This is a genomic window from Enterococcus sp. DIV1368d (assembly GCF_050542975.1).
GTDB classification, from domain to species: Bacteria; Bacillota; Bacilli; order Lactobacillales; family Enterococcaceae; genus Enterococcus_D; species Enterococcus_D casseliflavus.
Window position 1 is genome coordinate 634,388 of record NZ_CP172939.1, and the last position, 57,671, is coordinate 692,058.

At 44.5% G+C, this 57,671-nt stretch carries 51 protein-coding genes, 1 pseudogene and 1 other annotated feature (1 of these 53 cut by a window edge); of the genes and pseudogenes, 38 read left to right on the forward strand and 14 right to left on the reverse strand.

The features are described from left to right. The 3 genes in view from IGJ44_RS02965 to IGJ44_RS02975 are tightly spaced (at most 16 nt apart) and all read left to right on the forward strand, a layout consistent with a single transcriptional unit that may run on beyond the window. Positions 1-557: the 3' portion of a tyrosine-protein phosphatase gene (locus tag IGJ44_RS02965; protein ID WP_010747448.1), read on the forward strand. 223 nt of this gene lie to the left of the window's left edge; the window shows 557 of its 780 coding nt (coding positions 224-780); its start codon lies beyond the left edge, outside the window; its stop codon occupies positions 555-557. A 16-nt stretch (positions 558-573) separates the two neighbouring features. Further along, positions 574-1,404, forward strand: coding sequence for a fructosamine kinase family protein (locus tag IGJ44_RS02970; RefSeq protein ID WP_167827229.1), 831 nt, complete (start codon positions 574-576; stop codon positions 1,402-1,404). A 15-nt stretch (positions 1,405-1,419) separates the two neighbouring features. Further along, entirely contained in the window at positions 1,420-2,178 is a 759-nt protein-coding gene (locus tag IGJ44_RS02975) for an acyl-ACP thioesterase domain-containing protein (protein WP_430606087.1), read from the forward strand. 50 nt (positions 2,179-2,228) lie between these two features. On the opposite strand, the gene IGJ44_RS02980 is transcribed toward IGJ44_RS02975, so the two are convergent. Then, positions 2,229-3,197 carry an asparaginase gene (locus IGJ44_RS02980; protein ID WP_005225140.1) on the reverse strand — a complete coding sequence of 323 codons (969 nt, stop codon included), beginning with the start codon at positions 3,195-3,197 and terminating at the stop codon, positions 2,229-2,231. Positions 3,198-3,285: 88 nt separating this feature from the next. Between IGJ44_RS02980 and IGJ44_RS02985 the strand changes: the two genes are divergently transcribed. The 3 genes from IGJ44_RS02985 (at position 3,286) to IGJ44_RS02995 (ending at position 5,606) form a co-directional block, all read left to right on the forward strand. Next, positions 3,286-4,116, forward strand: coding sequence for a DUF72 domain-containing protein (locus tag IGJ44_RS02985; protein ID WP_167827228.1), 831 nt, complete (start codon positions 3,286-3,288; stop codon positions 4,114-4,116). A gap of 8 nt (positions 4,117-4,124) precedes the next feature. Further along, positions 4,125-4,985, forward strand: a complete 861-nt coding sequence (locus IGJ44_RS02990) for a Cof-type HAD-IIB family hydrolase (protein WP_123834029.1) — start codon at positions 4,125-4,127, stop codon at positions 4,983-4,985. A 96-nt stretch (positions 4,986-5,081) separates the two neighbouring features. Next, positions 5,082-5,606, forward strand: coding sequence for a haloacid dehalogenase (locus tag IGJ44_RS02995; protein ID WP_034695349.1), 525 nt, complete (start codon positions 5,082-5,084; stop codon positions 5,604-5,606). Between the two features lie 71 nt (positions 5,607-5,677). Here the strand turns inward: IGJ44_RS02995 and IGJ44_RS03000 are convergent, their stop codons facing one another. Then, positions 5,678-7,027 carry an aspartate kinase gene (locus IGJ44_RS03000; RefSeq protein WP_005237529.1) on the reverse strand — a complete coding sequence of 450 codons (1,350 nt, stop codon included), beginning with the start codon at positions 7,025-7,027 and terminating at the stop codon, positions 5,678-5,680. Positions 7,028-7,385: 358 nt separating this feature from the next. Between IGJ44_RS03000 and ezrA the strand changes: the two genes are divergently transcribed. The 10 genes from ezrA to IGJ44_RS03050 all read left to right on the forward strand — a co-directional run bounded on the left by ezrA (position 7,386) and on the right by IGJ44_RS03050 (position 19,734). After that, entirely contained in the window at positions 7,386-9,107 is a 1,722-nt protein-coding gene (gene ezrA, locus IGJ44_RS03005; RefSeq protein ID WP_005225145.1) for a septation ring formation regulator EzrA, read from the forward strand. Between the two features lie 186 nt (positions 9,108-9,293). After that, positions 9,294-10,436 carry a cysteine desulfurase family protein gene (locus IGJ44_RS03010; protein WP_074934654.1) on the forward strand — a complete coding sequence of 381 codons (1,143 nt, stop codon included), beginning with the start codon at positions 9,294-9,296 and terminating at the stop codon, positions 10,434-10,436. A gap of 47 nt (positions 10,437-10,483) precedes the next feature. Further along, positions 10,484-11,692, forward strand: a complete 1,209-nt coding sequence (gene thiI / locus IGJ44_RS03015; protein WP_005225147.1) for a tRNA uracil 4-sulfurtransferase ThiI — start codon at positions 10,484-10,486, stop codon at positions 11,690-11,692. 154 nt (positions 11,693-11,846) lie between these two features. Next, entirely contained in the window at positions 11,847-12,500 is a 654-nt protein-coding gene (locus tag IGJ44_RS03020) for a redox-sensing transcriptional repressor Rex (protein ID WP_005225148.1), read from the forward strand. Between the two features lie 65 nt (positions 12,501-12,565). Then, positions 12,566-13,057, forward strand: a complete 492-nt coding sequence (gene tpx / locus IGJ44_RS03025) for a thiol peroxidase (RefSeq protein WP_010747457.1) — start codon at positions 12,566-12,568, stop codon at positions 13,055-13,057. Positions 13,058-13,114: 57 nt separating this feature from the next. Continuing rightward, positions 13,115-13,349 (forward strand) — a binding site (T-box leader). A gap of 437 nt (positions 13,350-13,786) precedes the next feature. Next, on the forward strand, positions 13,787-16,432 hold the full coding sequence (locus IGJ44_RS03030; RefSeq protein WP_016611927.1) for a valine--tRNA ligase: 2,646 nt from the start codon (positions 13,787-13,789) through the stop codon (positions 16,430-16,432). A gap of 147 nt (positions 16,433-16,579) precedes the next feature. Then, positions 16,580-17,893, forward strand: a complete 1,314-nt coding sequence (locus tag IGJ44_RS03035; RefSeq protein WP_167827227.1) for a bifunctional folylpolyglutamate synthase/dihydrofolate synthase — start codon at positions 16,580-16,582, stop codon at positions 17,891-17,893. Continuing rightward, positions 17,886-18,560, forward strand: a complete 675-nt coding sequence (locus tag IGJ44_RS03040; protein WP_167827226.1) for an HAD family hydrolase — start codon at positions 17,886-17,888, stop codon at positions 18,558-18,560. The genes IGJ44_RS03035 and IGJ44_RS03040 overlap by 8 nt, the downstream gene beginning before the upstream one ends. A gap of 81 nt (positions 18,561-18,641) precedes the next feature. Further along, complete coding sequence (gene radC, locus IGJ44_RS03045) at positions 18,642-19,334, forward strand: RadC family protein (RefSeq protein ID WP_167827225.1); 693 nt, start codon at positions 18,642-18,644, stop codon at positions 19,332-19,334. A 199-nt stretch (positions 19,335-19,533) separates the two neighbouring features. Next, positions 19,534-19,734: a cold-shock protein gene (locus IGJ44_RS03050; protein WP_005225155.1), complete on the forward strand. Its 201-nt coding sequence runs from the start codon at positions 19,534-19,536 to the stop codon at positions 19,732-19,734. A 144-nt stretch (positions 19,735-19,878) separates the two neighbouring features. On the opposite strand, the gene rnjA is transcribed toward IGJ44_RS03050, so the two are convergent. Then, positions 19,879-21,558, reverse strand: coding sequence for a ribonuclease J1 (gene rnjA / locus IGJ44_RS03055; protein WP_005225156.1), 1,680 nt, complete (start codon positions 21,556-21,558; stop codon positions 19,879-19,881). Between the two features lies 1 nt (position 21,559). Continuing rightward, positions 21,560-21,772 (reverse strand): DNA-directed RNA polymerase subunit epsilon, encoded by a 213-nt coding sequence (locus tag IGJ44_RS03060; protein WP_005225157.1) that lies wholly within the window; start codon positions 21,770-21,772, stop codon positions 21,560-21,562. A gap of 401 nt (positions 21,773-22,173) precedes the next feature. Here IGJ44_RS03060 and IGJ44_RS03065 point away from each other — a divergent pair, with 401 nt between their 5' ends. The 3 genes from IGJ44_RS03065 (at position 22,174) to IGJ44_RS03075 (ending at position 26,317) form a co-directional block, all read left to right on the forward strand. Beyond that, positions 22,174-23,907: an ABC transporter ATP-binding protein gene (locus IGJ44_RS03065; protein WP_010747462.1), complete on the forward strand. Its 1,734-nt coding sequence runs from the start codon at positions 22,174-22,176 to the stop codon at positions 23,905-23,907. Further along, positions 23,904-25,661: an ABC transporter ATP-binding protein gene (locus IGJ44_RS03070; RefSeq protein ID WP_430606096.1), complete on the forward strand. Its 1,758-nt coding sequence runs from the start codon at positions 23,904-23,906 to the stop codon at positions 25,659-25,661. The genes IGJ44_RS03065 and IGJ44_RS03070 overlap by 4 nt, the downstream gene beginning before the upstream one ends. A gap of 62 nt (positions 25,662-25,723) precedes the next feature. Next, positions 25,724-26,317 carry a gamma carbonic anhydrase family protein gene (locus tag IGJ44_RS03075; RefSeq protein ID WP_005231095.1) on the forward strand — a complete coding sequence of 198 codons (594 nt, stop codon included), beginning with the start codon at positions 25,724-25,726 and terminating at the stop codon, positions 26,315-26,317. A 61-nt stretch (positions 26,318-26,378) separates the two neighbouring features. On the opposite strand, the gene clpP is transcribed toward IGJ44_RS03075, so the two are convergent. After that, the gene (gene clpP, locus IGJ44_RS03080; protein WP_005225161.1) at positions 26,379-26,969 is read right to left on the reverse strand and encodes an ATP-dependent Clp endopeptidase proteolytic subunit ClpP; all 591 of its coding nucleotides are present in this window, start codon (positions 26,967-26,969) and stop codon (positions 26,379-26,381) included. A gap of 175 nt (positions 26,970-27,144) precedes the next feature. On the opposite strand from clpP, the gene IGJ44_RS03085 reads away from it, so the two are divergent. The 6 genes from IGJ44_RS03085 (at position 27,145) to glnA (ending at position 32,863) form a co-directional block, all read left to right on the forward strand. Next, positions 27,145-27,663 (forward strand): hypothetical protein, encoded by a 519-nt coding sequence (locus IGJ44_RS03085; protein ID WP_008377057.1) that lies wholly within the window; start codon positions 27,145-27,147, stop codon positions 27,661-27,663. 223 nt (positions 27,664-27,886) lie between these two features. Further along, entirely contained in the window at positions 27,887-28,636 is a 750-nt protein-coding gene (locus tag IGJ44_RS03090; RefSeq protein ID WP_086294595.1) for a glycerophosphodiester phosphodiesterase, read from the forward strand. Beyond that, positions 28,633-29,550 (forward strand): tRNA (adenosine(37)-N6)-dimethylallyltransferase MiaA, encoded by a 918-nt coding sequence (gene miaA, locus IGJ44_RS03095; RefSeq protein ID WP_167827224.1) that lies wholly within the window; start codon positions 28,633-28,635, stop codon positions 29,548-29,550. Before IGJ44_RS03090 ends, miaA begins: the two co-directional genes overlap by 4 nt. After that, positions 29,547-30,791, forward strand: coding sequence for a GTPase HflX (hflX, locus tag IGJ44_RS03100; RefSeq protein WP_005225165.1), 1,245 nt, complete (start codon positions 29,547-29,549; stop codon positions 30,789-30,791). Before miaA ends, hflX begins: the two co-directional genes overlap by 4 nt. A gap of 291 nt (positions 30,792-31,082) precedes the next feature. Then, entirely contained in the window at positions 31,083-31,463 is a 381-nt protein-coding gene (locus tag IGJ44_RS03105; protein WP_005225166.1) for a MerR family transcriptional regulator, read from the forward strand. Between the two features lie 59 nt (positions 31,464-31,522). Beyond that, positions 31,523-32,863, forward strand: coding sequence for a type I glutamate--ammonia ligase (glnA, locus tag IGJ44_RS03110; RefSeq protein WP_005225167.1), 1,341 nt, complete (start codon positions 31,523-31,525; stop codon positions 32,861-32,863). A gap of 315 nt (positions 32,864-33,178) precedes the next feature. Here glnA and IGJ44_RS03115 read toward each other — a convergent pair whose 3' ends face one another. Continuing rightward, positions 33,179-33,568, reverse strand: a complete 390-nt coding sequence (locus IGJ44_RS03115) for a YxeA family protein (RefSeq protein ID WP_005225168.1) — start codon at positions 33,566-33,568, stop codon at positions 33,179-33,181. A 234-nt stretch (positions 33,569-33,802) separates the two neighbouring features. Between IGJ44_RS03115 and IGJ44_RS03120 the strand changes: the two genes are divergently transcribed. From IGJ44_RS03120 to IGJ44_RS03130, 3 genes are all read left to right on the forward strand, one after another. Next, on the forward strand, positions 33,803-34,405 hold the full coding sequence (locus tag IGJ44_RS03120) for a LysM peptidoglycan-binding domain-containing protein (RefSeq protein WP_167827223.1): 603 nt from the start codon (positions 33,803-33,805) through the stop codon (positions 34,403-34,405). 153 nt (positions 34,406-34,558) lie between these two features. Continuing rightward, positions 34,559-35,260 (forward strand): glucosamine-6-phosphate deaminase, encoded by a 702-nt coding sequence (gene nagB, locus IGJ44_RS03125; RefSeq protein WP_121259929.1) that lies wholly within the window; start codon positions 34,559-34,561, stop codon positions 35,258-35,260. A 232-nt stretch (positions 35,261-35,492) separates the two neighbouring features. After that, on the forward strand, positions 35,493-36,203 hold the full coding sequence (locus IGJ44_RS03130; protein ID WP_074536356.1) for an MgtC/SapB family protein: 711 nt from the start codon (positions 35,493-35,495) through the stop codon (positions 36,201-36,203). A gap of 79 nt (positions 36,204-36,282) precedes the next feature. On the opposite strand, the gene IGJ44_RS03135 is transcribed toward IGJ44_RS03130, so the two are convergent. The 4 genes and pseudogenes from IGJ44_RS03135 to IGJ44_RS03150 all read right to left on the reverse strand — a co-directional run bounded on the left by IGJ44_RS03135 (position 36,283) and on the right by IGJ44_RS03150 (position 39,820). Continuing rightward, complete coding sequence (locus IGJ44_RS03135; protein ID WP_074536357.1) at positions 36,283-37,455, reverse strand: glycoside hydrolase family 5 protein; 1,173 nt, start codon at positions 37,453-37,455, stop codon at positions 36,283-36,285. 1 nt (position 37,456) lies between these two features. Next, positions 37,457-38,665, reverse strand: coding sequence for an MFS transporter (locus IGJ44_RS03140; RefSeq protein ID WP_074536358.1), 1,209 nt, complete (start codon positions 38,663-38,665; stop codon positions 37,457-37,459). A 255-nt stretch (positions 38,666-38,920) separates the two neighbouring features. Further along, a pseudogene (locus tag IGJ44_RS03145) lies at positions 38,921-39,061 on the reverse strand (helix-turn-helix domain-containing protein); the annotation flags it as partial. A gap of 15 nt (positions 39,062-39,076) precedes the next feature. Beyond that, the gene (locus IGJ44_RS03150) at positions 39,077-39,820 is read right to left on the reverse strand and encodes an AraC family ligand binding domain-containing protein (RefSeq protein WP_240934903.1); all 744 of its coding nucleotides are present in this window, start codon (positions 39,818-39,820) and stop codon (positions 39,077-39,079) included. Between the two features lie 199 nt (positions 39,821-40,019). Here IGJ44_RS03150 and IGJ44_RS03155 point away from each other — a divergent pair, with 199 nt between their 5' ends. Continuing rightward, positions 40,020-41,690, forward strand: coding sequence for a family 43 glycosylhydrolase (locus IGJ44_RS03155; RefSeq protein WP_167827222.1), 1,671 nt, complete (start codon positions 40,020-40,022; stop codon positions 41,688-41,690). 132 nt (positions 41,691-41,822) lie between these two features. Here the strand turns inward: IGJ44_RS03155 and IGJ44_RS03160 are convergent, their stop codons facing one another. Continuing rightward, complete coding sequence (locus tag IGJ44_RS03160; protein WP_167827221.1) at positions 41,823-42,638, reverse strand: DUF92 domain-containing protein; 816 nt, start codon at positions 42,636-42,638, stop codon at positions 41,823-41,825. A 136-nt stretch (positions 42,639-42,774) separates the two neighbouring features. Between IGJ44_RS03160 and IGJ44_RS03165 the strand changes: the two genes are divergently transcribed. The 6 genes from IGJ44_RS03165 to IGJ44_RS03190 all read left to right on the forward strand — a co-directional run bounded on the left by IGJ44_RS03165 (position 42,775) and on the right by IGJ44_RS03190 (position 50,857). Then, complete coding sequence (locus IGJ44_RS03165; RefSeq protein WP_167827220.1) at positions 42,775-44,082, forward strand: NAD(P)/FAD-dependent oxidoreductase; 1,308 nt, start codon at positions 42,775-42,777, stop codon at positions 44,080-44,082. After that, positions 44,072-45,514, forward strand: coding sequence for a helix-turn-helix domain-containing protein (locus tag IGJ44_RS03170; RefSeq protein ID WP_015509062.1), 1,443 nt, complete (start codon positions 44,072-44,074; stop codon positions 45,512-45,514). The genes IGJ44_RS03165 and IGJ44_RS03170 overlap by 11 nt, the downstream gene beginning before the upstream one ends. 131 nt (positions 45,515-45,645) lie before the next feature. After that, positions 45,646-47,166, forward strand: a complete 1,521-nt coding sequence (glpK, locus tag IGJ44_RS03175; RefSeq protein ID WP_005225176.1) for a glycerol kinase GlpK — start codon at positions 45,646-45,648, stop codon at positions 47,164-47,166. Between the two features lie 3 nt (positions 47,167-47,169). After that, the gene (gene glpO / locus IGJ44_RS03180; RefSeq protein WP_430606106.1) at positions 47,170-48,999 is read left to right on the forward strand and encodes a type 1 glycerol-3-phosphate oxidase; all 1,830 of its coding nucleotides are present in this window, start codon (positions 47,170-47,172) and stop codon (positions 48,997-48,999) included. Next, a complete protein-coding gene (locus IGJ44_RS03185; RefSeq protein ID WP_005225178.1) occupies positions 48,992-49,708 on the forward strand; it encodes an MIP/aquaporin family protein in 717 nt (238 codons plus the stop codon). The genes glpO and IGJ44_RS03185 overlap by 8 nt, the downstream gene beginning before the upstream one ends. 90 nt (positions 49,709-49,798) lie before the next feature. Then, on the forward strand, positions 49,799-50,857 hold the full coding sequence (locus tag IGJ44_RS03190) for an alpha/beta hydrolase (protein ID WP_050759597.1): 1,059 nt from the start codon (positions 49,799-49,801) through the stop codon (positions 50,855-50,857). 59 nt (positions 50,858-50,916) lie between these two features. Here IGJ44_RS03190 and nrdF read toward each other — a convergent pair whose 3' ends face one another. From nrdF to nrdH, 3 genes are all read right to left on the reverse strand, one after another. Then, the gene (gene nrdF / locus IGJ44_RS03195) at positions 50,917-51,882 is read right to left on the reverse strand and encodes a class 1b ribonucleoside-diphosphate reductase subunit beta (RefSeq protein ID WP_005225180.1); all 966 of its coding nucleotides are present in this window, start codon (positions 51,880-51,882) and stop codon (positions 50,917-50,919) included. A gap of 97 nt (positions 51,883-51,979) precedes the next feature. Beyond that, positions 51,980-54,139, reverse strand: a complete 2,160-nt coding sequence (nrdE, locus tag IGJ44_RS03200) for a class 1b ribonucleoside-diphosphate reductase subunit alpha (protein WP_005225181.1) — start codon at positions 54,137-54,139, stop codon at positions 51,980-51,982. Positions 54,140-54,236: 97 nt separating this feature from the next. Then, on the reverse strand, positions 54,237-54,461 hold the full coding sequence (gene nrdH / locus IGJ44_RS03205) for a glutaredoxin-like protein NrdH (protein ID WP_005225182.1): 225 nt from the start codon (positions 54,459-54,461) through the stop codon (positions 54,237-54,239). A 357-nt stretch (positions 54,462-54,818) separates the two neighbouring features. On the opposite strand from nrdH, the gene IGJ44_RS03210 reads away from it, so the two are divergent. From IGJ44_RS03210 to IGJ44_RS03220, 3 genes are read left to right on the forward strand one after another with little or no spacing between them, the layout of a single operon-like run. Then, on the forward strand, positions 54,819-55,286 hold the full coding sequence (locus tag IGJ44_RS03210; protein ID WP_060793026.1) for a FeoA family protein: 468 nt from the start codon (positions 54,819-54,821) through the stop codon (positions 55,284-55,286). Beyond that, the gene (feoB, locus tag IGJ44_RS03215; protein WP_074536364.1) at positions 55,286-57,424 is read left to right on the forward strand and encodes a ferrous iron transport protein B; all 2,139 of its coding nucleotides are present in this window, start codon (positions 55,286-55,288) and stop codon (positions 57,422-57,424) included. Before IGJ44_RS03210 ends, feoB begins: the two co-directional genes overlap by 1 nt. Then, positions 57,421-57,552, forward strand: coding sequence for a hypothetical protein (locus IGJ44_RS03220; protein ID WP_010747544.1), 132 nt, complete (start codon positions 57,421-57,423; stop codon positions 57,550-57,552). The genes feoB and IGJ44_RS03220 overlap by 4 nt, the downstream gene beginning before the upstream one ends. Positions 57,553-57,671 lie beyond the last annotated feature (119 nt).

Here is a 57,671-nt window from a genome sequence, read left to right on the forward strand (position 1 = left end):
CCACAGCAAAGCAGCTTTTTTTACCTATTTTTAAAGAAGACGAAACGATGGTTTCCTTGTCGCCAGAAAGCTTGAAGCAGCGCTTGGAAGATGGGGAAGATGCCGAAGAGCAGATGAAAAAAGTCTACCGTCACTTTGTTGAAAGCGACTATGCCCGCCAACAATATCGGCAGTTTTTTGATCATGTGATCGCCAATGCGGAAGGCGAAGGTGCCACCTTGTTCCACTGTACCGCTGGCAAAGATCGCACAGGCTTTGGCGCCTTTTTATTGCTCCATGTGTTGGCGGTGGCACCAACGACGATCAAAGAAGATTATTTAGCAACCAATCGCTATTTAGCGCCAATGCTAAAAGAAAAATTTGCCCCAATGACCCAGCATTTGCCGCAAGAGCTGTTAACGGCGATCACGGTTTTGATGAGTGCCAAAGAGAGTTTTCTTGATGAAAGCTTGGCTGCGATCGATCAGCACTTCGGTTCGGTTGATCAGTATCTCCTGCAGGGACTAGGGGTGACGAAAGAAGAGCAAGCGTATTTGAATGCCCAACTGACTGAGTAAAGAAAGGGAGATCCGTATGGAGGAAGCATTGTTCGCAGCAATCGGGATGACCGGCTCGCTGACGCCCATCAGTGGTGGGGATGTCAATCAAACGTATCGTTTCACTACAGCAGAAAATCGCTATTTTTTAAAGACCCATCCTCATGTTTCATCGGTGTTCTTTCAAGCAGAGATCAACGGCTTAGCTGAATTAGCCCCTTTCGTGCGGGTGCCAAAAATCGAACGTCTCGGTCAGACTGAAGAGAGGGCATTTTTATTGATGGAATGGATCGATGGTGGGGAAGGACAGCAGCGACGCTTAGGTCAAAGCTTGGCTCGGCTTCATCAGCAGACACAGGAGTCTTTTGGGTTTTACGAAGACAATTACATCGGCTTTTTGCCGCAAGTCAATCCGAAAACCACCGATTGGCTTGATTTTTACACAGTCTGCCGTTTGGATGTGCAAGTCGAATTAGCGAAGCTGGGTAACCGCTGGCATGCCAAACGGGAAGCTGCTTATCTGCGTTTGAAAGAATTTTTGCATGAAAATTGGCGTGATCGCAGCGTCACACCTGCTTTATTACACGGTGATTTTTGGCGGGGGAATGTGCTGTTCGATCAGCAAGGAGAACCAGTGTTTCTTGATCCAGCAGTCGCTTATGGGGATCGAGAAATGGATATTGCGATGTCCCAGCTCTTCGGTGGTTTTCGTCAGGAATTTTTGGAAGGCTATCAAGAAGTCTATCCATTAGATGAGGATTGGCAAGAGCGACTGCCAGTGTATCAATTGTATTATTTATTGGTCCATTTGAATCAGTTTGGCGAAAGCTATGGACCAAGTGTCGATGAACTATTGAGTCGTTTTTAGGAGGCAATTAGAACTATGGCAGCAAAGTATCAAACCACGCATGAAGTGGCGTATTATGAATGTGATGTCAACCAAACGATGACGTTTCCAGCCATGCTAGGCATCGCCATCAAGACATCAGAAGAACAAAGTGCGGCGTTAAACCGCGGACCAGAAGTCATCGCTAGTTATGGCTTGACCTGGATCATTACCAGCTATCACATAACGGTGACTCGTTTGCCGCGCGTAGGGGAGCAGATTCAAGTGGCGACCCAGGCGAGAGAATACAATAAGTTTTTCTGCTACCGTTACTTTTGGTTATTGGCAGAAGATGGAACGGAACTGGTCAAAATCGAGGCGGTTTTTGCGTTGATGGACCCTGAGACGCGCAAAGTCAGCAGTGTACCAGATGAGATCGTGGCGCCTTTTGGCAGTGAAAAAATCAAGCGAATCAAACGCTACCCGAAGATCACCCCTATCACGCAAGGACAATTTTTGCCGTATCGGGTGCGTTTCTACGATATTGATAGCAATCAGCATGTCAACAATGCCATGTATTTCAATTGGCTGATGGACGTCTTAGGCTATGAGGTTTTAACAAAACATGAAGTGACACAAGTGACGATCCGGTTTGATCGGGAAGTGGCTTACGGCCATTTGATCGAAAGCCATTTTCAAATCAATGAGAAGACAGTCGATGAAGCCGGCGAGGCTGTGCCGCTGCAAACGATCCACGAGATCAAGATCGGTGAGGATACTTACTGCGAAGCCATCTTTACTTGGCGAGAAAAATAAAACAACCCTTTTGCCTCCGTTAGCGGAATGGCAAAAGGGTTTTTGTTTGGTTAATTCTCCATGAAATCAGGCAGTTCATCCATGGTCAACCCACGGTTTTTTGCTATTAGCAATTTGATGCGGGCTTTTTGGCTATTGATGCTATTGCAGAAAATCACCCCAAGAGCCTGCAATTCGATCCCGCCGCCTAAGTAGTCATAGACCGGCTCGGCAACGCCGTTGAAGCAGCGAGAAACTAAGACGACTGGAATGTTTCTAGCGATCAGTTTTTTCAAAGGCTCTATGGTTTGCGGCGGCAGATTGCCAGCGCCTAAAGCTTCGATCACTAGTCCATCGATCAGCGAGTCGGCTAAAGCATCGAACAATTCCCCAGTCATTCCCGCATAGGCTTTGACGATCGGAAACAGACCATCGACACGATCAACATCCAAATGGCGGTTATTTAACAGCTCTTGCATGAACAAGATACGGTGCTTTGTGACTAAGCCGATCGGACCTAATGTCGGGGTGCGGAACGTCGCAATATTGGTGGTGTGGGTCTTCGTAACATAACGTGCGGAATGGATCTCATCGTTCATGACGACTAAGACGCCTTTTCCTAAGGCATCAGGTGATTTCGCCACCCGAATCGCACTTTCAAAGTTATAAAGCCCGTCACTGCCGATTTCATTACTTGAGCGCATGGCGCCAGTCACCACGATCGGTAACTGACCGCCGATTGTGGTATCTAAAAAGAAGGCTGTTTCTTCCAGCGTATCGGTTCCGTGAGTGATCACGACCCCATCGACACCGCTTAAATGCGCCAGCTGGATACGTTCTTTCAACTGCAGCATTTCTTTTGGGGTCATATGAGGACTGGGAATGTTAAAAATGTCTTCGACGATCAATTCAACATCGTCGTCAATGTGGATCGGTGCATCCATCAGCGGATTGCTGACATCAGGGCTGACGCCGCCTGTCAGGGTGTCTTCTTTCATGGCGATGGTGCCGCCAGTGTGCAACACGAGAATTCGTTTCATTTTTTCATCACCTGCAATGATTTATTTACTCTTAACTCAAAACTATTGTATACTATTAAAATAAGAAAACAAGGAGCGATGGGAAAAAATGATTCGAATTGGTTGTACCACATTTAGTGAACATGGCAGTCTCGTGCAAAGAAAAAACTCGAAATTATTTGAGTATGCCCGTTATTTTCCGTTAGTTGAGCTGGATACCACCTATCATTTTTTGCCAAAAGAAAAAGACGTGCGCAACTGGTTGACCCAGATTCCCGAAAATTTCCGCTTTGTGTTGAAAGTCCATCAAAGTGTGACCACCCAAGGGGATTTGCCAGATCAGTTGACCATGACCGAAGCACTGCAGCTTTATAAAGAAGCGATCGCGCCAATGGTAGAAGCAGGCAAACTCTTTTGCCTATTGGCGCAGTTTCCCAACAGCTTTAAATGTACGAAAGAAAATGTCGCCTATTTAGACCAAGTGCGAGAATGGTTTGCGGGCTACCCAGTGGCGATCGAGCTGAGAGACAGCAGCTGGTATCAGCCGAAACTTTATTCGGGAATGATCGATTATATGAAGCGAAAGCAGTTTTCCTTAGTAGTTGTTGATCAGCCAAAAAAGCTATCGACCACCATTCCCCTTGATCCAACCGTGACCAATCCCGCGTTTGTCCTGTGCCGTTTTCACGGACGCAACGACAGCGGCTGGACAGCGACGGGACCAGATGCCAAAAATCTTCGGACCTTGTATCGCTATGACCAAGCCGAACTAACGGAGTTAAAACACGCAGTCCAAGCCATCGAAGCCAATGCCAAAGAAGTCGCAGTGGTCTTCAATAATAATGCCGGTCGTGATGCCGCTGACAATGCCCGCGCATTGATCGATGCGCTGCAGATCGATTACGAAGCATTAAATCCTAATCAGTTGAAATTATTTTGAGGAGTCATATGATAAAAGCAATCTTTTTTGATATTGATGGCACGCTGATTGCCAGCAACGGCAAGGCGCTTGCCAGTACCCGTGAAGCCATCAAACAAGCCCAAGCCAATGGCGTCCTCTGCGGCATTGCCACCGGACGTGGTCCGGTTGATTTAGAGAAGGTGATCGATTACTTGTCGTTAGACATGTTTATCACCTATAACGGCCAATATGTCTACACGAAGGAAAACTTGATTTATGCTAAACCTTTTCCAAAACAAACGCTGGAAGCGATCGTAGAATACGCAGATGAAAATTACCGCCAAGTCATGTTTGGCGGAGAAACCCAAGTGGCTGGCAGCTTGACGATCCGTTTAAGCCAATCACCCGTTATGCAGCGCTACTTGCGCTATGTACCGAAAAAATTTCCCGTCGGTTTTTTAAAGAAAGTCTTGCAGCGCTTTAGTCCCAATCGCAACGCCAAACGCTATGAATCGTTGGATATTTTACGAGAGCCCATCTATCAGTGCATTATGCTGAGCCCTGAATCAGAGCGCGAAAAATTACGCTCCAAGCTGCCGCAATGTGATTTTAAGCGATCCAATGCCTATTCTGTTGACATCGTGCCGAAAAACGGTTCGAAAATCAAAGGCATCAAAGAGTTTTTGGCCTATGAAGGGATCGCGATGGAAGAAGCGATGGCATTTGGGGATCATTTTAATGATGTGGAAATGTTAGAAGGCGTGGGGATCGGGGTTGCGATGGGCAATGCCCAGCCCATCACCAAAGCCAGCGCTGACTTTGTGACGGATACCAACGATCATGACGGCATCAAGAAAGCCTTGATCCATTTTGGCATCATTGCCGAGGATGCCAAAGCCAGGGAATGAAAAAAATAGGCAAGTAGCCAATCTATGACGCAACGTAGAAGACAGCGCAGAACCATGAAACAGAACCATGAGAAAAAGCAGAAAGAAGCGAGCAAAATGAGTCCATTTGAAATGACGGAAGAGTTCCATAAAACCTTTGATCCAACGCGACCGCCATATCCACAAGCTTTTTCAGCGGAAAAAGCCCAGTTTCGTGCTGGTTTTAAAATTGAAGAATTAGTTGAGTTCCTTTATGCTGCCAGCAACAATGACGAAGAGACCTTTCAAGCAGGTCTGGAGCATTTGCATCAAGCGATCGATCAAGCCCAAGCCAAGCTGGCTGCCAAACAACAGCCTGTCAGTGATTCTCTAGTAGAACAAGTCGATGCGCTTTGTGATCTACTGTATTTTACCTATGGCTCGTTTTCACTGTTAGGGGTCGATCCAGCGCCGATTCTGGCTATCGTTCATGACGCCAACATGGGGAAACTTTTTCCAGATGGGCAGCCTCATTATGATCCTGAGACCCACAAAGTCATGAAGCCGAGCGATTGGGAAGAACGGTTTGCTCCTGAACCGCGAATCAAGGCAGAAATCAACCGCCAATTGGCACAAAAACAAGCCCAAGAATCGTCAGAATAAAAACCAAACGTGCCAGTTGCCCGTTCCGATTGCTTATCAGCAAAAGGAGTGGTGCAACTGGCACGTTTGGTTTAATCAAAGAAAGTGTAGTAAAGGGTTCTGACAGCGGCTTTTTCTTGTTCTTTGTGGATACCGAACATGATGCTGACCTCAGAGGACCCTTGGTTGATCATCTCTAAGTTGATATTTTTCCGCGCAAGGGCAGCGGTACTGTCGGCAGTGATCCCGACTCGTTGACGCATTCCTTCACCAACGACGACGACCATGGATAGATCGTGGGTCATTCGCAGTTCATCGGGATCGATCTCGTAGGCGATCTTGCGCAGCAGTTCTTCTTCCAATACTGGATTCAACTGGTTGGAGCGCATAATGATCGAGATATCATCGATTCCTGAAGGCATGTGTTCATAATTTAAATCAAATTCACGGAAAATCTCTAAGACCCGTAACGTGAACCCAACTTCGCGGTTCATCAAGTATTTGCGGATATAGATCATACAAAAGCCTTCGTCACTGGCAACGCCGATCACGGGCTGATCCAAATTGTCTCTCTGGTTGGTGATCAAGGTACCAGGATGACTTGGATTATTGGTGTTTTTGATCACCACGGGAATTTTCGCATGGTATGAAGGCATCAAGGCCTCATCGTGCAACACAGTAAAGCCTGCATAAGACAGCTCTCGCATTTCTCGGTAGGTCACTTCTTTGATGGACTCTGGATGATGAACATAGCCTGGATGAGCAGAAAAAATCCCATCGACATCGGTAAAGTTTTCGTACAATTCTACTTGCAGACCAGCCGCCACGATGGCACCAGAAATATCTGATCCTCCTCGAGAGAAGGTACAGATCTCGCCCGCTTCTGTGTAGCCAAAGAAGCCAGGAATCACTAAGATTTCAGGACTGTCGCGCCATTGTGCAATCTTGGCGTACGACTTGTTCAAGATACGGGCGTTTTGAGGTTCATCCGTCACCAGCAGCCCAAGTTCTTGCGGATTCATGTAGCGAGCAGCTAACCCACGGCTTTGTAAAATCCCTGCGATCAATTTGGCGTTGTTGTCTTCGCCGCTTGCCAAGACTGTATCATAAAGATGCGGATTGTCTTGGGTAGGCAGTGTTTGAAAAGCCGCCAATGATTGCCAGATGCGGTCTAAATGGACTTGTTCGATACCAAAGGGGGCGGCGATCGCTGTATAGCGGGCATAGATTTCTTCTATTAAATCAGTGATTTCTTCTTGGGCACACAGACGGGTACAGACAGCTAGTAACAGATCGGTGACTTTCTGATCGTCGCTGGAACGCTTACCAGGCGCTGAAACAACAACAAACCGTCTTTTAGGATCACTTTCAATTATCGCAACAACTTTTTCGACTTGTTCGGCTGAGGCAAGGGAACTGCCTCCGAATTTCGCTACTTTCATTTGACATTACTCCTGTTCAAGCTTTTTACTAGAGTACAGTTTCAATAGGGAGAAATCAAGCGGTTTCTTGAAAAAAATCGGAAAAATCAGAAAAAAAGTCACTTGTTGATGTAAATTTCACGATTTGTTTTCATTATCGCTGGAAAAGCCGTGATTTATTTTATTCGATGCGAAAAAAGTCGATCTTTTTTGCCTCAATCTAATGCTTGATTTTTTTCTTTATGCTATAATCTAGCGTAGATGCTTTTTTATAAAGGGACTATCTGTCCTTTTTATACTCAACGAACTTATCAATCAATCTGCTGATCAGCAGGTTTTAGACGAAACATGTATATTTGAAAATTGGAGGAACCACAAAATGGGAACTAATATCATCTTTGGAATTGTCATTGCCATCATCATCATCGCAGCGGTCTTGTATGCAATTGGCTTTTTCATGCGGAAGAAAAACCAAGAAAAGCTGAATGACTTGGAAAAACGCAAAGAAAATCTGTTTGACTTGCCGGTGATCGAAGAAGTCGATGAAGTAAAAAGAATGCACTTGGTTGGTCAAAGTCAAAACACCTTCCGTGAGTGGAACCAACAATGGACAGATATCTCCACAAAATCTTTTGCTGAACTTGAAAGTCAAATCTTTGAAGTGGAAGAGCTGAACGAACGCATCCGCTTTTTCAAAGCAAAAGGGGCGATCGTTCAAGCCGAAGCGACCATGGACGAGATGGAACGCCAAGTGGAAGAGATTCGCGCAGGCTTGAAAGAATTACGAGAAAGTGAAGAACGAAATTCACTGGAAGTTCAAAAAGCGCTGGACGTTTACGAAGACTTGAAGAAGAAGCTGCGGGATCAAGGCGAAGAATTTGGTCCTGCTTACAATGAGCTGCAAAAACAAATCAAAAACATTGAAATTGAGTTCACCCAATTTGTTACCTTAAATACTTCAGGCGATCCTGTGGAAGCACGGGAAGTGTTAGACCAAGCGGAAAAACACACCTATGAAGTGGAAGACTTAATGAAACGGATCCCAGCGGCGTACGAAGAATTAAATCGTACCTTCCCTGATCAGTTGAAAGAAATCCAAGAGGGTTATAAAAAATTATTAGAACAAAAATATGTGTTCCCAGAAGCAAACTTCCAAGAAGAAATCAACCGTGTGAAAAAACGGGTTGAAAACTCCATGAACGATCTAGCGAAAACAGAAGTCGCTTCCGTTGAAGTGGCAAGCCGTGATACTGCAAGTGATATTGATGCCTTGTATACGGTGATGGAACGTGAGATCAATGCCAAGAAATATGTCATGAAAAATCGTCAGATCATCGAAGACTACATTGACCACGCAACGAAGAACAACCGTCAGTTGTTGATCGAGTTGGATCATACGGCACAAAGCTATACTTTGAATCATAATGAATTGGGTCGCGTCCGCGGCTTCCAAACCGAAGTGGACGAATTGGCTCGCCGCAACAACGAGTACTTACCGAAATTGGAAAAACATGAGATTCCTTATTCAGAAGTGCAAAGCTTCTACAAAGATGCCTACAAGATTTTGGATGATGTGGAAAGCCAGCAAGTTGAAATCGATGATTCTCTTGCGGAATTACGTCGGGGCGAAAAAGTTGCACAAGAAAAAGTGGAAAGCTTCGAATTCCGTCTACGCAACTTGAAACGGTTTGTTGAGAAACAACGCTTACCTGGTTTGCCAGGCGAGTATTTAGAATTCTTCTTCGTGGCAACGGATCGTGTCGAAGAATTAGGCAAAGAATTGAACAAGATTCGCATCAACATGCAAGAAATCAATAAATTGGTTTCTGTCTGTGAAGAAGATCTTGATCTTTTAGATGAACAAACAAAAGACTTAGTGGATGCTGCGGCATTGACTGAGCAAATGATGCAATATGCCAACCGCTATCGTCATTCTCATCCAGATATCAAGGCAGCGATCGACAAATCACTTTACTTGTTTAGTAAAGAATATCGCTATCAAGATGCGCTAGATGAAATCGGCACAGCGTTGGAACGAGTAGAACCAGGTGCCTTCAAACGGATCGAAAACTTCTACTTCAATAACCGCGACTTAGTATAATACGAAAGCCAGCAGTGAAAAACTGACTGGCTTTTTTCATGGAAAGAATGGCTCGCTGCATGAGTACCGCTTACGAAGGAAGGAAAAGTTTCCTTTAAAAAAAGGCAAAGCCAGCGAGTCACCTTGAAACTCAGCCCAAGAGCAGTTATAATGGGAAAGAATTTTTTTAGAGAAAGGGTCCTATCATTGATCTATTTTGACAACAGTGCAACAACCGCTATTTATCCACAAGCTTTAAATACATATGTCCAAGTCAGTCAGCGAATCATCGGCAATCCCTCAAGCCTGCATGATTTAGGAAATCAAGCCAATCGCCTGCTGCAGCAATCTCGTCAGCAGATCGCCGATCTGTTAAACGTTTCTTCCAAAGAGATCGCATTTACCAGTGGGGGAACTGAAGGAGACAACTGGGTCATCAAAGGGTCTGCTTTAGCGAAAAAAGCCTATGGGAATCACCTGATTATTTCCAGTATTGAACACCCTGCCGTCAGTGAAACAGCGGCTCAATTAGCCGAGTTAGGGTTTGAAGTCAGTGTTGTGCCTGTCGATGCCCAAGGCTTTGTCAACGTGTCTGAATTAGCAAACATGATTCGCAAAGAAACGATTTTGGTTTCGGTGATGGCGGTCAATAATGAGGTAGGGTCGATCCAACCGATCCATGAGATCGCAGCTGTGCTAGCGGACCATCCAACGATCCATTTCCATGTAGATGCCGTCCAAGCCATCACAAAGGTCCCGCAAGAACAATGGTTCAATGAGCGGGTCGATTTTGCCGTGTTCTCTGCGCATAAATTTCATGGACCTCGTGGCGCAGGCTTTATCTATTGGAAACAAGGCCGTAAGCTGGCGCCATTGATGACCGGCGGTGGGCAAGAGCAAAACCAGCGCAGCGGTACCGAAAATGTGCCAGCAATCGTTGCTATGGCAAAAGCCCTACGTTTAGCGACAGAACAAAAGGCTGAAAAGCCGAACCATGTTCAATTACTAAAAGGCTATTTGCAAGAAGCACTGGCTGGGTACGAGAAAGTCACGCTTTTTTCTGGCACAGAAGGGTTTGCGCCGCACATACTTTGTTTTTCATTAAAAGGGATCCGAGGAGAAGTCTTAGTCCATGCCTTTGAAGAAAAGCAGATCTATCTTTCGACGACGAGCGCTTGTTCCTCCCGTAAAAAGATGGCCAGCAGTACGCTTCATGCGATGCACGTTCCAGAACAGTTAGCAACATCGGCTGTTCGTATCAGTTTAGATGAGAGCAATACAATGGCAGAAGTCGAGCAGTTTCTGATCGTCTTCCACCAGTTGTACCAAAAATTTTCGAAAATCAATTAAGCACGACAGACCACTATAAAATCAATCCAAATCAAAGGAGTTTTCTCGTGAATTATTCAGAAATCATGGTTCGTTATGGCGAACTGTCAACAAAGGGCAAAAATCGTCGTAGTTTTATTATGCAATTAGCTTCAAACGTCAAACGTACCTTAGCAGATTATCCCCATGTCAAAGTTCATGCCGAGCGAGATCGCATGCACTTGCTATTGAACGGTGAAAATAGCCAAGAGATCATTCCTAAGCTGCAAAAAGTCTTTGGGATTCAAAACTTTTCCCCCAGCATTCGGGTCGAAAAAGATATCGAAGTATTAAAGAAAGCCGTTCAAGACGTCATGGCAGAGATCTATACGGGCGTTGAGACCTTCAAAATCACAGCCAAGCGCAGTGATCATTCGTTTGTGCAAGATAGCAATCAGTTGAATTTGACCTTAGGGAATGCGGTGATCGACCGTTTTCCTGATATCAAAGTCCAAATGAAAAAACCAGACATCAATTTGCGTGTAGAAATACGGATCGATGGCGCTTATTTGTCTTATGAAACGATCCAAGGAGCCGCTGGGCTGCCAGTGGGCACCAGTGGAAAGGGAATGTTGATGCTTTCTGGCGGTATCGATTCGCCAGTTGCAGGCTACTTTGCCATGAAACGCGGCGTTGAGATCGAAGCGGTCCATTTCGCAAGTCCTCCTTATACGAGTGAACAAGCGTTGCAAAAAGCCAAAGATTTAACGAAGAAGCTTGCGCCTTATGTGGGAAGCATCCAGTTTATCGAAGTTCCGTTTACAGAAATCCAAGAAGAAATCAAAAATCGTGTGCCACAAGGCTATTGGATGACCATCACCCGTCGGATGATGTTGCGTTTGACGGATGCGATTCGGGAAGCTCGTCATGGCTTGATCATCTTAAATGGTGAATCATTAGGACAAGTGGCTTCACAAACTTTGCATAGCATGGTCGCCATCAATGAAGTAACCAATACGCCGATCGTGCGCCCAGTGGCAACGATGGACAAATTGGAAATCATTGAAGTTGCCGAAGCCATTGATACCTTTGAATTATCAGTTCAGCCATTTGAGGATTGCTGCACAATCTTTGCACCTCCTCAACCAAAGACGCGCCCAAGACTGGATAAGGTCCACCAATATGAAGAACGTCTCGATATCGAAGGGATGATGGAACGGGCGATGGCTGGGTTGAAACTGGAAGCAATCACGGCAAATCAAGAAAAAGCAGCAACGGAATTCGCTGAATTTTTATAATAAAACCCCGAGTTTAATGCTACGACCACAACTGTTTTTTAACATTTGTGGTCGTTTTTCATCGAGTGAGAGAGTTTGTGAATATTTTCTTGCTATTGAAAATGGAACATGCTACACTCAATATGTGAATCATTTAACAAGGAGGGTGGACAGGATGGAAGCATTAAGAGATAAAAAACTTCCGAAAGCGACGGCAAAACGTTTGCCAGCTTATTTACGACACTTAAAATTACTGGATGCCTCTGGTATTCAGCGAATCAAATCGAAAGAGTTTGCAGAAATCACGCAAGTTCCTTCAGCCACGATCCGCCGAGATTTTTCTCATCTAGGAGAATTGGGCAGAAGTGGCTATGGCTATGATGTTCCTTATCTGATTGAGGTATTGAGCTATATCTTAGAAACCAATGAAGAGAAAAAAATCGCCTTGATTGGTTATGGAAATTTAGGAAAAGCGTTAGCCAACAACAATTTTCGCAGAAATGAAAATCTTTCCGTGGTCGCGGTTTTTGACAATGATCCAGAAATGATTGGTCAGACCATTAGTGGGCGTTATGTCTATGGAATGGATCAATTGGCGGAAGTCGTAGCAGAAAAAGGGATCACTGTAGCGATTTCGACCGTTCCTAGTCGTTATTCACAAATGGCGATCGATGCGATCGTGGATGCTGGGATCACAGCGATTTTAAATTTTGCCCCTGATCCCGTCATCGTGCCAAAAGATGTCAATATCCAATACATTGATTTGACGACAGAATTGCAAACATTGATCTTTTTTGATACGACCTACTCGCAAAAATCGAAAGTCTGAGCAAATCCTTTTCGTTTTTTGACAATCTTTCTTATACTGGGAGAAAATGCTATAGGAGAGATGTTATGCAAGTTACACGCAAAGAAACGGTTTATGAGATGCCTGGCAACCAACCAAAAGTAGGGGATAAAGCAGCTGATTTTCGCTTGAAAAGTTTAGAGGACAAGGAATACACACTGACTGATTTTTTAGGAAAACCAACGATCATCAGCGTGGTTCCCGATATCGTGACACGCGTCTGTGCATTGCAGACCAAGCGTTTCAACCAAGAGGCAAGTCAATTGGATGACATCCATTTTGTCACGATCTCTAACAATACAAAAGAAGAACAAGCGCAATGGTGCGGCCAAGAAGGTGTTGACATGATCATGCTTCATGATCCGGCGAATACCTTCGGTGAGGCCTATCAAATCATGATCCCAGACTTCGGTCATTTTGCCCGAGCAATTTTCGTTTTAGACCGTGAAGGCGTGATCCAACACGTTGAGATCGTGCCTGAGATCTCCCACGAACCGGATTATCAAGCAGCCATTGATGCTGCGAAAGCAAACCTCTGATTGACTTTCAAAAAAGTTCATTGTAGAATGTAGCAAGATGAAACAAGAATCTATGATAGCAAGACAATGTTCAAGAGGAGTATCAGTGACCCTGGCGGTCAGAGAGAAGTCGGTCGGTGCAAGACTTCCCCAGACACTGAAAAGGTAGCTTGAAGGTCTTTGATCCGAACCACGGTTTGTTTCTTTTAGACAAAGCCGCACAGTAAGATCAAGCGCGTCGTGAACGTTACCTCACGTCAAAGTGGCAGAGCAATCTGCAATTTAGGTGGTACCGCGTATCAGCGCCCTAATGCCTCGGCATTAGGGCGCTTTTTGCTGTGAATCACTATGATTGGCTTGCGAAGCAAGACAGAATAGATGATGAACAGTACTAGGCGACCAAAGGGAGCGTAGTAACCAAACTAGGAATCATTGCGATTGGCTTGCGGAGCAAGACAGAATAGATGATGAACAGTACTCGAAGTCATCAAAATTGGTTCACGAAGCGAGCGAGATCGTTTGCCAAAAGCCCTAAGACACAATAGAGGATCACGGAAGTGAGCCATGACCTCTGTAAGAAATGTACTTTTTACGAACAACAAACGAGGCGTCAACAAACAACGGATAATCATCTCTACCACTGCACTCATCCTGAACGATTCAAACATTGTCACGCTTTACCCAGCAACAGGCACAAAAAAACCACACCAACCATTACGTCTAAAAAACGTAACTTTAGGAGGACCAACAATGACAGAAACTGAAAATCTATCCACCAAGTACAATCCCCAAGAAGTAGAAGCGGGGCGCTACCAAGATTGGTTAGAACATGACCGTTTTAAACCAAGCGGCAACAAAGAAGCAAAACCTTATTCTATCGTGATTCCACCACCAAACGTAACAGGAAAATTGCACTTAGGTCATGCCTGGGATACCACGTTACAAGACATCATCATTCGTCAAAAACGGATGCAAGGGTATGACACCTTATGGTTACCAGGTATGGACCATGCCGGGATCGCTACCCAAGCCAAAGTAGAAGAAAAGCTGCGGGAACAAGGGATTTCTCGCTATGACCTTGGTCGGGAAAAATTCGTTGAACAAGTATGGGATTGGAAAGAAGAATATGCCGGTCACATTCGGGAACAATGGGCGAAACTAGGTTTATCTCTAGACTATAGCCGTGAACGATTCACGTTAGATGATGGATTATCCGAAGCGGTTCGTAAAGTTTTCGTGACGCTATATGAAAAAGGCTTGATCTATCGTGGCGAGTACATCATCAACTGGGATCCGCAAGCCCGCACGGCATTATCTGATATTGAAGTGATCCACAAAGACATCGAAGGTGCTTTTTACCATATGTCTTACGAACTAGCAGATGGCAGCGGTGTGGTGGAGATCGCAACGACTCGTCCAGAAACGATGCTGGGGGATACAGCAGTCGCGGTTCATCCAGAAGATGAACGTTATCAAGCATTGATTGGTAAAAAAGTGATTTTGCCTTTGGTCAATAAAGAGATCCCAATCATCGCAGATGAGTACGTGGACCAAGAATTTGGAACTGGGGTCGTAAAAATCACTCCTGCCCATGACCCGAATGACTTTGAGGTCGGTAACCGCCATGACCTACCACGGGTCAATGTCATGAATGATGACGGAACAATGAACGACTTAGCAGGTACTTATGCAGGCATGGATCGTTTTGCTGCTCGTAAGCAAATCGTGAAAGACTTAGAGGCGTTAGGTCGTCTGATCAAAATCGAAAAAATGGTTCATAGCGTAGGGCACTCAGAACGGACAGGCGTAGTAGTCGAACCTCGTTTATCGACACAATGGTTCGTAAAAATGGAACCATTAGCAAAACAAGCCATCGACAACCAAGAAACCGACGATGCGGTGGACTTTTATCCGCCACGTTTCAACCAAACATTCTTACGTTGGATGGAAAATGTCCATGACTGGGTGATCTCTCGTCAGTTGTGGTGGGGCCATCAAATCCCAGCTTGGTACCACAAAGAAACGGGAGAAATGTATGTAGGACTTGAAGCGCCAGCGGATGCCGAAAATTGGCAGCAAGATCCAGACGTATTGGATACCTGGTTTAGTTCTGCTTTATGGCCGTTTTCAACAATGGGGTGGCCAGATGAAAACAATGAAGATTTCCAACGCTACTTCCCAACCAATACATTAGTGACTGGCTATGACATTATCGCATTTTGGGTAAGCCGTATGATCTTCCAAAGCTTGGAATTTACTGGCAAACGACCATTTGAAAATGTCTTGATCCACGGATTAATCCGTGATGAACAAGGTCGCAAAATGAGTAAGTCTCTTGGAAACGGGATCGATCCGATGGAAGTCATTGAACAATACGGTGCTGATGCATTGCGTTGGTTCTTATCAAATGGCTCTGCACCGGGACAAGACGTGCGTTTCAGCTATGAAAAAATGGATGCCGCTTGGAACTTCATCAATAAAATTTGGAATGCTTCCCGTTTCGTCTTGATGAATGTCAGCGAAATGACTGCCGAAGACATTGATTTTTCTGGTGAAAAATCAGTGGCGGATCGTTGGATCTTGACGCGCTTGAATGAAACGATTGAAAAAGTCACTGACCTTTTTGAACGCTTCGAATTTGGGGAAGCGGGTCGTCAATTATACAACTTTATCTGGGATGATTTCTGTGACTGGTACATTGAAATGTCGAAAGAAACCTTATACGGTGACAATGAAGCAGCGAAACAAGTCAATAAGAGCATCTTAGTCCATGTTCTTGATCAAATTTTACGCTTGTTGCACCCAATCATGCCATTTGTTACAGAAGAAATCTGGAGCAAACTGCCGCATACAGGGGAATCATTAGTTGTTGCTGAGTATCCACAAGTGGCACCAGAATGGACCGATGAAAAAGCGGCGCAAGGGATGGAAGTGTTGAAAGAATTGATTCGTTCGGTTCGAAACATCCGTGCAGAAGTAAACACACCACTTTCGAAACCAATCACTTTGCTGATCCAAGCAAATGAGCCTGAGATCGAAGAATTCTTGATCGCCAACAAAAACTATATCGAACGCTTCTGTAATCCAGAAGAACTAGAAATCTCTAACAGCTTACAAGCCCCTGAATTGGCGATGTCAGCCATCCTATCAGGCGCGACGATCTACTTGCCGCTAGCTGGGTTGATCAACATTGAAGAAGAAATCGCGCGTTTGGAGAAAGAACTAGCGAAGTTCACCCAAGAAGTTCAACGGGTACAAGGCAAATTGGCAAATGAACGCTTCGTTGCCAATGCACCAGAGGAAGTCGTAGCACAAGAACGCAGCAAAGAAGCCGATTATCTTGAAAAACAAAAAGCAGTCCAAGAACGGATCGAGCAATTGCGCACGATTCAATAGGAAGCGTCGACTGTCTGCAAACAAGCATCTCTTGTAGATGCTTGTTTTTGCGTAATCGATAGAAACCGTCAAACAAATTTCTCGTTTAAAGGAAAGAAATTGGGAAAGCTGTGTGATTTTTGATAAAATAAGAGCGAGGTGAAGGAGATGACAAGCGAAGAAGCAACAGCGTGGATCCATTCGCGTTTGGCATTTGGGCAAAGACCCGGATTGATGCGTGTCGAAGCATTATTAAAACGAATGGGCAATCCTGAAAAAAACATAACCATGATCCATATCGCCGGCACGAATGGCAAAGGATCAACCGTCAGCTATTTGCGCAGTCTTTTAGAAGAAGCTGGGCAGCAAGTGGGGACTTTTACTTCCCCGCACATTGAAGCGTTCAATGAACGGATCGAAATCAATGGACAATTTATATCAGATGAGGATTTGGTCGCTTGGGTGGAAAAAATCCAGCCGCTGGTTGCTGAAATCGATCGTGATGAAACCTTGACGGGCATCACTCAGTTTGAGATCATTACTGCCATGGCATTAGGCTATTTTGAAGAAAAAAACGTCGATGTTGCGATAATGGAAGTTGGCCTAGGGGGACTTTTAGATAGTACCAACGTTATTTCCCCGATGGTGACAGCGATCACGACGATCGGCATGGATCATATGGATGTCTTAGGCGATACCATTGAAAAAATCGCTGCCCATAAGGCGGGGATCATTAAACCACAAATTCCCCTTGTGACTGGCAATATCGTTGAAAGTGCGCTTTCGGTGATCGATTTGAAAGCTGCAGAAGCACAGGCACCTGCGTATCATGCAGGGCAAGAGTACCGTGTGACCTATCGTCATCCTGATGAAGAGTGGGGCGAATTGTTTGATTTTGAAAATGAGCATGGCAAAATCAAAGGCTTGAAAACACCGATGTTAGGCCGCCATCAACCAGAAAATGCCGGTGTTGCGATCCAATTGTACAGTCTGTATTGCGACCTACGGCAGCTGCCATTTTCAGCTAAAGAAATTCGCAATGGGCTAAGAAAAGCCTATTGGCCCGCCCGAATGGAACGAATCAGCAGTGAACCACTGGTGATCATCGATGGCGCCCATAACGTGCATGCCATGGCTCGCTTGGTGGATACGATGAAAGAAGAGTTCAGCGACTATCGCATCCATGTGCTGTTCTCAGCCTTAGAAACCAAAAACGTCAATGAGATGCTTCAGCAATTGCTGGCAATTCCGCAAGCCGAGATTTATTTAACGACCTTTGATTTCCCCAAAGCATTGCATTTAGCAGACGGCTATCAGGAACTCGATGAAAAACGAATCTCAACCGTCTCTTTATGGCAGTTTGGCTTGGCAGAATTATTAGAAAAAATGACCAATGAAGATTTGCTGCTGGTGACAGGATCGTTGTATTTTGTTTCAGAAGTTCGTGAATTGTTGTTGGCAATAGGAGGAAGAAATGGCTAAGTTACGTGGTGTGATTTTCGATATGGACGGCTTGATTTTTGACACGGAGCTGCTCTATTACCAAGCAACTCAAATCGTGGCGGATCAAATGGGGATTCCCTATACAAAAGAGTTGTACTTAGCTTATGTGGGGGTCTCGGATGAAGAAGTCTGGGCAGCTTACCATGAGCGATTCGACGAAGCCTTTGGCCATCAAATGATCGAAGACTTTATCCAAGCGGCTTTTCAGCAAACGCTGGAAATGTTCCAACGGGGCGAGGCTGAATTGAAGCCGGGCATCCACGAGTTATTGCATTATCTTGATGAGAAAAAGATTCCCCGAGTGTTGGCGTCTAGCAACCAGCGCAAAGTGATCGATACCTTGCTGGAAGCAGCAGGCTTAACGGCGGAATTTCCTGAGATCGTCTGCTTTGATGATGTCACACGGGCAAAACCAGATCCTGAGATTTTTGAAAAAGCCCACGCATTATTGGCGGTACCAAAAGAAGAATTGGTGATCCTTGAAGATTCGGCTAACGGTATTCATGCTGCTCATGGGGCGGGGATCTCAGTCATTATGATTCCCGATTTGATCGCGCCGACGACCATCATTGAAGAAAAAGTCTTGAAAGTCTTACCATCACTAGAGGATGTCCCAGATTTTCTAGAAACGGCTTTTTCTTTCTAATGACGATTTTCAATAAGCATCGTAATCAAATAGTTCCTCCTTTGCGTATTTCTTATTAGACCGACGCAAAGGAGTTTTTTTATGATCAATGAAACAGAGATTCCCCAAAGCTCGTTTCCCCGAGAGCGCTTAGTGCAATACGGGGTTGATGCCCTTTCGAACCAAGAACTGTTGGCAATTTTGTTGCGGACTGGCTCACGGCCCTTAAATGTCCTGGAATTAGCGGCTAGTGTCTTGAATCGTTTTGAAGAATTGTATGAATTAAAAGAAGCGACAATCGATGAATTACAAGAAATTCGCGGCGTCGGACAAATCAAAGCCATCGAGATCAAAGCGATGGTTGAATTAGGTGTGCGAATCCAGCGCTCCGCTCAACCAAAGTACGGTAAGGTCAACTCTAGTATGGCGATCGCCCATCAGTTGATCCAAGAGTTGAAGGATTGTCGTCAAGAGCATTTACTAGGGCTATATTTGAATACGAAAAATGAGATCATTCAGAAAAAAACCATCTTCATCGGATCGTTGAATCAGTCGATCGCTCACCCACGGGAGATTTTTCATTGGGCGGTACGCTACAGTGCCGCCCGAGTGATCGTCGTCCACAACCATCCCAGCGGCAGTCCCCAAGCCTCAGAGGCAGATCTGCTGTTTACACGCCGTTTGATCAAGTGCGGAGACTTGATGGGGATCGACATATTGGATCATTTGATCATTGGCGACAATGCCTATGTCAGTTTGCGAGAAGAGGGGCTGTGGCAACAGGAAGACGTGTGAAAATAAGCCGAGTTTGCGAACATTATTAAAAATAAAGGTGAATTGTCTAATCGTCTGTCTTGCAAAAAAATACGGGCAAGTGTAAAATATTATTGTAATTTTGTTTGCTGAATAGATGTTGAAACGCACGTTAGGCCTCTATCGCACAAAGGCAATGTTACACACAATTAAGTGCTTATGCACGAGGAGGTTTTTTTTAATGGAACAAGGTACAGTAAAATGGTTCAATGCTGAAAAAGGGTTTGGTTTTATCTCTCGCGAAGACGGTACAGACGTATTTGTACACTTTTCAGCGATCCAAGGTGAAGGATTCAAAACTTTAGAAGAAGGTCAAGCAGTAACTTTCGACGTGGAAGATTCTGATCGTGGACCTCAAGCAGTTAACGTAAACAAAGCGTAAGCTTTCAAACAAACTGCCAGTAAGAGCACTTTGAAATCAAAAACCCCAAAAGACCATCGATTCGATGGTCTTTTTTTTGCTTTTTATAACGGAAAGGAAAAAGGGTAGTTCTCAGTAACCTGAGAACTACCCTCGCATGTGAGACTATAAATCGTCCGGCGTCATGATCATCGAAAGGATCATTGGATGACGCTCGGTTTTTTCAAATAGGAATGGCTGTAACGCCGATGACATCGCTTCTCTTAATTTGTGTTCTGTTGGGTCTGGTTGGTTCAAGACTTCCCGCAATGCACGGAAGAGGATCTGCTGTGCTTCGTTGATCATCTCGCCAGATTCCCGCATATAAACAAATCCGCGAGAAAGGATATCTGGTCCAGCAAGGACTTCTTTCTTCGCCACATCGACTGTCGCGACTGCTAAGACGAGGCCTTCTTCTGAAAGAATGCGACGATCCCGTAAGACGACATTTCCGATATCACCGATACCGCTGCCGTCAACATAAACATCATTGGCATTGAAATGACCAGCCAAGCGAGCGGTATCCGCTGTTAAGGCCAACATGTCACCATTTTCCATAATGAAACAATTTTCTTTTGGTACACCGACATCTTGTGCCAACTGGGTGTGGATGTTCAGCATCCGAAATTCCCCGTGGACAGGCATAAAGAATTTTGGCTTCATTAGACGCAACATCAGTTTTTGTTCTTCTTGGCCACCGTGACCAGAAGTATGGATGTTGTTCAATTTGCCATGGATCACGTTTGCGCCAGCTTCCAACAACAAGTTGATCAGCTGATTGACACTCGTGGTATTTCCTGGGATCGGTGAGCTTGAGAAAATCACGGTATCATCTGGGTGAATTTGGATTTGACGGTGAGTCCCGTTGGCAATCCGACTCAAAGCAGCCATCGGCTCTCCTTGAGAACCCGTACAAAGGATCATGGTTTCGTTTGCAGGCAAACGATTGATCTCATGAGATTCCACAAAGGTTCCATCTGGCACCTTGATATAGCCAAGGCGCTGTCCGTTGACGATCGCATTTTCCATACTGCGTCCAAAAACGGCGATTTTACGTCCAGTCGCAACCGCCGCATCTGCAGCTTGTTGGAGCCGGAAAATATTGGAGGCAAAGCTGGCAAAAATGATCCGACCATCGATTTTTTCAAAAATCTTTTGGATCGAGCTGCCGATCGTTTTTTCTGATTTGGTAAAGGTCGGAATTTCTGCATTGGTACTATCGGAAAGGAGGCAAAGGACGCCTTCTTCACCAATTTTTGCCATTTTGTGCAAGTTTGCTGGTTCGCCCACAGGCGTAAAGTCAAACTTGAAATCGCCAGTTGCGACGATATTGCCAGAAGGCGTTTTGACAACGACACCTAAAGCATCAGGGATACTGTGAGTCGTTCGGAAGAAGCTGATGGATGTTTTACGGAAACGAATCACCGTATCTTCATTGATTTCGTGTAATTCCGCGTCCCGCAATAAGCCATGCTCATCTAATTTGTTGGTGATCAAAGCAAGTGCCAAGGGTCCCGCATAGATTGGGATATTGGCTTCCCGCAACAAGTAAGGGATTCCGCCAATATGGTCTTCGTGACCATGAGTGACGATCAAGCCTTTGACTTTCGGTAAATTTTGAACGATGTAGCTATAATCGGAAATGACATAGTCGATCCCAAGCAGTTCATCTTCGGGGAATTTGATTCCCGCGTCAATTAAGATGATCTCATCTTGGAATTGAACCCCATAACAGTTTTTTCCGATTTCGCCAAGTCCACCGACGCCGAATACGCCAGTCTCATTATTTTTCAGCGAAACTTTCATCTTAAAACTCCGCTAATTTGAAATCAGCGTTTTCTTTTTCGTAAGCTAAATGTTTTTCATCTAGTTCTTGAACGAACTCGATGTTGTATGGGGTATTTTGTTCAACCAGACGGCGTGCGATCACTGCATCGTCTGCTTCAATGTACAAAGAGTGGGTTTGTTCTCTCTTTGGGTTGCGGTCTTTTGTTTCTTGGTAATAAATTTTGTAAATCATATCTTTTCTCCTTTATCTGCTTTTCGCAGTAGTCTATTTGGTTGATGAATTCGCTGCATCACAAAATCGAGGTCCGAATAAAGTGACCTGAAAAGAAGGCTTCGAGAGCCGCTGCATGCTTTTTTCAGACAATCGTTGTGAGAAAAAAGAGAAAGCCTCGTCTTTGCTTTCCAAATGTCGTCATAAAAAATTCACCGGGTTTGTAAGTCGTTCCACTACAAGTATCCCTAGTTTATCACAGAAAAACGAATAAGTATAGAAACACGTCATTTTGAAAAGGCTTACTGAAAGAAAATGAAAGGACTATCGCTGAAGTTTGCTTTTTTTCGTTGAAAGTGCATTACAATAAGAATATTCCTATGCTATAGTAGAAGTAATGAAGTAAAAAAGGAGGGGATTTTTTGAAATTAATGTGGCACTACACGATGAGAAACAAGAAACTGCTGGTTTTTAATTTCATCTGTGTTTTTGGTTTTATTTTGATTGAATTAGGTTTGCCGACGTTATTGGCAAGAATGATCGACAAAGGGATCGCCGCTGGTGATCGCGACTACATATGGAAAATGGGTGCGGCGATGATCGCGATCACCATTGTGGGGATCACGATGAACATTTTGTTAGGCTATTTCACGTCACGTATCACCACTAACATTGTGGCAGATATTCGTGACGATCTTTTTGAAAAAGTCCAAGGCTATTCACATACCGAATATGAAAAAATCGGGGTTTCATCATTGATCACCCGTGTGACCAATGATGCGTATCAAATCATGCTGTTTATGCAAAGCATCTTACGGACAGGTTTGATGACACCCATGATGTTTGTGGTCAGCTTGTACATGGTCATGCGGACAAGTACACAACTAGGGTTGTATGTTTTGGGGGCATTGCCGATATTGCTGATGGCCGTCATCGCCATTGCCAAAATCTCGGAACCATTATCCACTAAACAACAAGCCAATCTAGATAAAATCAATGGCATCTTGCGAGAAAATCTCTCTGGTTTACGAGTGATCCGTGCCTTCGTCAATGAAAAATTTGAAGAAAAACGCTTTGGCAAAGTCAACCAAGCCTATGCTTCTAGTTCTCGCAGCTTGTTTCGCTTGATGGCAACGGCACAACCAGGCTTTTTCTTCTTATTCAATATCGTGATGATTTTGATTATTTGGACGGGAAGTATTCAAATCGATCAAGGGCAACTGCAGGTCGGTGACTTGATTGCATTTATCGAATACATCTTCCATGCGCTGTTTTCTTTCATGCTGTTTGCGACTGTCTTTACGATGTATCCACGAGCGGCGGTTTCTGCTCGTCGAATCCAAGAAGCGTTAGATGCGACTTCTGAAATCAAAGAGCCAGAACAGCCAGTGACAGAAACTAAGACGAAAGGCTTCTTGGAATTCAAAAATGTTACCTTTGCTTATCCAGGACATGCTCAAAGTCCAGTGATCCGTAATGTTAGCTTTACCGCTTCACCAGGGGAAACCGTGGCGTTTATCGGTAGTACTGGAAGTGGAAAATCAACCTTGATCCAATTGATCCCACGTTTTTACGACGTCAGTGAAGGCCAAGTCTTGGTGGATGGTGTTGACGTTCGGGATTACAGCTTAACGACGTTGCGCAACAAGATCGGGTTTATCCCTCAAAAAGCGTTGCTATTTACAGGGACGATCGCAGAAAACCTACGCTATGGGAAAGAAGATGCCACGCAAGCAGAGCTGGAACGAGCAGCCGAGATTGCGCAAGCGGCAGATTTCATTTCTCGCACACCAGATGGCTTTGATGCTCACTTGGCAGAAGGCGGAACCAACTTCTCTGGCGGACAAAAACAACGCCTAGCGATTGCCCGTGCGGTGATCCGCCAACCAGAGATCTATATTTTTGATGATAGTTTTTCTGCATTGGATTACCAAACGGATGCAAAATTGCGGGCACGCTTGAAAAAAGAAACCACAGAATCGACCGTTTTGATCGTTGCTCAACGAGTAGGAACGATCATGAATGCCGATAAGATCGTCGTCTTGAACGAAGGCGATGTGGTTGGCATCGGCACCCACAAAGAACTGCTGCAAACTTGTCCAGTATACTACGACATTGCGGCGTCACAATTATCAGAGGAGGAGTTGGCACAATGAAAGCAATCTCTTCTTTAAAACGGTTAGGTGCTTACATCAAACCGTACAAAGTACAATTTATCCTAGTCTTGCTGTTTACTGTTGCAACCGTCGGCTTCAATGCGGCAATGCCGTATGTTTCTGGATTACCGACGACAGAGATCAGCCGCAACATCGCTGCAGGCGAAGGCGTTAATTTTGATTACGTGATCCTTTGCTTGATCTGGATCGCAGTCGTCGGTGTCGGTTACTGTTTCTCACAATTGATGTCAGGGCTGCTGATCACCAACGTTGTCCAATCCGCGATGCGAGATCTGCGGCAAGACATTGAAGAAAAAATCAATCGTTTGCCCGTTTCTTACTTCGACCGCAACCAACAAGGGAATATCCTGTCACGGGTGACCAATGACGTGGATGCCGTCAGCGGTGCAATGCAGCAAGCCTTGATCGGGATTGTCAATGCCTTCTTAGGAATCATTATGGCGGTTTCTATGATGTTTTATATCAATACTTACATGGCATTGGTTTCATTGATCATGATCCCAGCCTCCTTATTGATTTCTCGCACGATCGTCAAAAAGTCGCAAAAGGACTTCCAAGGCATGCAAAATGCGTTAGGGGATCTGAACGGCTACGTACAAGAAAACATGACTGGATTCAGTGTGTTGAAAGTGTATGGACGGGAAAAGCAAACACTTGAAGGGTTTAAAAACGTTAACCACCATTTGCGCTATTACGGCTTTCGTTCTGCCTTTGTGTCAGGATTGATGATGCCGCTGGTGCAAATGACCGCTTACTTTACCTATATCGCAATGGCAGTCATGGGGAGCTTTTATGTGATCAGCGGCGTAATCGTTGTTGGTCAGCTGCAAGCGTTCATACAATACATTTGGCAAGTCAGTCAGCCAATGGGGAACATTACCCAGCTGTCATCCGTCTTGCAAAGTGCCTCAGCAGCAGCAAAACGGGTCTTTGAAATCCTAGATGAGGAAGAAGAACCCGTCAATCAAACGGATATCCAATTGCCAGAACAAATCAGAGGCGACGTGACCTTTGAACATGTCGGCTTTGCCTATGATCCGAAAAAACCGTTGATCAAAGACTTGAACTTTGAAGTCAAAGCTGGACAAACCGTGGCGATCGTGGGACCAACAGGTGCTGGGAAAACCACCTTGATCAATTTGTTGATGCGTTTTTATGATGTCAATGAAGGGGCCATCAAGATCGACGGCATCGACACGAAGAAAATGGAACGTCATGATGTTCGGTCACTGTTTGGGATGGTCTTACAAGATGCATGGTTGTACGAAGGCACGATCGGCGACAACATTCGCTTTGGGAAATTAGATGCCACCGATTATGAAGTCGTTGATGCAGCGAAAACCGCCAACGTCGATCACTTCATTCGCACGATGCCAGACGGCTACGAAATGATCATCAATTCTGAAGGGGACAATGTCTCCTTGGGGCAAAAACAATTGTTGACCATCGCTCGGGCAGTCATCTCTGATCCGAAGATTTTGATTCTCGATGAAGCCACCAGTTCGGTGGATACCCGCTTAGAAGCGCTGATTCAAAAAGCAATGGATAAAGTGATGGAAGGTCGTACCAGCTTTGTGATCGCCCATCGTTTGTCAACGATTCGTGAAGCAGATCTGATCTTAGTGATGGATCAAGGGTCGATCATTGAAAAAGGCAATCACGAGACCTTGTTGGCAGCTGGCGGCTTTTATAGCCAACTGTACCAAAGTCAATTTTCAGAAGAAGCCGAGTAAACCCAAAAGAGCGCCCAGTCTGACTGGCGCTCTTTTTGCATTGTCGCAAGGGTGGTGCTATAGTGAAAAAAGAAAGCGCAGATCCGTTTATGGATTGGAAGGAGAAGTTGATGGACAAAGAACAATCAGGGAATGAAACCCACAAAACAGTTTCGCCAGCCTCGTTGCAAGGAACACCTTGTTTTGTGGCAAAAAATGCGACGATCGTAGGAAACGTGACTCTAGGAAAAGAGAGTACGGTCTGGTTTCAAGCAGTGATTCGAGGCGATGCCAATCGCATCGAAATCGGCGCGCGTACCAATATTCAAGATGGAACGATCATTCACGTTGATCACGATGCCCCGACGATCGTGGAAGACGATGTGACTGTTGGGCATCAGTGTATGCTTCATGGCTGTACCATCAAAAAAGGGGCGCTGATCGGCATGAGCTCGATTGTTTTGAATCATGCAGTGATCGGTGAAAATAGTTTGTTAGGTGCTGGTTCGTTAGTAACGGAAGGAACCGTCATTCCGCCCAATGTGTTGGCGTTTGGTCGTCCTGCACGAGTGATCCGCCCGTTGACAGAGGAAGAAATCGCCAAAAATCAGGCAAACATCACGCATTACGTGGAAAATGGGTATGCTTACCAACAGGGCGAATATGGTGAAGTCTGACGCCGAACCAAAAGACGCAAAAAGGTGTACGAATTGCTTCGTACACCTTTTTTATGCAAGCTTATTTCAATTTGTTTGATTCCATGATCTCGTCGATCAAGCCGTAATCTTTGGCTTCTTGTGCGGTCATGAAGTTGTCACGATCGGTGTCGCGTTCAATCACTTCGATTGGTTGACCGGTACGTTCTGACAAGATTTTGTTCAGACGTTCGCGGGTTGCCAAAATGTGGCGGGCAGCAATTTCGATCTCAGTTGCTTGTCCTTGTGCGCCACCTAATGGTTGGTGGATCATGATCTCTGCATTTGGTAATGCAAAGCGTTTGCCTTTTTCACCAGCGGTCAATAAGAATGAACCCATAGAAGCAGCCATCCCCATAACGATGGTTTGGACATCGGCTTTGATAAAGTTCATGGTATCAAAGATCGCTAGACCAGCAGTAACGCTTCCGCCAGGCGAGTTGATGTACAAGTAGATGTCTTTTTCAGAATCTTGCGCATCCAAGAATAAAAGCTGAGCAATGATCGAGTTTGCTAAGTCATCGGTTACTTGACCACTCAACATAATGATCCGGTCTTTTAATAGACGAGAATAGATGTCATACGCTCTTTCACCGCGAGATGATTGTTCAATGACAGTAGGAATTAAATTCATAGTGATAGTCCTCCTAAAAATCGTTATAGATATAGTTTAGCATAAAGTTTTCTCAATATCTAAGAGATAGTATACCGATTAGGTCAAGAAAGGTCAAATAAAAAGTTCGTTATCTTTTTTGCGAAACTTTCAAATATGATACAATATGAAAAAAGGAATGAGGAAGGATCGAAGAATGGCAGTAGCAATAGCAGGTTTGATCGGCGTCTTAGTGGGCGCATTGTTAGTAACCATCATTTTTAATTTACGCATTCGGTATGAGGAGCAAAAAGAAAAACAACGCCGTTTGTTGGAGCATAAAGTCAAAGAAATCGAAACGTTGGTTTTATTGAATCAAAAAATCAGTGAGATTCTACAAAAACGGGTCATGCTGATGGATGAGTATGTCAGCTTTGATGCCTTTGACGACTGTTATATCACCATCGATGATTTTGCCTATCTACAATCTTTTGCGGCGCAAAACAGTTTTTATCTACCGAATTTTTTCTTAGAAGAATTTTTCAAAAAAATCGGAACACGTCGGGTGATTTTATCCCCAGAGGAAACTGTTAAAATCGGTGGGTATACCTATAAAGGCGGTCGGATCATTATGGAAAATTTCCTTGATCAATTAGTCGAAATGGTCAATGAGCGTAAAAACCAAATGAAAAACATGACGAGCGAACCGTTGACCTATTTTTCAAAAACGATTTGATTCTACTGGTCAGCCGTTTTCCTTGGTTAAGGTAACCAAACCAGAGTATCGACGATTGCACTTTTTTAACTGATCACACACACTCTTACTGCGATCATAGTAAGAGTGTTTTTCTTTGACCGAAACAAAGCGTTATTATTCATTAAGAGGATCGAAACAAACAGAGGCTTTTTGGTTCTAGTAGATTCCATGGTAAAATAAAGAGTGAGAATGGAGTGAAAGAATGATGGTACAAATCGTTGCCCACCGCGGGAGTAGCGGCAACCGACCTGAAAACACGCTACCAGCATTTGCGGAAGCGGTGCGGGTCAAAGCTGATATCATTGAGTTAGATGTACATCTATCAAAAGATGGCGGCTTAATCGTCATGCATGATGAAACGGTTGATCGAACGACCAACGGCAAAGGTCGGATCTGTGACCTGACGGTTGCTGAACTAAAAGAACTCAATGCTGGCAGCTGGTTTTCTGAGGAATTCCAAGCCGCCAAAGTTCCCACGCTAAAAGAAGTGTTGGATTTACTTGCAGCGAAGAATTATCGTGGCATTTTGACGATCGAATTAAAAACCGATCATTATGAGTATGAAGGAATCGAAGCCAAAGTATCCGACTTATTGAATAGCCAAGAATGGCCCTTTACTCATTGGTATTGTTCCTTCAATATCGAGACCTTGGATCGGATGCATGCGATCGAACCGGATGCGACCCTTGATTTTATTATGGGACGCGGGGAAGACAAACCACCGTTGGCGCTCAGCCGACCGTATATCGAAGGAATTCATCCTGCCTATCGCTGGGTCCAAGAGACAGCAACGGTCTTAACTGATTTTCCGATCGCGATCCGTCCGTGGACTGTCAACGAAGAAGCGGCGATTCGCACCTGCTTGGCTCTGGGGTTGACGGGGATCATCACCGATTTTCCAGAAAAAGCTCGGGCAATTGTGCAACAGGTTCGCGAGGAAACAAAAGGATGAAAAAAGTCTTAGTAATCGTGGGACCGACCGCAGTTGGCAAAACCGCCTTGAGTATCCAGTTAGCCCAAAAATACCAAGGGGAGATCATCAGCGGCGATTCCATGCAAATTTACCGTCAGTTAGATATCGGTACTGCCAAAGTGACGAAGGAAGAAATGGCAGGGGTTCCTCATCATTTGATCGATATTCGTGCAATGACGGAAGCATACTCTGCCGCTGATTTCCAGCAAATGGGGCGTGAAGTCATCGAGACGATCCAGCAGCAAGGAAAGCTACCGATCGTTGTAGGGGGAACAGGGTTATACATCCAAGCGCTTTTGTACGACTTTCGTTTAGGGGCAGAAGAAGGCGACCCAACGATTCGTCAGCGCTATGAACAAGAAGCAGCAGCCATCGGCAAAGAAGCTCTATGGCAAAAGCTGCAGGCGGTCGATCCCTTGGCAGCAGCGAAGATCCACTACAACAATGAGCGGAAAGTGATTCGTGCGTTGGAGGTTTTTGAAATGACTGGCGAAAGTATCGCTGCACCAAAAGAGACACCGCAAGTTTTGTACGATTTCTTCATGATCGGTTTAACCACTGAGCGAGAATTGTTATACCAGCGAATCAATCAGCGAGTGGACTTAATGATGGATCAAGGCTTGATCGAAGAAGCAAAAGCTGTTTTGCAGTATCCAGAAACGCAAGCCGCCAAAGGGATCGGCTACAAGGAATTTTTGCCCTATTTTCAAGGGCAGGCCACATTGGAGGAGACCATTGAGCAAATCAAGCAAAACTCACGCCGCTACGCCAAGCGGCAGCTGACGTGGTTCAATAACCGAGCACAGCCCCGATGGATTGATTTAGTGAGGCAACCTGAAGAACAACGTACCCTTGAAACAGAAATCGACCAATGGTTGGAGGAGAAAAGATGAGCCAAGAACGTGTGATTCTTGTCGGAGTAGAAACGGAGAAAAACTATCTTCATTTTGATTCGTCAATGAAAGAATTGAAAAGCTTAACAAAAACCGCCAATGGCGAAGTTGTTTTTTCACTGGTGCAAAAACGGCAGCAAGTCGATCGACAAACCGTGATCGGCAAGGGGAAAGTTGCGGAATTGCAGCAGTTGGCAGAAGCACATGAAGCAGATTTAGTGATCTTCAATCATGAATTGACACCAAGGCAAAGCCAGTTGATCGGTGATGCGCTAGAAGTGCCGGTGATTGATCGCGTCCAGTTGATCCTTGATATTTTTGCGATGCGTGCCCGTTCCAAAGAAGGAAAGCTGCAAGTAGAATTGGCGCAGCTGGATTATTTGCTTCCACGCTTGATAGGGCAAGGAAAGAACATGTCTCGGCTAGGGGGCGGAATCGGAACGAGAGGGCCAGGGGAAACCAAGCTGGAGACCGATCGTCGACACATCCGCAACCGCATTACCATCATCAAACGGGAATTGAAGGAAGTGGCAGCCCATCGAGACCGGACACGCCAAAAGCGCAAAGACAGCCAAGTCTTTCAAATGGGCTTGATTGGTTATACCAATGCTGGAAAATCAACTATTTTAAATATTTTGACCAGTGCGGATACGTATGAGCAAGACCAGTTGTTTGCGACACTCGATCCTTTGACGAAACGCTGGCGGATGCCAGAAGGATTCGAAGTCACCATTACCGATACGGTTGGTTTTATCCAAGAATTGCCGACCCAATTGATCGATGCGTTTCATTCCACACTGGAGGAAAGTCAAAACATGGACTTCTTGCTGCATGTCGTCGATGCCAGTTCCGAAGAACGGGTCCAGCAAGAGGAGACGGTCTTAAAATTAATGGAGGAACTTTCTTTGACCCAATTACCGATGTTGACGGTCTACAATAAGGCGGATCGCATCGACGCCGATCAGTTTGTCCCAACGCTCTTTCCCAACGTCTTGATCTCGGCAAAGAGTACCAAAGGCAAAGAACGCTTGACTCAGGCAATCAAAATGGAATTGATGCAGATCATGCAGCCTTATCATCTAGTGCTGCAAGCCGATGAAGGCAATGCGCTGAATCGTTTAAAACGGGAGTCACTAGTGTTGAGTAATGCTTTCGATGAAGCAACACAGACCTATCATATCAAAGGATTTGCGTTGGAGGATACCTATCCACTACGCAGAATGGCGCAAGAACAGGAATAAACAGAAACGGTGCAGCTGATGCACCGTTTTTTTTTGTGGTGACAAAATTATGGAAGTATAAGTGGTTTGGCTTCCTTAGAGTGCAAAACCCGAACATTTTTGTCTAAGGCACCATTTCTTCCAGAAAAAGGACTGCTTGAACATGCGATCAAATCAAGGGCCCAATGAAAAAATCAAAAAAATTTGCATTCATGTCACTTTTTCTAACATGAGGGGTTGACACGCAAAAAAAGAATTGGTATAGTTTCCATAAAGTTACGCAGCATCATTGAAACGGAGGGGAGCCAAGTTATGCGGGAAAAAGAATTGCGGCGCTCAATGTCAGTCTTTCCTATCGGAACAGTCATGAAATTGACCGATCTCACCGCCCGTCAAATTCGTTATTACGAAGAACAAGAATTGATCCACCCGGAACGCAGCGATGGCAATCGACGCATGTATTCGCTGAATGATATTGATACCTTGCTAGAGATCAAAGACTATCTTTCCGATGGACTGAACATGGCTGGGATTAAACGAGTTTATGAAATGAAAGTTGCCAAAGAAAAAGAAGCGAAGAACAAACCGCCGCTGACCGATGAAGATGTACGTCGAATTTTTTATGATGAACTCTTGGCTCAAGGTGGATTGAATCAACAACAGCCATACCAGCAAAAAGGTCCACGAATGTAGAGCATTAGTAGATCGTTGCTGTGATATAAAATAAGAATTGGGAAAAAGGAAGGGATACTATGCCAAAATTTGAAAGAACTGCCGAAGACATCAAACAAATCGTAAAGGATGAGAACGTGCGCTTTTTACGCTTGATGTTTACTGATATTTTAGGAACGAACAAGAACGTTGAAGTACCTGTAAGTCAATTAGATAAAGTACTGGAAAACAAAATGATGTTTGACGGTTCTTCTATTGAAGGATTTGTCCGTATTGAAGAAAGTGACATGTATCTGTATCCTGATTTGTCCACCTGGATGATCTTCCCTTGGGAAAGTGAACATGGCAAAGTGGCTCGTTTGATCTGTGATATCTACAATCCAGATGGCACCCCATTTGCAGGCGACCCTCGCGGCAACTTAAAACGAGCATTAGCTGACATGCAATCCCTTGGTTTTACTTCTTTCAATCTTGGACCAGAACCCGAATTTTTCCTATTCAAATTAGATGAAGCAGGCGAAATCACAACGGAATTAAACGACAAAGGCGGCTACTTCGATTTTGCCCCAACCGATCTTGGGGAAAACTGCCGTCGCGATATCGTATTAGAATTAGAAAGCCTTGGCTTTGAAGTTGAAGCCTCTCACCATGAGGTGGCACCAGGGCAACACGAGATCGACTTTAAATATGCGGATGCAGTGGAAGCATGTGACAACATCCAAACCTTCAAGCTTGTCGTGAAAACCATTGCTCGTAAACACGGCTTGCATGCAACCTTCATGCCAAAACCATTATTCGGCATCAACGGTTCAGGCATGCACTGCAACATGTCCTTGTTCAAAGGCGATGAAAATGTCTTCTTTGATGAAGAAGGACCAATGCAATTAAGCCAAACAGCGTATCACTTCTTAGGCGGTTTGATCGAACACGCCCGTGCTTACACGGCTGTCTGCAACCCAACCGTCAACTCTTACAAACGCTTAGTGCCAGGTTACGAAGCGCCTGTATACGTGGCATGGTCAGGACGCAACCGTTCACCATTGATTCGGGTACCAGAATCAAGAGGCTTGTCAACGCGTTTGGAATTGCGTTCAGTTGACCCATCCGCTAACCCATACTTAGCAATGGCTGTTTTATTACAAGCAGGACTTGATGGCGTTAGACGTGAGTTGACACCACCACCAGCTGTCGACCGCAACATCTATATCATGAACGAAACAGAACGTGCAGAAGCACAAATCGAAGATCTGCCATCAACGATCCACAATGCCATCAAAGCATTGCGTAAAGACCAAGTGATGATCGATGCCTTAGGCAAACACATCTATGCCAACTTTGTCGAAGCAAAACGATTAGAATGGGCAGCCTTCCGCCAAACAGTCTCTGAGTGGGAAAGAGAACAATACTTGGAACTCTATTAAAATCGCAAAAAAAGCCGCTAGAGATAAACAATCTAGCGGTTTTTTTATGATGAAACTAGCGTTTATCCTACTGACTCTGGTTTTATTTATTTCCGATCGTCAATAGCTACTTGATCAAAATTTGAGAAAAAAACCATTGCGAAGCTAGAGCGGTTCTGTCTATAAGAAGCGTAACTCCTGACCATTGGGAAAAATCAAAAAATACCAGTCGGCGAGGACTGGTAAGAGGAAGAAAAATAGTTTTGGTATAAAGCTAGCATAGTCGGTCAAAGTAAAATGAACCTTAAAAAGTAGAAAGTTTCTTGTAAGAAGTTCTCATTCGTCAAAGGTTTCCAGCTCAGACAGTATTTTTGCGGGGACTTCTGATTGAGGGACTTCGTTGGGACCAGAAATGATGCGGGTCTTACTGATTTCTGCTTTGACTAAAGTATTTGGAGCCAATGGTTTTACATTTTCGCCCGTCAGGTCATAGGTCATGAGTTCTTTTTCACCATTTTTCTTTACGAATTCAAAGGTGTATTTGTAGGTGAAAGAGCCATCGATTTTTTCACCAGAATCGCTGTAGGTCTGTGTCTTTTCAGGGACTTTGTTGGGCGTGATAGCATAAGCCGTGATGCCGCGATACGTTGTTGCGTAGTACGTGTAGCCAAAATAGCCGGCTACGACAATAATCAAAACGCCAAGCGTTAATAGTAGTTTTTTCATGGGTGTCATTCCTTTCCATTACTAGCATCACTATAGCATGTGGCCACTAAAAGCACTCATCGAAAGGGATAACAATATTGTAAGTTTAGCATTTTTGAATAAAAATCCTGTAACTTTCTGTTTAACAATTGTGATAATGAAAAATATTTCTGAAACCTTCCTGCAATATTGTAATGTTATTCTCTTACTTGTGCCCGATAGCGGGACAAATAATCAAAAGAGAGGTTTTTTCATTTGAAAAAATTTGCATTTACAGTTGTTGCAGGATTTGGTTTATTCGTTGGCGGAACAGTTGTTTCAGCAGCAGAACAAACCCATGTTGTCAAACCAGGGGACACTCTATCTGGGATCGCTGCTACTTATCAAACAACGGTCGATGACCTTTTAGCTTTAAATAATTCGATCGAAAATCCAAATATGATTTTTGATGGCGAAACATTGTTGGTTTCTAACGATGGCCAATCAGTAGAAAACAAAGAAACAAGTACGAAAGAAAGCACAGAAAAAAGTGAGTCTACAGCGACTGCTAACGTGAGTCAAACTCGTTCAAGCGTTCCTGGTGCTGGTTCTGGTGTCTTGAATCCAGTGGATGGGATCAACTACTTCAATGGTGTGAGAGAATCGTACTACTCACAAAAAGTCTTGCCAGGAGGCGGATTGAATATCCCAGGTCGCCATGTAGCATCAGACGGAACCATCCGTGATGCCGATGGGTACATCGTTGTTGCCAGCGATAATCAACCGAAAGGATCGACTGGTCAATCATCTTTAGGTGCCTATAAAGTCTATGACACAGGTGTCGGTCATAGCGGTATTGATGTTTATACAAATTGGTAAGCAAGTAGAATACGAGTAGAGACGAGCGCATTTTAGAGCTCGTCTTTTTTTGATTGGCGAGAAAAAATCGTCATCTGGTCTAGACTAATTATTGTAATCAAACACAACCTGTGGTATTATTGGACTATACCAAATAGAAACGGAGCGCTGATCATGGAAATTATTCGCGTTAAAGATGCTGCTCAAGGCGGAAAGAAAGCTTTTGAATTGATTCAAGAAGGTATGGCAAATGGCGCCAAGGTCCTAGGCTTAGCAACAGGAAGCACGCCAGAAACCCTTTATGCAGAAATGACTGCCAGTGATGTCGATTTTTCAGAAATGACTTCAGTCAATTTAGATGAATACGTAGGACTAGGCGGCGAAGACGAACAAAGCTATCGCTACTTCATGAATGCTCATTTATTCAATAAAAAACCATTCAAAGAAACCTTCGTACCAAACGGCAAAGCGGAAGACTTAGAAGCAGAATGCCAACGCTACGATAGCGTGATTGCGGATCACCCAGTTGATATCCAAATCTTGGGTATCGGTCAAAACGGACATATCGGCTTCAACGAACCTGGTGCATCCTTTGAAGGAACGACCTCAGTCGTTGATTTGACTGAATCGACCATCAATGCCAACAAACGCTACTTTGATAAAGTCGAAGACGTCCCAACGACGGCAATTTCAATGGGGATCGGTTCGATCATGCAAAGCAAAAAAATCATTTTGATGGCATTTGGCGAAGTCAAAGCGGATGCGATCCAAAAAATGATTGAAGGACCCGTAACCAACGAATTACCAGCTTCTGTTTTACAAAAGCATGATGACGTGATTGTGATCATCGATGAGGCTGCTGCCAGCAACCTGTAAAACAAAATCAGCCCTTTTCAGAAATAAGTCAGAAGGAAAAATGAGCCATCCTCGCAGCTTCCCCCTGCGCTTGTGCAGTAGCGCCAGCGCAGCTGCGAGCAATGGTTTGTAGCTTACTTGCTTATTTTCTGAGGGGGCTTTTTTTATTTGGCTGATTCGGCGCTGTTTTTTTCTTTTTTTCATCAGAGATGCTATAGTTAAAAGAGAGAATACGAAGAAAAGAGGGATGCAAATGGTTGATATGCATTTATCCATTCCTGAAGTAGCGCTGAGATTGCTGCTGGCAATGATCATGGGAGGAGCGATTGGGTACGAGCGGCAGTACAAAAGCCGACCAGCTGGTCTTAGAACCCATATCTTGGTTTGCATGGGAGCTTGTGTCATTGCTTTGATCCAAGTGGAGATCGCCACAGGTGCCATGCGAGATGCACTAAATCATCCAGATTTAGCAGGCGTGATTCGCTCAGACGAAGCACGATTGATCGCACAAGTCGTCAGCGGGGTCGGTTTTCTAGGCGCCGGAACGATCATTGTGACGAAGCGCTCGGTGACGGGGTTGACGACGGCTGCTTCCTTATGGGCGATCGCAGGTTTAGGAATTGCCATCGGGATGGGCTTTTACACCATCGCATTAAGCAGTTTTATCGGGATCTTCTTTGCATTGACGATCGTTAAGCGGATCGTCCGCGTACCAACAGCAAAGAAATTGGAGATCCAGTACATCCATCGCACCGAGACCAAAGAGTTTTTGACGGAGTACTTCCAAGAGAAAAATATCGTGATCGAAGATGTCAATTTTGATGTCAAATTCATGGAAGACTATCGCATTTATACCAACATTTATACGATTGATCTCCCGCGAGGGCTAGGCTTTTCTGAAGTGATCGAAGAATTGTCTGTCTACAAAAATGTCACAAAGATCCGCTTAGTGGATATTGCTTAAAAGCAACAAAAAAGCGAGATTGAAACGTAACGCAAACAGGTATCGTTTGCTTCGTTCCAATCTCGCTTTTTGTTGTGTTTTAGAAACGTGGATCGATCCAGTTTTTTGCCATAGCGCGACTAGCATCCCAGGAATCCCAGCCATACCAAGCAGGCTCATTGATCGTATCGATGGATAACTTATAGGTCCAGTACATATGTCCGGCTCCTTGGTTCCAAGCTGTGATTGAAGCACGCCACAAAGTTTGATAAACTTCTTCTAATTCACTTTTTGTCAAACTACGGTTACTGCTGAATTCTTCTTGTGTTGGATTGATGCCGCCTTTGGTATCTGTACCAACAGCATAGGAGTTGAACAAGGACCACTCTCCAACAAAAACCTCGACATATTGTGCAACCGTGGCGATCTCTTTGGCTAAGCCATCAATGAAAGACACGTAGGCTTCCAAGGATTGCTCTGTGCCGGCCATTTCTGCCATCATAACGTATTGGTGCGTATCTAGCATGACATTGTGAAAATCGTTTTGGGCGAAAAACTCTTTCCAAGCATGCAATTGGAAGCCGTCATGAAAGACGATCACTTTGTCATCGCTTAAATAGTTGCGCATTCTTCGATAGGCATCTTGATAAAAAGTTTTCAAAAAGTCTAAAGAGATTGGTGCGCTACCTTTTGCTAACGCAAAATCACGAGGTGGAAAACGTTCCATGGGATTCATGCTGTGCCATACTTCACCATCTGTGATCGGTTCATTTAATACTTCAATGCCCCACAATGCCTCGTGATCTGCATATCTTTGCGCCAAACGTTCCAAGACCGTTAATTCGAACGCCACTTCTTCGGGCATTTGTGCCCATCTGACTACACCCGAGAGACCACCATTGTCAAAACCATTTTGGCTGAAGGGTGCGGTATGCAGATCGATCAAGATTTTTAGGTCATAAGCCTTCGCCCAAGCGAAGGCTTTATCCAAATAGTCGATACAGCCAATGAAGGGGGCACGATCACCAAAAATAAAATAAGGGACAGGTATTCGAACGGTATTGAAGCCAGCTGATGAAATGCGCAAGAAATCAGCTTCAGTGATGAATGTTTCACGATGAATCAACAACCGTGCTTGGTATTCAGCTTCTGGTAGATCATAGGCTAAATAATACTCGTCATCGGCAGGTGTTCCTTGAAAGAGACTAGGTGCCATCCATTTTTCTAATACAAGCCAACCGCCTAGGTTGACGCCTCTAAGTTTTTGTTCCATCTTATAGTTCCTCCTTACTAATAGGTGTGGTCGTTTTGTTGAAAGCGAGAAATAGAAAAATCAGAGCAATGATAGCCATGATTCCGGCAGCGATTCTGACTTGCATGACTGCCGTTGTCATGCCAAGTAGTTGACTGATAAAGTTTATGACATAGGGGGAAGAAAAAGCACCAAGATTACAAGCGACCATTGCCAAAGAAACAACTAAGTTATTGGCTTCTGGATCTACATCGCTAAGAATGACACTGTATACATAAGGAACGACAAGATTGGCAAGATAAACCACTAATAGACCAATGAAAAAGACGGTCATCGTAGGTGCAAAGGTTATCGTGAAAAAACCAACCATTGCGAAACTGATGACGACAACTGGCGTAAAGCGCTTTAATAATTTGGTGATTTGACCAAATGCTAATGCGACCAAGCTGCTAAAAATACCGGCGATCGCTAATGCGGTGGAAAGAAATCCTTGATTCGTCAGCGCCAATTCTTGAATCAGTAATGCAGAAGAAGTAATGACGACCATCAAACTAATGAAGAATAAAAAGAGAGTCAAAATACCTAAAGTTACGCTTAATGGCAGCTTTCTTCTTTTTGTAGCGGTGGTTGATGGCTGCGTTGTTTCAACTGGATTTTCATTGACGTTACGATAACCGAAAAGAAAAAGAAAGAGAATCGGTAAGATGACCAAGTACACTAAGAATGAAGCTTGCCACGAGATCGTTAACAGTAGGCCCGCAGCGAACGTCGCTAGGCTATTCCCTAAAGTCATCACGGCTGATTGAATACCTAATAAATTTTTTTGCTCGGCACCTGTAAAGTTGTCGCCGATCAAGGAGACGGTCATTGAGTTAAAGAGTCCCAGACCTGCGCCAAACAAAATACGGGCAAATAAAATCAAGCCAAAGTTCATTGTAAATGCCGGTAAGATGCCACCGACTAAAGCGATCATCAAGCCTAAACAGACCGTTCGCTTTTTGCCAAGTACTTTGATAAACCATGAACTTAGCAGAATGAAAATCAAGATTGCCATTGAGGGCAGTGTCAAAATAGATTGGACTTGTGCGGTGGTTCGGTCAGAAAAATCGTTCATAATAAAAGGTACGGCTGCTGCTACTGCACCAGCAGCTTGTACGACCAATGAAAGACTCAAAATTCCGATTTTTAACGGCAACCGACTTTTGATTGACATTGAATTTTCTGAAATCATACATATTCCCCTTAATGTAGTGCAAAGCAAGTGTGCTGAGAATACCCACTCATCTTGCTCTTTTGCAACTAACTGTTTTTATTCCTGCAAACGATTTCTTGGTATTAATCATAAAGAATGCAGACAGGACTTGAAATATCAAAAAAAAGGGGAAATTTACCATTTTTCATTTATTATGCGAAAAAAAAGCTTTTTTTCGCATCCTCAGAGGAAGAAGTAGGGGTCGCTTTTCTCGAATCATTATTTGTCGATTACTTATTTTGCTGCTTCTAACTGGAGCTTACGGTATTTATTCGGCGATATATTTGCCCATTTTTTGAATTGTCTCGTAAAGTGGGCGGCATTTTGATAGCCAATGATCTCTGCGATTTCGGCGATGGTCAATTTGGGTTGATGGAGATAGAATTTTGCCTAGTTGAAACGTAATTGATCTAAGTACTGTTTTGGACTACTAGCATAAACTTTTTTGAAAACCGTCAGCATCGTACTATTACTAATGTTCAATGAATTGGCTGTATAACTCATGGAAAGCAAGGCTTTGTTTTCTTCCGTTGGGCTTTGTGTGTACGTACGAAAATTTTGTTGGATCGCTTCAGCGATCGCTTTTGCTAAAATAAGGGAAGTGTTATCTGTATGCGCTAACTGATTTTTTTCATCTTCGACATAGTCTAGTAAGGCACGCATCAGTTCTAACAGTAAGATCTCAATGGCGATTTTTTCTTTCATTCCAAAGTATCCGCTTGCCAAAAACGCAATGTATTGCTGAAGGATCGCAACGATCGCTTGGTAGGCGGGATTCGTCTTTTTTAATAGTAAAGGACAATACATCAACAACTGTTGCTGAATCTCAGGATCATCAAGATCGAAATGCATACAAAAATACTCTGAACCTTCTGCTACGAGACAAGTATTTTCATGAGCGGTACCAGGCGGTATCAGGATCACATCATTTGCCACAAAATCAAACTGCCTGCCTTCAAAAATTGTTCGCTGCTCTCCATCAATGATCATCATGATCTCAAAAGCAAAGTGGGTCTCTTGTGGTGCACACCATCCTTGGGAAACACGTTGCTTGTGTCCACCAAAGGTTTTTAAATTGATATCGATATCGGGTAATTTGACCAGCTGTTCTAGCCATTTAGGTGTTGGGTTCATTCGGTACGACCTCCTTAAAAATGAAAAATGGTAAGTATTGGCTTTTTTTTGATATTCATTCTACCCTAAAAGTTTCGTAAGATAAATGTAGCAATCGAATAAAACGGTTTCAATTTATCGCATTCGCCTGCAAACGATGATAAAAAAACTGTCGTTTGGTTGCAAAACAAATAAAAAGTTAAGAATAGGAAGGAAGCTTATGACAATCATCAAAAATCCAGTTATTCCTGGAATGGCGCCTGATCCCTCTATCATTTGTGTGGATGAGCGTTATTATATCGCAACTTCAACCTTCCATTGGACACCTGCGATTCAACTTTTCGAATCAAAGGATCTTGCGAATTGGCAACTTGTTGGCTATGCCTTGAACAATGAAGAAGTGAATTTACGTGGAACCAATACACCAGCTGGTATTTGGGCACCGCATTTATCTTATGATCCACAAACAAAACGATTTTGGCTGGCGTATTCACATATGGTCAACATGGCAGGACGTGAATTTAATGCTGATTCCTATGCCATTTGGGCGACTGACATCCGAGGACCATGGTCAGAACCGATTTATTTTACCTCAATTGGCTTTGATCCAGCGCTGTTTCATGACGAGGATGGGCGGCATTATTTAACGATTTTGGAATGGGAAACAAGAGAAGGTTATCAAGCGCCGGGGCATATTGTTCTTGCGGAGATCGACTTGCCTTCAGGTAAATTACTGTCCCCTTGGCATCGCGTAACGCAAGGATTCACCACCAGAGGGTGTGCGGAAGCACCCCAAATCTACAAGCATCAAGGGGCGTACTTTTTATTGCTGGCATCGGGAGGCACGGGCTATGCTCATGGTGTGGAAGTCGGTCGCGCAGAAACTATTTTTGGCCCTTATGAAGCGCATCCTTCAGGCGAACCGATCCTTACTTCTTCTCCAAGGCATCTGTTTTCTTTGGGGGACCCTGATGCTGGGCATTTTGAAATGGTCAATCCTCATTCAGTGATGCAAAAAGCAGGACATGGTTCGCTCGTCCATACCCATACTGATGAATGGTTCATGGCTCATTTAATGGCAAGACCCTTAGAGGGGCAGCTGTTGAATCCTCTTGGAAGAGAAGCTTCTATTCAAAGGATGCACTGGACCGAGGACAATTGGTTGGAAATGGAAGATGGAAGCAACTTGGCAAAAATGACTTTTAAAGGATTAGCTGGTGTTCCAATTGACAATGAACCAAACACTGATTTATTTGATTCATTTCAAGAGCCGCAGTATCTGTTAGAATTTATGACACCGTATCGCCAACAGCATCAGTCATGGGTCAGTACGCAAAAGCGGCAGGGGTACTTACGGATCTATGGGGGCAATTCCTTGTTTTCACAGATGAATCCTGCCATCATGGCAACACGAGCAACCTCTTTCACCTATGAGGTGGAGACCTTTTTGGAGTTTCAACCGAACCATTATTCACAAACAGCAGGACTTGGGCTTTATTATGATTCAAACAATTGGTTATATGCTCATGTTACCTATTCAGAAGAAAAGCGATGTCCTTATTTGACTCTCTTACAAGCAAAATTAGGACAAAGGATCGAATATGTAAATACGCGCGTCGTCGTTCCCGAAGGAAATATTCAGCTGAAAATTGGATACGACCACGGGATCGCAAACGTCTACTATCGATTAGAGGAACAAGAGACTTGGCAAGTTTTGCTCCAAGATCTGTCAGTGGCTTACTTATCTGATGAAGGAGTCAATGGAATGCCAGGAGAAATAGGTGGCTTCGCAGGATTGTTTAATTTTATTGGTGCCGTGGATGCGCATCAACATCAATCCTATGCTGATTTTGCTTATTATAAAGTGACGAATCATTCGCCTGCATCTTAATCAGGCTCCTTATGGAGTGAGCACCCGTATCATTCTTTCACTAAACAAATAAAAACCTTCAAGAGAAACACAAACGTGTAGCTCTCGAAGGTTTTTTGTATGAAGGAACTGTCATCGCAGTAAATTGCCTGATTACTTGAAAAAATAGCCAGTTAGCAAGACCGATACAATAACGATCACTATTGAACTCAGCAAATTGACCCCTTCATTCGTTACAAAGGAAAAACCGCCGACTTGCTTGGTCGCAACGCCGTGGTGGACTTTTTTTTCGGTGTATTGGTGACAGACACGGCATTGATAGCGCACCTGAATCGTTGCGCCCAGTAAGCTGTCCAAGAGACTACCGCAAAAGCCTAAAGCAGTCAAGGTCAACCAGAGATCAAAGGAGAACGGCTTGCCGTTCAACCATAAGGCTGCTGCGAATAAACCAGTGATGGCGAGACTCCCTGCTAGGGAAGCGGCAGTTCCCAACCAACTGACACCGCCGGAAAGTCCTGGCGGTAATTTTTTTCCCGTCAGTAAGTGACGCGGTGCACTTGGACTCAGCACGCCGATTTCTGAGCCCCAAGTGTCAGCCGTACAGCTAGCGATTCCCGCCACAAATCCCCAAAGGAATAGCGGTTCTTTCGTCCAAAAGGCAAGTAGTAGAGCAAAGATGCTTGGTGCGATGTTCGCAAAGACTTGTTTTGCATCACGGCGAGCACCTTTGGCAGGTACAGCTGACTCTGGCTGACTGCGCATTTTCTTTAAAAGACCAATGATGCCAGAGCTGGCAAAGAAAAAGCCAATCAAAAAGATGCTGTACCACGGACCAAAGCTAATGACCAGTGTGCCGCAAAGAATCGCAGCCAGTGCGCCAGAAACAGTTAGCCACTGAAAGACGAATGCTGCCGCTGCAACGAATATGCTGGCAAACAATCCCAGCATGAATTGATAAAAGAAAACCATTTGAACACTCCTTTGCGTATAGTGTAGCATAGGTCTCATTTATTTTACCGCAGTTAACAAAAAAATAGTCAGCCTGATAGCTTTTTACTCGTTAAATGAGAGCGTTTCATTTAAGCTAAGGGAGAGAGGTGATCCAATGAAAATCATTATCATAGGCGGGTCCTTTGGGGGTGTCAGCTGCGCCCGTGAAGCACGCCGATTATACCCTGACGCAGAGATTTTATTGATAGAAAAAAAAGCCCATCTTGGGTTTGTTCCAAGCGGTTTGTTATTGCTGATCGAAGGCAGGATCGCATCGCTGGAAGAAGCATTCTTTTGTACGAAGGAGCAGCTGGAGGCAGAAACGATCGACGTTGCCTTAGAAGAAACGCTTCTGGAGATTTTTCCTTCGGATCATCGGATTCGAACGGATCAGCGAGAACTAAGTTATGATCGACTCGTCTTGGCAGCAGGCTCCAGTCAAGATTCCACTGTTTTGCCACAACCAGAAGAAGCACTACTGACCTACAAGGAATATGAGGCAGCCAAGCATTTCTTGCAGCAATTGCCCCAAGCAGAGTCGATTACCATCGTAGGTGCTGGTCAAGCGGGGATGGAAGCGGCGAATACCTTGACTGCGATCGGAAAAAAAGTCAGTGTGATCGAATCAATGTCATATCCTTTATTCAAGTACTTTGATCACGATTTTTTGCAGCCCTTTTTAACGGAGATCGAAAAAATCCCCAACTTGCAGCTGCATTGGTCCAAGCCAACTTTGGCAGTCGTTAAAACGGAAACAGGCTTTCGGATCGAAACCGCCGATCAAGGCTATGAAAGTGATCTGGTATTGACGACAGTCAACGTTCATCCTCGCTTGCCAGAGGCATTTGCGGTCTTTGAATTACACAGTGATCAAACCATCTGGACAGATGCCTACTTGGAAACTTCTGCCACGGATATTTTTGCGGTCGGCGATTTGATCCAAATTCCAAATGCTATTACGAAAGATACGGTCTATATGCCCTTAGTCAACAATGCTGTTCGCTCAGGGATCGCAGCAGCTCGCAATCTGGCAAGCAAAACCACCCCGTTTCGTGGCGGATTGCGGACAGTCGGTACGCAACTGTTTGGGTGGTACTTAGCAAGCACCGGCTTGACCGAGTCGGATCGGTTTTTCTTCGAATCTCCGATCGTCTGTCATGCGTTTACTGCCGCCAGTTCCCTGTTTGATCCAACGCCGGTTCATGGAAAAGTGATGATCGAACAAGCCAGCGGTCGAATCGTTGGTGCGCAGCTTTTATCAAAAGCCAATATTTTGGAAAAAATCAATTTACTAGCGTTTGCGATCGAGCAGCAGGCAACGATGGAGGAGCTGACCCAAAAAGACTTTTTCTTCCATCCACGATTCACTAATGTAATCGACGAAACTTTTCTATGGTCGGGAAGTGATGCCGATGAGACTTGATCAGTTATTAGAAAAAAAAGAAGCAAAGCAATTGCAGCTGCTCAAAAAGCTTTTACTGGTGGGCGGAAAAATGGAGCTGCACGAGCTGGCGAGCTATCTTGGCATCAGTAAGCCTTCCTTGGAAAAATATGTGGAGGAGTTGCAAGATGAGCTGGCTCACTACCAAGAGCAGTGTCAGTTGTATTATCGAAAAGGTGTCCTGGTCTTTGAAATGAGTCCCACTTTTTCCCTCAATCAAATCGAATGGGCGTTTTATCGTTCAGCATTGAAATTTCAAATCCTCGAGCATCTTTTGCAGCATCAAGAGGTGACCACTGTCCAGCTGGCACAAAAATTAGCGGTCAGCGAGTCATCCTTGTTTCGCAAAATCAAAGAGCTAAATGGCTTGCTAGCAGAATTCGAGTTAGAGATCTGGCAAGGAAAGCTGATTGGGGAAGAAACGCAAATTCGTTATTTCTATTTTGAACTCTTTTGGTATGTCCATTCTTTCGACAGTCAGCCGCTGCCGATCGATGAAAAATACGTCGGTCTGATCACACGAGGTCTGAACATGACCTTCACGAAAGAAGCACAACAGCGCTTGTCCCTATGGCTGAGGATCATGAAGGCGCGACTGAAAATTGCTACTCAATCCTTTCAAGTCTTACGGGAGAAAATGGTACCCTACACGAAAGATCCTTTGTTTCAGCAATTACGGGAGTTGGTATTTCGTGGGTTTGGCCATTACGCATTAGAAGTCAGAGAAGAGGAGGCGATGCTGCACTTTGTCTTTTTACTGTCGTTCTCGGTGTTATCCGAACACGATCTGCAAGTGTATATGCTGCAGCGTTCTCGGTTTACGCCAACTGCCTTGACGGATACCTTGATTTTGGAACATATTTTGCATCTCTACCGCCCATCGTTTGTTCCCCGTGAAATCGAAGCCACTTGTTATGGTCACCTGCTGCAGATCCACAGCCGCGTGTATTTTTTCAAAGGGGATGTGGAGGTTTTTGATCGAGAAAATATTTGGCAGTTAGAAGCGCAGCTATCCAGTCGTAACATCCAGCAAATCAGTCACGAACTATTGGATAAGGCTTTAGCAGAGCTTGATATCAAGCCATCTGATAAAAATAGTTTGTTGATGATGACGATGGTCAAATACTTGAGTGTGATCACGATCATCGATTATCAAATCAATCGGGAGTTTCGCGTCGGGATCGCTTTGAAAATGGATGAACTGTTTAAAGAAGCCCTCTACTACATGTGGCTGCTGTATCTCAAAAATTTGAATGGCGTAGTCGTAGAACGCTATCGCCCAGAACAAGAATATGACTTGATCTTGGCAAATTATGCTATCGAGACGAAAACACCGACTTATCGAATCAGTGAACTAGGTACCGCTTATGATCGGGAAACGATCAAAAAAATGATCCGCGAACGCTTTCAATAGTGGATTTCGTCAATTTCTTAGAAATTTGAAAAAAAATTGACGAACCACATAGCGAAAGTTCAGCTAAAATAAAAGCAAGTCAGAAAGCGCTAACAAGAAAAGCGTATAAAAAACTAAAGGGAGCGAATCAAATGGCAGAAAAAAATTATGTAATGGCGATCGACCAAGGAACCACTAGTTCAAGAGCAATTATTTTTGATCGTAATGGGAAAAAAATCGGTAGTTCACAAAAAGAGTTTCCGCAATACTTTCCAAAATCGGGTTGGGTAGAACACAACGCCAACGAAATTTGGAACTCTGTCCAATCAGTCATCGCAGGGGCATTTATTGAATCAGGTATCCGACCAGAAGCAATCGCCGGCATCGGGATCACCAACCAGCGTGAAACGACAGTGGTTTGGGACAAAACGACAGGCCAGCCGATCGCAAATGCAATCGTTTGGCAATCCCGCCAATCTTCACCGATCGCTGACCAATTAAAAGCAGATGGCCATACAGAGATGATCCATGAAAAAACTGGGTTAGTCATTGATGCGTATTTCTCAGCGACCAAGGTGCGCTGGCTTTTAGACAATATCGAAGGGGCACAAGAAAAGGCGGATAATGGTGAGCTACTCTTCGGAACGATCGATTCATGGCTTGTGTGGAAACTGACAGATGGACAAGTCCATGTCACCGACTACTCCAATGCTAGTCGGACGATGCTTTACAACATTCATAAATTAGAGTGGGATCAAGAAATTTTGGATCTTTTGAACATTCCAAGCTCGATGTTACCAGAAGTCAAAAGCAACTCAGAAGTCTATGGTCACACCCGCAGCTACCATTTTTACGGCAGTGAAGTACCAATCGCTGGAATGGCTGGGGACCAACAAGCCGCCCTCTTTGGGCAAATGGCCTTTGAAAAAGGCATGATCAAAAATACTTACGGCACTGGGGCATTTATCGTCATGAATACGGGTGAAGAACCACAATTGTCTGACAATGACCTACTGACGACCATCGGGTATGGCATCAACGGCAAAGTCTATTATGCCTTAGAAGGAAGTATCTTCGTTGCTGGATCAGCGATCCAATGGCTGCGGGACGGTCTACGAATGATCGAGTCTTCTCCGCAATCAGAAGAAATAGCTGCCAAAGCAAAAGGCGATAATGAAGTGTATGTGGTGCCTGCCTTTACTGGATTGGGTGCACCTTATTGGGATTCAGATGCAAGAGGAGCCGTCTTTGGCTTGACTCGTGGGACGACGAAGGAAGATTTTGTTCGGGCAACATTGCAAGCTGTTGCGTATCAATCAAAAGATGTCATCGACACGATGAAAAAAGATTCTGGCATCGATATCCCATTGCTGAAAGTCGATGGCGGTGCAGCCAAAAACGATCTATTGATGCAGTTCCAAGCGGACATTTTAGACATTGACGTGCAACGAGCTGCGAATCTGGAAACAACCGCATTAGGTGCAGCTTACTTGGCAGGGCTAGCGGTTGGCTTCTGGAAAGACTTGGATGAATTGAAATCAATGGCAGAAGAAGGGCAAATGTTTACACCAGAAATGCCAGCAGAAGAAAGAGACAATTTGTACGAAGGCTGGAAACAAGCGGTGGCAGCTACTCAGACCTTCAAATTCAAAGCGAAGAAAGAAGGCGAGTAAGCCATGACCTTTTCACATAAAGATCGGAAGCAAACCATTCAAGAAGCGGCAAAGACCACCTATGATGTATTGATCATCGGTGGTGGGATCACTGGCGCGGGGGTTGCTGTTCAAACCGCAGCCGCTGGGATGAAGACGGTGCTTTTGGAAATGCAGGATTTTGCCGAAGGAACGTCTTCGCGGTCCACCAAACTCGTTCATGGCGGTATTCGTTATTTGAAAACCTTTGACGTGGAAGTGGTCGCTGACACCGTGCGGGAACGGGCGATCGTGCAGCAAATTGCTCCGCATATCCCGAAACCAGATCCAATGCTTTTGCCAATCTATGATGAACCAGGGGCAACCTTCTCCTTGTTTTCTGTCAAAGTGGCGATGGATCTTTATGATCGCTTAGCGAATGTGACAGGCAGTAAATACGAAAATTATCTGCTGACGAAAGAAGAGGTCTTAGAACGCGAACCTCAGCTGCAGGCGGAAAACTTAGTCGGTGGCGGTGTCTATCTTGATTTTCGCAACAACGATGCCCGCTTGGTGATCGAAAACATCAAACGAGCACAAGCCGATGGGGCAGCAATGATCAGTAAAGCCAAAGTCGTCGGCATCTTACATGATGAGCAAGGCATCATCAATGGGGTAGAAGTGGAGGATCAACTGACAAACGAGCGCTTTGAGGTTCACGCCAAAGTCGTGATCAACACGACAGGCCCTTGGTCAGACATCGTTCGTCAATTAGACAAGAATGATGAGCTGCCGCCACAAATGCGTCCGACGAAAGGTGTCCATTTAGTGGTCGATCGGGAAAAACTAAAAGTGCCGCAACCAACCTACTTCGATACTGGGAAAAATGATGGTCGGATGGTTTTCGTGGTACCAAGAGAAAATAAGACCTATTTTGGCACAACCGATACGGATTATACAGGCGATTTCGCCCATCCAACGGTCACGCAAGAAGATGTTGATTATCTACTGACCATCGTGAATGAACGCTTCCCTCACGCTCAGATCACCCTTGATGATATCGAAGCGAGCTGGGCAGGATTGCGTCCGTTGATTGTGAATAATGGCGGGTCTGATTACAATGGCGGTGGTAAAGGCAAACTATCGGATGAAAGCTTTGAGCAGATCGTTGAAAGCGTCAAAGAGTATCTTGAAGATGAGCGGCAGCGACCAGTCGTAGAAAAAGCCGTAAAACAAGCACAAGAACGAGTAGAAGCCAGCAAAGTGGATCCATCGCAAGTTTCTCGCGGCAGCAGTTTGGAACGCTCAAAAGACGGACTATTGACGTTGGCAGGGGGAAAAATCACCGATTATCGCTTGATGACGGAAGGAGCAGTCAAACGGATCAATGAATTGCTCCAAGAAAGCGGTGCATCCTTCGAGTTGGTGGATTCAACCACGTACCCAGTTTCTGGTGGTGAGCTTGATGCAGCCAATGTAGAGGAAGACTTAGCGAAGCTGGCTGACCAAGCGCAAGCCGCTGGATTCGATGAAGCCGCTGCAACGTATTTGGCTCATCTTTATGGGTCGAATCTTCCCCAAGTGTTGAACTACAAGACGAAGTTTGAGGGCTTAGATGAAAAAGAAAGTACGGCCTTGAACTATTCCTTGCATGAAGAAATGGTTCTGACGCCTGTCGATTATCTATTGCGTCGGACCAACCATATCCTATTTATGCGAGACACCTTAGATGAAGTCAAAGCCGGTGTCGTTGCAGCTATGACCGACTTCTTTGGCTGGAGCGAGGAAGAAAAAGCAGCCCATGTAGCAGAATTGAACCAAGTGATCGCAGAATCAGATTTAACAGCCTTAAAAGGAGGAAAAAAAGATGAATGAAACAACCCAGATCTTTAGTGAATTTCTAGGAACGGCTATTTTGGTTTTGTTAGGGGATGGTGTGTGTGCGGCTGTCAATCTGAAAAAGAGTAAAGCAGAAGCCTCTGGCTGGATCGTGATCGCAATGGGCTGGGCGACAGCGGTAACGATTGCCGTTTACGTTTCAGGGTACATGGGACCTGCTCACTTGAATCCAGCCGTTACATTAGGCATGGCGATGACGGGGAATTTTTCTTGGAGCTTGGCTGTACCGTTTATGCTGGCACAAATTGCTGGTGCGATCGTAGGGGCGATCCTCGTTTGGCTCAACTACTTGCCATTATGGGATGAAACAAAAGACCAAGGCGCGATTTTAGGTACCTTTGCAACAGGGCCTGCAGTTCGTAATTTAGTATCGAATACCATCACTGAAGTGATTGGTACCTTTGTCTTAGTCTTTGGCTTATTGGCTTTTGGTGCCAATACCTTTACGGATGGATTAAATCCCATCGTCGTTGGGATCTTGATCTTAGCGATCGGGCTGTCGCTTGGTGGACCAACAGGCTATGCCATCAATCCGGCACGGGACTTAGGACCACGGATCGCTCACCAAATCTTGCCAATCAAAAACAAAGGGACTTCCGATTGGGGCTATGCGTTAGTACCAATCATCGGTCCAATGATCGGGGCAGCGATCGCTGCTGGTTTGTTTATGATGTTGCCATTATAAACGATGTTATTTTAAGGATGATGCCTATTGGTATCATCCTTTTTTAATCTTTAGCGATTGTCATTGAATTTGCTAAAAAAACATGGTTAAATGAAAAAGCTGAAACAGAAAGAAGGAAGGAGCTTTTACTTGAAAAAAATTCTGCGCTTTTTCATGTGGGTGGCGATTGTCCTGATCGGACTCTTAGCTGCCGTTTTTCTGGCTTTTCAACTCTCCCCACGACCGGGGGCTTTTTTGATCGGTCATCTGTTTAACCAAGAAGTGACCATCAAGGATGAGGCAGCTTATCAAAAAAGTTTGCCGAATGTGACGGTCAAACAGGACTTGACGTATCAATCGGATTATCAACGTAGTACCTTTGATCTATATTATCCCAAAGAGGCACAAGAAGGCCCTGTTCCAGTCATTTTTTGGGTCCATGGGGGCGGCTATGTCGGCGGAGACAAAGAAGGGGTCAAAGAGTTTGCGACCTATGTCGTCGATGAAACCAAAGCCGCTGTGATTTCGATTAATTATGAATGGGCGCCAAGTTTGCATTATCCGGGACAGGTCAAACAATTAGCCCAAGCGGTAGACTCGATCAAAGCAGATGCCCAAGCATACCCCATGCTTGATTTCGATCAACTCTTCTTTGGTGGAGATTCTGCAGGTGCCCAAATTGCCGGGCAATATGTGGCGCTGCAAACCAATCCAGCGTATGCGAAGGAAATGTCCTTTGATCAAGATATTCCTGCATCGGCCCTGAAAGGGTTTATTTCCTATTGCGGACCGCTTGATTTGAAGCAGATCGCTGGGACTTCTTCAGATGATCGCTTTATGAAATTCTTTGTCAAAACGGTGGCTTGGTCGTTATTAGGAAAAAAAGAATGGCAAGATAGTCCCCAACTGCAGGAAATCTCACTGGTGGATAAATTGACGGCTGATTTTCCACCAACGTATATCACGGATGGCAATGCCTATTCCTTTGAAGACCAAGGCATTGCCTTTGCCAACCAGCTGCAAGCTCTTGATATTCCCGTGACGAGTCGCTTTTACAAAGGGGATTCGGAAACGGTGACCCACGAATACCAATTTGATTATAGCTTGCCCCAAGCACAGGCCTGTTTGACAGAAACGTTGACCTTTATCAAAGACCAGTTGGCTCACTAAAAAACACCTTGTTTCTCACCCTCAATTGGCGAGAAACAAGGTGTTTATTTGTCAGCAGATCAATCAAGTCCGATGAAGTAGTCATCGTCTTTCATCGCTTCCACGGAACCAAGCAGATACCCGTTCCCAACTTGTGAGAAGAAGTCGTGGTTGCTGGTACCAGTTGAAATACCGTTCATGACGATTGGATTGACATCGTTGGCGGTATCTGGGAAAAGCGGGTCTTGACCTAGATTCATCAAAGCCTTATTGGCATTGTAACGCAAGAAGGTTTTGACTTCTTCGGTCCAGCCGATCTCATCGTATAATTCTTCGGTATAACGCTCTTCATTTTCATACAACTCATACAACAAATCGTACATCCAGTCTTTCAGCTTTTGCTGTTCGTCTTCTGGTAATTCGTTGAAACCTAATTGGAATTTGTAGCCGATATACGTGCCGTGAACGGATTCGTCACGAATGATCAATTTGATGATCTCCGCTACGTTCGCTAGTTTGTTATTGCCTAAGTAGTAAAGGGGTGTATAGAAACCTGAATAGAATAAGAAGGTCTCTAGAAATACACTGGCGATTTTTTTCTCTAGCGGTGTGCCATTTTTGTAGATCTCATTGATTCGTTCGGCTTTCTTTTGCAAATATGGATTGGTGTTGGTCCATTCAAAAATATCAGCGATCTCCGCTTTTGTATTCAGGGTGCTGAAAATCGATGAATAGCTTTTTGCATGGACAGATTCCATAAATTGGATGTTGTTCAAGACCGCTTCTTCATGTGGGGTGCGGACATCTTTACGCAGTTGATCCATACCGCTTTCTGATTGAACGGTATCTAATAAAGTCAAGCCGCCAAAGACGTAGCCCACCGTTGTTTTTTCTAATGGAGATAGCGTCCGCCAGTCATCAAGGTCATTTGATAAAGGGATCCGCGTATCTAACCAGAATTGTTCTGTTAATTTTTCCCAAGTGGATTTATCGATGATATCTTCGATCTCATTCCAGTTGATTGCTTCATAGTAAGTCTTACCCATAGTCGGTTCCTCCAATAATCGTATCAAGACAACAGCCGACCCGCTGTCAAGAAAGAGCAGGGGCAGGCGGTTGGTTCGTTTTCAGGCAAAAGTTGGATTAGATGACGCAGCTTTCACATTGGTTGCTGCCGATCTCTTCTGCATCATCTGTAAAGGTCCGTACATAGTAGATCGATTTGATGCCTTTGTGGAAAGCGTAGTGACGCAAAATGTTCAAATCACGGGTGGTTTGTTTTGTCGTTTCTTTCCATTCGTAAAGACCTTCTGGAATATCTGAACGCATAAACAAGGTCATACTCATACCTTGATCGACGTGTTTTTGAGCAGTTGCGTAAACATCGATCACTTTGCGCATATCCATATCGTAGGCTGATTTGTAGTAGCCGATCGTCTCATTGCTCAAGTAAGGTGCTGGATAGTAGATCTTGCCGATTTTCTTTTCTTGGCGTTCTTCGATCATCCGTGTGATTGGGTGGATGCTGGCACTCGTATCATTGATATAAGAGATCGAACCATTTGGTGCAACGGCTAGGCGGTTTTGGTGATACAAGCCGGTTTCTTTGACGGTTTGTGCCAAGGCTGCCCAATCTTCACCAGTTGGTAAAAAGACGCCTTCGAACAATGCTTTGACTTTTTCCGATTTTGGTTGGTAGTCACCTTGGATATAATCGGTGAAGTAGCTGCCGTCTGCATACGCTGATTTTTCAAAGTTATGGAAAACTTCGCCTTTTTCTTTGGCGATGGCATTGCTTTCAACCAATGTCCAATAGTTCAACAACATGAAATAAAGATCAGTAAATTCAAGGGATTCTGGTGAACCATATTCCATTTGATTTTTTGCAAAATAGGTATGCAAGCCCATTGCGCCTAAACCGATCGTGTGGTTCAAGGCATTCCCATTTTGGATCGATGGTACTACGTCAATGTCAGACGCATCAGTAACAAAGGTCAAGGCACGAGTCATTGCTCGAACAGATTTCCCAAAGTCAGGGCTGTCCATCAAGTTCACGATATTGGTGGAACCTAAGTTACAGCTGATATCTGTTCCTAAAACTTCGTATTCTTGTTTGCCGTTGATCTCAGATGGTGCTTGGACTTGAAGGATCTCGGAACAAAGATTACTCATGATGATCTTGCCATCAATTGGGTTGCTGCGGTTTGCTGTATCGATATTGATGATATAAGGATAACCAGATTCTTGCTGCAATTTAGAAATTTCGTTTTCTAAATCACGGGCTCTGATTTTGGTTTTGCGAATCCGTGGGTTCATGACTAAGTTGTCGTATTCCTTGGTGATATCGACATAAGAGAAGGGTACGCCATATTCTTTTTCGACACTGTAGGGACTAAAGAGATACATCTCTTCATTTTTGCGCGTCAATTCGTAGAATTTGTCCGGTACGATCACGCCTAATGATAAGGTTTTGACACGGATTTTTTCATCCGCATTTTCTTTTTTCGCTGATAAAAAGCTGATGATGTCTGGGTGGAAGACGTTCAAGTAGACCACGCCAGCCCCTTGCCGTTGACCCAATTGGTTTGAGTAGCTGAAGCTATCTTCAAACAATTTCATTACAGGCATCACACCACTTGCTGCCCCTTCGTAGCCTTTGATAGGCGCGCCGGCTTCCCGCAAGTTTGATAACGTGATCCCGACACCGCCACCGATTCGTGAAAGTTGCAGCGCGGAGTTGATCCCACGACCGATCGCGTTCATGTCATCAGTGATTTGGATCAAGAAACAAGAAACCAACTCACCGCGACGTTTGCGTCCTGCATTCAAGAAAGAAGGGGTTGCTGGTTGGTAACGTTGGTAGATCATTTCATCTGCCAAGCTCATTGCTAACTCTTCATTGCCATCCGCAAAGTAAAGGGCGTTGAAAGCGACCCGATCTTCGTAACGTTCTAGATACGCGGTACCATCATTCGTTTTTAATGCGTATTGGGAATAAAACTTGTAAGCAGCCATAAATGATTTGAAAGTAAAGTGTTGCTCATCTAAGAATTGATACAATTGCTCAATAAAGGCAGGGCGATACTTTTTGATAAATTCCTCTTCTAAATAATCATTTTCAATCAAATAATTGATTTTGTCCATTGCAGTCGCAAAGGTTAAGGTATTTGGTTCAACGTTTTCTTTAAAGAATGCCGCTAAGGCTTCTTTGTCTTTATTTAATGGAATTTGACCATCTACTGGACGGTTGATCTCATTATTCAATTTGAAATAACTGACATCTTTGATTTCTTTCAAGCTCATAAATGGCTAACCTCTTTTCTTGTTTTGTTCGTATAAAAAAGGACTTGCGGTCTGGACGACTGACAAATCCCTCAAAAGCATCACATTGAGAAAAATCTTAGCTCGCTAATTGACGTAGTTGATCTGGACGGAAACCGATGATCGTTTGCGCATCAGAGGTAATGACTGGCACACTTTGGAATCCTTGTTCTTTCAAAAATTCTAATGCTTCAGGCTCATTATCAATATTGATTTCTTCAAAGGCAATCTGATTTTCACTTAAAAAGCGTTTCGCCATTTTACATTGCATGCAGTTATTTTTCGAAAATAGTTTGATATTCATAATTGTTTCCTCCGAGTTGTAATAGTTATAAACCTAGTATAAATAAGTCTCGGAGAAAGTCAACGAAAAAACACTATATCTTGTGCTTGTGAATTCGACATACACAATTTATAGTGTTTCCGTGTTTTTTATGCAAGGGAAAAAAGCGGAAAATACTTAGAATTACAAGGTTTTTGCGTAATTAATACAGGGGATATGCAATCAAAATGAGTAAAAAAAATCCTTATTGTGAAGGAAGATTCAAAGTGAGATCCAAAACAGATTGACTTCTTATGGAAATGGCTCTATTATAATGATAATCATTCTCAATTAAAGTAGGTTAATTATAACAACACTTCACAAAAGGAGTAAGAAGCAATGAAAATGGCGCAAACTCGGGCTTCTGGAACATACAAAATCGACTCGTTGGCAACCACCAAAGAAATCACGGCTCATTTAAATGATCTTGGTATTCGCACGGGCGTTGAAATCGTTGTGGTACAAAAAGATCGCAAAGGCGGCATCATTTTACACCAAGGGACGCGGATCGCTTTAGATGAACGGGTCATGGAACAAATCGATGTCACAGAAACCCAGCAGCAAACCATCATTACCTCTTTGGATCAGCTACAAGTCGGTGAAAGCGGGAAGGTCAATCAGATCGCCGCCAAAGGTGCGGTGCGCCGTCGATTGATGGATATGGGGCTTACGAAAAACGTCCATTTGGAAGTGGTGAAGCTGGCTCCTTTGGGTGATCCGATGGAGATTCGGCTCCGCGGCTATGAATTGTCTTTGAGAAAGCAAGAAGCAGCGTTGGTTTTTGTCGAAAAAGGAGTCGAAGCGTAATGATCTATCACTTTGCATTAGCAGGAAATCCCAATAGCGGGAAAACGAGTACCTTCAATCAATTGACCGGTGCCAAACAAACAGTGGGGAATTGGCCAGGCGTTACCGTGGAACGAAAAGCGGGGCGACTGCGAAAAGACCGACAAGTATTGATCCAAGATCTACCAGGGATCTATTCCTTGTCGCCGTACACACCAGAAGAACTGATTTCTCGCAATTATTTGATGGAAGCATCATTGGATGCGGTGATCAATATTATCGATGGAACCAACCTGGAGCGCAACCTGTATCTAACATTGCAATTATTAGAAATGAATGTCCCGACTGTGGCAGCCATCAACATGATCGACCTATTAAAGAAAAAAGGCTTGCAGATCAATTTCGAAAAGCTGGCTTACGGTCTAGGGGTTCCCGTAGTAGGGATCAGTGCTTTGAAGCAACGCGGCTTAACCAAAATGATCGAGGCAGCGAAGCATGTAGCCAATACACAACCGCTTCCTCCCCGCTACGATGCTCGTCTAGAAGCTGGCTTGACCGAGATCATGGCGATTTTGCCAGAGACGATCCCTCAGCAGCAAAAACGCTGGTTTGCCATAAAACTCTTTGAAAAAGATGAAGCGATTCAGACGATGTGTAAACTGACTGATTCCCAGCAGGCAGTCCTTCAGGAGACGATTTCGATTTTAGAGCTGATCTTTAAAGACAGCAGTGACGCCATTCTCGTCAATGAGCGCTATGGCTTCATTGAAGAATTGTTGGCGCTGGCAGTCATCAAGGAAACAGATCAGCACTTAGCCTTCAGCGACAAAATCGACCGTGTGTTGACCCATCGCGTATTGGCACTACCGATTTTTGCCTTCATTATGTGGGGAATCTACTATTTATCGATTCAGACGATTGGTACGATTGGTACTGATTGGGTCAATGATGTATTATTTGGCACCTGGATTCCCGAAACAGCAGCGCACTGGCTAGAACAGCTGCAAGTCGCCCAGTGGCTGCAAGAACTGATTTTAGACGGCATCGTGGCAGGTGTCGGTGCGGTCTTAGGCTTTTTGCCACAGATCTTCGTGCTGTTTTTTTGTTTGGCTATCTTGGAGGACTGCGGATACATGGCACGGGTGGCATTTGTCATGGACCGCCTGTTTCGCAAGTTTGGTCTATCTGGCAAGTCGTTTATCCCCATGTTGATCGCTACCGGTTGCGGGGTGCCCGGCGTGATGGCAAGCCGAACGATTGAAAATGAAAAGGATCGTCGGTTGACGGTGATGGTCACGACCTTCATGCCTTGTTCTGCCAAATTGCCGATCATCGCATTGATTTCAGGAGCCTTTTTCCCTCAGTATAGTTGGGTCGCCCCATCGGCCTATTTTGTCGGCATGGGTGCTGTGATTTTTTCAGGGATCGTCTTGAAAAAAACGCCTTTATTTGCAGGTGATCTGGCACCATTCATTATGGAACTGCCAGCGTATCACTTGCCGCAGCTCACAACGATTTTGAAAAGTGCCTGTGATCGAGCCATTGCTTTTGTGAAAAAAGCCGGGACGATAATTTTTGTGGCTTGTATCTTTGTCTGGTTTACCTCCAGCTACAGCTTTGCCTTGCAGCGGGTCACAGAAGACCAAAGCATTTTGGCCTTTTTCGGACGACTTTTGGCGCCGCTTTTCGCTCCCCTAGGCTGGGGAACCTGGCGAGGCGCCGTGGCGACGATCACTGGCCTGGTCGCCAAAGAAAATGTGATCGGCACCTTTGGGATCCTTTACGGACAAACCGGGGAGTTGTCAGAAAGCGGGACGGAGATTTGGCAAGTGTTGCGCGGCGATTACACTGCTGTGGCGGCATACTCTTTTCTCGTCTTTAATTTACTATGTGCCCCTTGTTTTGCTGCTATCGGTGCGATCCACCGTGAAATGGGGGACAGCAAGTGGACGTGGTTAGCCATTGGCTATCAATGCGGCTTGGCATACTGCGCCAGCTTGTTGGTCTACCAATTCGGGCACGTCGTCTTTGAAGGCGGACACCTCACGCTGGGTGTTTTCGCGGCAATCCTCATTGCTGGGCTATTGGTATTTGCTCTGTTGAAGAAACCATTCCGCGGGAGTGTACCCTTGATCCAAGTCGTAGGAGGCGAAAAATGATTGCTACAATAATTCTAAGCGGCCTGATTTTTGGCTATGGCACCCGTGTAGTGTACCGCATGGTGAAAAAGGATCATTGTTCTGATTGTCATAGCAGTTGTCCCGTGAAGCATGAGGAAGCAAAGTAGAAAATAGCTTCAGGAAGCAAAAATTTCTGAGGTCAGAGCTACTATAGAAAAGAATAAAAGAAGCGAATCAAACAACTCAGAAGCGAATAAAACAGTTCGATCACGATCGGGCTGTTTTT

Bases quoted from the DNA above. Each gene is read 5' to 3' on its own strand.
- IGJ44_RS02970 (WP_167827229.1), top strand. From the start codon at position 574: ATGGAGGAAGCATTGTTCGCAGCAATCGGGATGACCGGCTCGCTGACG.
- IGJ44_RS02975 (WP_430606087.1), top strand. From the start codon at position 1,420: ATGGCAGCAAAGTATCAAACCACGCATGAAGTGGCGTATTATGAATGT.
- IGJ44_RS02980 (WP_005225140.1), bottom strand. From the start codon at position 3,197: ATGAAACGAATTCTCGTGTTGCACACTGGCGGCACCATCGCCATGAAA.
- IGJ44_RS02985 (WP_167827228.1), top strand. From the start codon at position 3,286: ATGATTCGAATTGGTTGTACCACATTTAGTGAACATGGCAGTCTCGTG.
- IGJ44_RS02990 (WP_123834029.1), top strand. From the start codon at position 4,125: ATGATAAAAGCAATCTTTTTTGATATTGATGGCACGCTGATTGCCAGC.
- IGJ44_RS02995 (WP_034695349.1), top strand. From the start codon at position 5,082: ATGAGTCCATTTGAAATGACGGAAGAGTTCCATAAAACCTTTGATCCA.
- IGJ44_RS03000 (WP_005237529.1), bottom strand. From the start codon at position 7,027: ATGAAAGTAGCGAAATTCGGAGGCAGTTCCCTTGCCTCAGCCGAACAA.
- ezrA (WP_005225145.1), top strand. From the start codon at position 7,386: ATGGGAACTAATATCATCTTTGGAATTGTCATTGCCATCATCATCATC.
- IGJ44_RS03020 (WP_005225148.1), top strand. From the start codon at position 11,847: ATGGAAGCATTAAGAGATAAAAAACTTCCGAAAGCGACGGCAAAACGT.
- tpx (WP_010747457.1), top strand. From the start codon at position 12,566: ATGCAAGTTACACGCAAAGAAACGGTTTATGAGATGCCTGGCAACCAA.
- IGJ44_RS03030 (WP_016611927.1), top strand. From the start codon at position 13,787: ATGACAGAAACTGAAAATCTATCCACCAAGTACAATCCCCAAGAAGTA.
- IGJ44_RS03035 (WP_167827227.1), top strand. From the start codon at position 16,580: ATGACAAGCGAAGAAGCAACAGCGTGGATCCATTCGCGTTTGGCATTT.
- IGJ44_RS03040 (WP_167827226.1), top strand. From the start codon at position 17,886: ATGGCTAAGTTACGTGGTGTGATTTTCGATATGGACGGCTTGATTTTT.
- radC (WP_167827225.1), top strand. From the start codon at position 18,642: ATGATCAATGAAACAGAGATTCCCCAAAGCTCGTTTCCCCGAGAGCGC.
- IGJ44_RS03050 (WP_005225155.1), top strand. From the start codon at position 19,534: ATGGAACAAGGTACAGTAAAATGGTTCAATGCTGAAAAAGGGTTTGGT.
- rnjA (WP_005225156.1), bottom strand. From the start codon at position 21,558: ATGAAAGTTTCGCTGAAAAATAATGAGACTGGCGTATTCGGCGTCGGT.
- IGJ44_RS03060 (WP_005225157.1), bottom strand. From the start codon at position 21,772: ATGATTTACAAAATTTATTACCAAGAAACAAAAGACCGCAACCCAAAG.
- IGJ44_RS03070 (WP_430606096.1), top strand. From the start codon at position 23,904: ATGAAAGCAATCTCTTCTTTAAAACGGTTAGGTGCTTACATCAAACCG.
- clpP (WP_005225161.1), bottom strand. From the start codon at position 26,969: ATGAATTTAATTCCTACTGTCATTGAACAATCATCTCGCGGTGAAAGA.
- IGJ44_RS03085 (WP_008377057.1), top strand. From the start codon at position 27,145: ATGGCAGTAGCAATAGCAGGTTTGATCGGCGTCTTAGTGGGCGCATTG.
- IGJ44_RS03090 (WP_086294595.1), top strand. From the start codon at position 27,887: ATGATGGTACAAATCGTTGCCCACCGCGGGAGTAGCGGCAACCGACCT.
- miaA (WP_167827224.1), top strand. From the start codon at position 28,633: ATGAAAAAAGTCTTAGTAATCGTGGGACCGACCGCAGTTGGCAAAACC.
- hflX (WP_005225165.1), top strand. From the start codon at position 29,547: ATGAGCCAAGAACGTGTGATTCTTGTCGGAGTAGAAACGGAGAAAAAC.
- IGJ44_RS03105 (WP_005225166.1), top strand. From the start codon at position 31,083: ATGCGGGAAAAAGAATTGCGGCGCTCAATGTCAGTCTTTCCTATCGGA.
- glnA (WP_005225167.1), top strand. From the start codon at position 31,523: ATGCCAAAATTTGAAAGAACTGCCGAAGACATCAAACAAATCGTAAAG.
- IGJ44_RS03115 (WP_005225168.1), bottom strand. From the start codon at position 33,568: ATGAAAAAACTACTATTAACGCTTGGCGTTTTGATTATTGTCGTAGCC.
- nagB (WP_121259929.1), top strand. From the start codon at position 34,559: ATGGAAATTATTCGCGTTAAAGATGCTGCTCAAGGCGGAAAGAAAGCT.
- IGJ44_RS03130 (WP_074536356.1), top strand. From the start codon at position 35,493: ATGGTTGATATGCATTTATCCATTCCTGAAGTAGCGCTGAGATTGCTG.
- IGJ44_RS03135 (WP_074536357.1), bottom strand. From the start codon at position 37,455: ATGGAACAAAAACTTAGAGGCGTCAACCTAGGCGGTTGGCTTGTATTA.
- IGJ44_RS03140 (WP_074536358.1), bottom strand. From the start codon at position 38,665: ATGATTTCAGAAAATTCAATGTCAATCAAAAGTCGGTTGCCGTTAAAA.
- IGJ44_RS03150 (WP_240934903.1), bottom strand. From the start codon at position 39,820: ATGAACCCAACACCTAAATGGCTAGAACAGCTGGTCAAATTACCCGAT.
- IGJ44_RS03155 (WP_167827222.1), top strand. From the start codon at position 40,020: ATGACAATCATCAAAAATCCAGTTATTCCTGGAATGGCGCCTGATCCC.
- IGJ44_RS03160 (WP_167827221.1), bottom strand. From the start codon at position 42,638: ATGGTTTTCTTTTATCAATTCATGCTGGGATTGTTTGCCAGCATATTC.
- IGJ44_RS03165 (WP_167827220.1), top strand. From the start codon at position 42,775: ATGAAAATCATTATCATAGGCGGGTCCTTTGGGGGTGTCAGCTGCGCC.
- IGJ44_RS03170 (WP_015509062.1), top strand. From the start codon at position 44,072: ATGAGACTTGATCAGTTATTAGAAAAAAAAGAAGCAAAGCAATTGCAG.
- glpK (WP_005225176.1), top strand. From the start codon at position 45,646: ATGGCAGAAAAAAATTATGTAATGGCGATCGACCAAGGAACCACTAGT.
- glpO (WP_430606106.1), top strand. From the start codon at position 47,170: ATGACCTTTTCACATAAAGATCGGAAGCAAACCATTCAAGAAGCGGCA.
- IGJ44_RS03185 (WP_005225178.1), top strand. From the start codon at position 48,992: ATGAATGAAACAACCCAGATCTTTAGTGAATTTCTAGGAACGGCTATT.
- IGJ44_RS03190 (WP_050759597.1), top strand. From the start codon at position 49,799: ATGAAAAAGCTGAAACAGAAAGAAGGAAGGAGCTTTTACTTGAAAAAA.
- nrdF (WP_005225180.1), bottom strand. From the start codon at position 51,882: ATGGGTAAGACTTACTATGAAGCAATCAACTGGAATGAGATCGAAGAT.
- nrdE (WP_005225181.1), bottom strand. From the start codon at position 54,139: ATGAGCTTGAAAGAAATCAAAGATGTCAGTTATTTCAAATTGAATAAT.
- nrdH (WP_005225182.1), bottom strand. From the start codon at position 54,461: ATGAATATCAAACTATTTTCGAAAAATAACTGCATGCAATGTAAAATG.
- IGJ44_RS03210 (WP_060793026.1), top strand. From the start codon at position 54,819: ATGAAAATGGCGCAAACTCGGGCTTCTGGAACATACAAAATCGACTCG.
- feoB (WP_074536364.1), top strand. From the start codon at position 55,286: ATGATCTATCACTTTGCATTAGCAGGAAATCCCAATAGCGGGAAAACG.
- IGJ44_RS03220 (WP_010747544.1), top strand. From the start codon at position 57,421: ATGATTGCTACAATAATTCTAAGCGGCCTGATTTTTGGCTATGGCACC.